Origin of the sequence: Cupriavidus sp. OTU4054, assembly GCF_038440175.1 — a bacterium.
Taxonomy (GTDB): Bacteria; Pseudomonadota; Gammaproteobacteria; order Burkholderiales; family Burkholderiaceae; genus Cupriavidus; species Cupriavidus pauculus_D.
Genome location: NZ_JASATF010000024.1, coordinates 56615 through 112583, shown reverse-complemented (window position 1 = coordinate 112583; position 55969 = coordinate 56615). Strand labels below are relative to the sequence as shown.

At 64.1% G+C, this 55969-nt stretch carries 54 protein-coding genes and 1 pseudogene (2 of these 55 cut by a window edge); 27 read left to right on the top strand and 28 right to left on the bottom strand.

Annotation, left to right across the window (positions count from 1 at the left end):
• The 9 genes from AAHB16_RS24790 to AAHB16_RS24750 all read left to right on the top strand — a co-directional run.
• A protein-coding gene (locus AAHB16_RS24790) for an FAD-binding protein (RefSeq protein WP_342052242.1) crosses the window boundary here: on the top strand, positions 1–767 show its end. The gene continues 895 nt to the left of window position 1, outside the view; 767 of the gene's 1662 nt are visible here — the last part of the coding sequence; its start codon lies beyond the left edge, outside the window; it ends in the stop codon at positions 765–767.
• Between the two features lie 56 nt (positions 768–823).
• Positions 824–1831, top strand: coding sequence for a Bug family tripartite tricarboxylate transporter substrate binding protein (locus AAHB16_RS24785; RefSeq protein ID WP_150375064.1), 1008 nt, complete (start codon positions 824–826; stop codon positions 1829–1831).
• A gap of 31 nt (positions 1832–1862) precedes the next feature.
• Positions 1863–2636, top strand: a complete 774-nt coding sequence (locus AAHB16_RS24780) for an enoyl-CoA hydratase/isomerase family protein (RefSeq protein WP_150375065.1) — start codon at positions 1863–1865, stop codon at positions 2634–2636.
• Positions 2633–3814 (top strand): CaiB/BaiF CoA transferase family protein, encoded by a 1182-nt coding sequence (locus AAHB16_RS24775; RefSeq protein ID WP_342052241.1) that lies wholly within the window; start codon positions 2633–2635, stop codon positions 3812–3814. The genes AAHB16_RS24780 and AAHB16_RS24775 overlap by 4 nt, the downstream gene beginning before the upstream one ends.
• Before the next feature lie 27 nt (positions 3815–3841).
• On the top strand, positions 3842–4279 hold the full coding sequence (locus AAHB16_RS24770) for a MaoC family dehydratase (protein ID WP_150375067.1): 438 nt from the start codon (positions 3842–3844) through the stop codon (positions 4277–4279).
• Between the two features lie 8 nt (positions 4280–4287).
• Positions 4288–5502: a CaiB/BaiF CoA transferase family protein gene (locus AAHB16_RS24765; RefSeq protein WP_342052240.1), complete on the top strand. Its 1215-nt coding sequence runs from the start codon at positions 4288–4290 to the stop codon at positions 5500–5502.
• A gap of 266 nt (positions 5503–5768) precedes the next feature.
• Positions 5769–6683 carry a transcriptional regulator GcvA gene (gene gcvA, locus AAHB16_RS24760; protein WP_150375069.1) on the top strand — a complete coding sequence of 305 codons (915 nt, stop codon included), beginning with the start codon at positions 5769–5771 and terminating at the stop codon, positions 6681–6683.
• Positions 6684–6795: 112 nt separating this feature from the next.
• The gene (locus AAHB16_RS24755) at positions 6796–7770 is read left to right on the top strand and encodes a Bug family tripartite tricarboxylate transporter substrate binding protein (protein ID WP_342052239.1); all 975 of its coding nucleotides are present in this window, start codon (positions 6796–6798) and stop codon (positions 7768–7770) included.
• 28 nt (positions 7771–7798) lie between these two features.
• On the top strand, positions 7799–8956 hold the full coding sequence (locus AAHB16_RS24750) for a CaiB/BaiF CoA transferase family protein (RefSeq protein ID WP_150375071.1): 1158 nt from the start codon (positions 7799–7801) through the stop codon (positions 8954–8956).
• On the opposite strand, the gene AAHB16_RS24745 is transcribed toward AAHB16_RS24750, so the two are convergent.
• On the bottom strand, positions 8934–9857 hold the full coding sequence (locus AAHB16_RS24745; protein WP_342052238.1) for a LysR family transcriptional regulator: 924 nt from the start codon (positions 9855–9857) through the stop codon (positions 8934–8936). The genes AAHB16_RS24750 and AAHB16_RS24745 overlap by 23 nt on opposite strands.
• 115 nt (positions 9858–9972) lie before the next feature.
• Between AAHB16_RS24745 and AAHB16_RS24740 the strand changes: the two genes are divergently transcribed.
• Positions 9973–11496: a M81 family metallopeptidase gene (locus AAHB16_RS24740; protein WP_342052250.1), complete on the top strand. Its 1524-nt coding sequence runs from the start codon at positions 9973–9975 to the stop codon at positions 11494–11496.
• The gene (locus tag AAHB16_RS24735; RefSeq protein WP_342052237.1) at positions 11493–12557 is read left to right on the top strand and encodes a D-cysteine desulfhydrase family protein; all 1065 of its coding nucleotides are present in this window, start codon (positions 11493–11495) and stop codon (positions 12555–12557) included. The genes AAHB16_RS24740 and AAHB16_RS24735 overlap by 4 nt, the downstream gene beginning before the upstream one ends.
• Positions 12558–12578: 21 nt before the next feature.
• Here the strand turns inward: AAHB16_RS24735 and metE are convergent, their stop codons facing one another.
• The 3 genes from metE to pcp all read right to left on the bottom strand — a co-directional run bounded on the left by metE (position 12579) and on the right by pcp (position 16942).
• A complete protein-coding gene (gene metE / locus AAHB16_RS24730; protein ID WP_342052236.1) occupies positions 12579–14870 on the bottom strand; it encodes a 5-methyltetrahydropteroyltriglutamate--homocysteine S-methyltransferase in 2292 nt (763 codons plus the stop codon).
• 189 nt (positions 14871–15059) lie between these two features.
• Positions 15060–16250 carry a YbfB/YjiJ family MFS transporter gene (locus AAHB16_RS24725; protein ID WP_342052235.1) on the bottom strand — a complete coding sequence of 397 codons (1191 nt, stop codon included), beginning with the start codon at positions 16248–16250 and terminating at the stop codon, positions 15060–15062.
• A 44-nt stretch (positions 16251–16294) separates the two neighbouring features.
• Positions 16295–16942, bottom strand: a complete 648-nt coding sequence (gene pcp / locus AAHB16_RS24720; RefSeq protein WP_150375077.1) for a pyroglutamyl-peptidase I — start codon at positions 16940–16942, stop codon at positions 16295–16297.
• A 94-nt stretch (positions 16943–17036) separates the two neighbouring features.
• Between pcp and AAHB16_RS24715 the strand changes: the two genes are divergently transcribed.
• Entirely contained in the window at positions 17037–17969 is a 933-nt protein-coding gene (locus AAHB16_RS24715) for a LysR substrate-binding domain-containing protein (RefSeq protein WP_150375078.1), read from the top strand.
• Between the two features lie 7 nt (positions 17970–17976).
• Here the strand turns inward: AAHB16_RS24715 and AAHB16_RS24710 are convergent, their stop codons facing one another.
• Positions 17977–18603, bottom strand: coding sequence for a cytochrome P460 family protein (locus tag AAHB16_RS24710; protein ID WP_342052234.1), 627 nt, complete (start codon positions 18601–18603; stop codon positions 17977–17979).
• 202 nt (positions 18604–18805) lie between these two features.
• Here AAHB16_RS24710 and AAHB16_RS24705 point away from each other — a divergent pair, with 202 nt between their 5' ends.
• On the top strand, positions 18806–20149 hold the full coding sequence (locus tag AAHB16_RS24705) for a DUF2314 domain-containing protein (protein WP_342052233.1): 1344 nt from the start codon (positions 18806–18808) through the stop codon (positions 20147–20149).
• Between the two features lie 136 nt (positions 20150–20285).
• Positions 20286–22205 (top strand): DUF262 domain-containing protein, encoded by a 1920-nt coding sequence (locus AAHB16_RS24700; RefSeq protein ID WP_342052232.1) that lies wholly within the window; start codon positions 20286–20288, stop codon positions 22203–22205.
• A gap of 61 nt (positions 22206–22266) precedes the next feature.
• Here the strand turns inward: AAHB16_RS24700 and AAHB16_RS24695 are convergent, their stop codons facing one another.
• Both AAHB16_RS24695 and AAHB16_RS24690 read right to left on the bottom strand, forming a co-directional pair.
• Positions 22267–23307 carry an STAS-like domain-containing protein gene (locus AAHB16_RS24695; protein ID WP_342052231.1) on the bottom strand — a complete coding sequence of 347 codons (1041 nt, stop codon included), beginning with the start codon at positions 23305–23307 and terminating at the stop codon, positions 22267–22269.
• A 130-nt stretch (positions 23308–23437) separates the two neighbouring features.
• Positions 23438–24619 (bottom strand): SGNH/GDSL hydrolase family protein, encoded by a 1182-nt coding sequence (locus AAHB16_RS24690; RefSeq protein WP_342052230.1) that lies wholly within the window; start codon positions 24617–24619, stop codon positions 23438–23440.
• A 147-nt stretch (positions 24620–24766) separates the two neighbouring features.
• On the opposite strand from AAHB16_RS24690, the gene AAHB16_RS24685 reads away from it, so the two are divergent.
• From AAHB16_RS24685 to AAHB16_RS24665, 5 genes are all read left to right on the top strand, one after another.
• Complete coding sequence (locus AAHB16_RS24685; RefSeq protein ID WP_150375081.1) at positions 24767–25204, top strand: hypothetical protein; 438 nt, start codon at positions 24767–24769, stop codon at positions 25202–25204.
• Between the two features lie 160 nt (positions 25205–25364).
• Positions 25365–26345: a Bug family tripartite tricarboxylate transporter substrate binding protein gene (locus AAHB16_RS24680; RefSeq protein WP_342052229.1), complete on the top strand. Its 981-nt coding sequence runs from the start codon at positions 25365–25367 to the stop codon at positions 26343–26345.
• Between the two features lie 149 nt (positions 26346–26494).
• Positions 26495–26890, top strand: coding sequence for a tetratricopeptide repeat protein (locus AAHB16_RS24675; RefSeq protein ID WP_342052228.1), 396 nt, complete (start codon positions 26495–26497; stop codon positions 26888–26890).
• Positions 26891–27090: 200 nt separating this feature from the next.
• Positions 27091–27633: a hypothetical protein gene (locus tag AAHB16_RS24670; RefSeq protein WP_342052227.1), complete on the top strand. Its 543-nt coding sequence runs from the start codon at positions 27091–27093 to the stop codon at positions 27631–27633.
• A gap of 434 nt (positions 27634–28067) precedes the next feature.
• Positions 28068–28256 (top strand): hypothetical protein, encoded by a 189-nt coding sequence (locus AAHB16_RS24665; protein ID WP_342052226.1) that lies wholly within the window; start codon positions 28068–28070, stop codon positions 28254–28256.
• A gap of 261 nt (positions 28257–28517) precedes the next feature.
• Here AAHB16_RS24665 and AAHB16_RS24660 read toward each other — a convergent pair whose 3' ends face one another.
• Positions 28518–28754, bottom strand: a complete 237-nt coding sequence (locus AAHB16_RS24660; protein WP_342052225.1) for a hypothetical protein — start codon at positions 28752–28754, stop codon at positions 28518–28520.
• A gap of 534 nt (positions 28755–29288) precedes the next feature.
• Positions 29289–30326 carry an NAD-dependent epimerase/dehydratase family protein gene (locus AAHB16_RS24655; RefSeq protein WP_342052224.1) on the bottom strand — a complete coding sequence of 346 codons (1038 nt, stop codon included), beginning with the start codon at positions 30324–30326 and terminating at the stop codon, positions 29289–29291.
• A gap of 100 nt (positions 30327–30426) precedes the next feature.
• Between AAHB16_RS24655 and AAHB16_RS24650 the strand changes: the two genes are divergently transcribed.
• On the top strand, positions 30427–31311 hold the full coding sequence (locus tag AAHB16_RS24650; RefSeq protein WP_342052223.1) for a LysR family transcriptional regulator: 885 nt from the start codon (positions 30427–30429) through the stop codon (positions 31309–31311).
• A 46-nt stretch (positions 31312–31357) separates the two neighbouring features.
• Here the strand turns inward: AAHB16_RS24650 and AAHB16_RS24645 are convergent, their stop codons facing one another.
• The 9 genes from AAHB16_RS24645 to AAHB16_RS24605 all read right to left on the bottom strand — a co-directional run bounded on the left by AAHB16_RS24645 (position 31358) and on the right by AAHB16_RS24605 (position 39555).
• On the bottom strand, positions 31358–31654 hold the full coding sequence (locus AAHB16_RS24645; RefSeq protein ID WP_150375088.1) for a hypothetical protein: 297 nt from the start codon (positions 31652–31654) through the stop codon (positions 31358–31360).
• A gap of 139 nt (positions 31655–31793) precedes the next feature.
• A complete protein-coding gene (locus tag AAHB16_RS24640) occupies positions 31794–32279 on the bottom strand; it encodes a RidA family protein (protein ID WP_342052222.1) in 486 nt (161 codons plus the stop codon).
• Between the two features lie 87 nt (positions 32280–32366).
• Entirely contained in the window at positions 32367–32828 is a 462-nt protein-coding gene (locus AAHB16_RS24635) for a MarR family winged helix-turn-helix transcriptional regulator (protein WP_342052221.1), read from the bottom strand.
• A 25-nt stretch (positions 32829–32853) separates the two neighbouring features.
• Positions 32854–33567 (bottom strand): SDR family oxidoreductase, encoded by a 714-nt coding sequence (locus AAHB16_RS24630; RefSeq protein WP_342052220.1) that lies wholly within the window; start codon positions 33565–33567, stop codon positions 32854–32856.
• A gap of 189 nt (positions 33568–33756) precedes the next feature.
• Positions 33757–34419, bottom strand: coding sequence for a DUF4397 domain-containing protein (locus AAHB16_RS24625; RefSeq protein WP_150375091.1), 663 nt, complete (start codon positions 34417–34419; stop codon positions 33757–33759).
• A 163-nt stretch (positions 34420–34582) separates the two neighbouring features.
• Positions 34583–36034, bottom strand: a complete 1452-nt coding sequence (locus tag AAHB16_RS24620) for a M20 family metallopeptidase (RefSeq protein WP_342052219.1) — start codon at positions 36032–36034, stop codon at positions 34583–34585.
• A 46-nt stretch (positions 36035–36080) separates the two neighbouring features.
• Positions 36081–37244 (bottom strand): porin, encoded by a 1164-nt coding sequence (locus tag AAHB16_RS24615; protein WP_191002389.1) that lies wholly within the window; start codon positions 37242–37244, stop codon positions 36081–36083.
• Positions 37245–37352: 108 nt separating this feature from the next.
• Positions 37353–38261 (bottom strand): LysR family transcriptional regulator, encoded by a 909-nt coding sequence (locus AAHB16_RS24610; RefSeq protein WP_342052218.1) that lies wholly within the window; start codon positions 38259–38261, stop codon positions 37353–37355.
• A 1-nt stretch (position 38262) separates the two neighbouring features.
• Positions 38263–39555, bottom strand: coding sequence for an MFS transporter (locus tag AAHB16_RS24605; protein ID WP_342052217.1), 1293 nt, complete (start codon positions 39553–39555; stop codon positions 38263–38265).
• Positions 39556–39995: 440 nt separating this feature from the next.
• On the opposite strand from AAHB16_RS24605, the pseudogene AAHB16_RS24600 reads away from it, so the two are divergent.
• Positions 39996–40238: pseudogene (locus AAHB16_RS24600) on the top strand (hypothetical protein); the annotation flags it as partial.
• A gap of 402 nt (positions 40239–40640) precedes the next feature.
• Here AAHB16_RS24600 and AAHB16_RS24595 read toward each other — a convergent pair.
• The 5 genes from AAHB16_RS24595 to AAHB16_RS24575 form a co-directional block, all read right to left on the bottom strand.
• Positions 40641–40979 carry a hypothetical protein gene (locus AAHB16_RS24595; RefSeq protein WP_342052216.1) on the bottom strand — a complete coding sequence of 113 codons (339 nt, stop codon included), beginning with the start codon at positions 40977–40979 and terminating at the stop codon, positions 40641–40643.
• Between the two features lie 35 nt (positions 40980–41014).
• Complete coding sequence (locus AAHB16_RS24590; protein ID WP_150375097.1) at positions 41015–41251, bottom strand: isochorismatase; 237 nt, start codon at positions 41249–41251, stop codon at positions 41015–41017.
• Positions 41252–41535: 284 nt separating this feature from the next.
• Positions 41536–44289 (bottom strand): M16 family metallopeptidase, encoded by a 2754-nt coding sequence (locus AAHB16_RS24585; protein WP_342052215.1) that lies wholly within the window; start codon positions 44287–44289, stop codon positions 41536–41538.
• Between the two features lie 84 nt (positions 44290–44373).
• Positions 44374–45339 (bottom strand): SDR family NAD(P)-dependent oxidoreductase, encoded by a 966-nt coding sequence (locus tag AAHB16_RS24580; protein ID WP_342052214.1) that lies wholly within the window; start codon positions 45337–45339, stop codon positions 44374–44376.
• 30 nt (positions 45340–45369) lie between these two features.
• Positions 45370–46128, bottom strand: coding sequence for an SDR family NAD(P)-dependent oxidoreductase (locus AAHB16_RS24575; protein WP_342052213.1), 759 nt, complete (start codon positions 46126–46128; stop codon positions 45370–45372).
• A 148-nt stretch (positions 46129–46276) separates the two neighbouring features.
• Here AAHB16_RS24575 and AAHB16_RS24570 point away from each other — a divergent pair, with 148 nt between their 5' ends.
• The 4 genes from AAHB16_RS24570 to AAHB16_RS24555 all read left to right on the top strand — a co-directional run bounded on the left by AAHB16_RS24570 (position 46277) and on the right by AAHB16_RS24555 (position 49427).
• Positions 46277–46879, top strand: a complete 603-nt coding sequence (locus tag AAHB16_RS24570; RefSeq protein ID WP_342052212.1) for a TetR/AcrR family transcriptional regulator — start codon at positions 46277–46279, stop codon at positions 46877–46879.
• Between the two features lie 163 nt (positions 46880–47042).
• The gene (locus AAHB16_RS24565) at positions 47043–47942 is read left to right on the top strand and encodes a helix-turn-helix domain-containing protein (protein ID WP_342052211.1); all 900 of its coding nucleotides are present in this window, start codon (positions 47043–47045) and stop codon (positions 47940–47942) included.
• Positions 47943–48099: 157 nt separating this feature from the next.
• A complete protein-coding gene (locus AAHB16_RS24560) occupies positions 48100–49074 on the top strand; it encodes a Bug family tripartite tricarboxylate transporter substrate binding protein (RefSeq protein ID WP_150375102.1) in 975 nt (324 codons plus the stop codon).
• A 35-nt stretch (positions 49075–49109) separates the two neighbouring features.
• Positions 49110–49427, top strand: coding sequence for an NIPSNAP family protein (locus AAHB16_RS24555; protein WP_150375103.1), 318 nt, complete (start codon positions 49110–49112; stop codon positions 49425–49427).
• Between the two features lie 18 nt (positions 49428–49445).
• On the opposite strand, the gene AAHB16_RS24550 is transcribed toward AAHB16_RS24555, so the two are convergent.
• From AAHB16_RS24550 to fumC, 5 genes are all read right to left on the bottom strand, one after another.
• Positions 49446–49898 carry a MarR family winged helix-turn-helix transcriptional regulator gene (locus AAHB16_RS24550; protein WP_342052249.1) on the bottom strand — a complete coding sequence of 151 codons (453 nt, stop codon included), beginning with the start codon at positions 49896–49898 and terminating at the stop codon, positions 49446–49448.
• Positions 49899–49972: 74 nt separating this feature from the next.
• The gene (gene mqo, locus AAHB16_RS24545; protein WP_342052210.1) at positions 49973–51469 is read right to left on the bottom strand and encodes a malate dehydrogenase (quinone); all 1497 of its coding nucleotides are present in this window, start codon (positions 51467–51469) and stop codon (positions 49973–49975) included.
• Entirely contained in the window at positions 51466–51870 is a 405-nt protein-coding gene (locus tag AAHB16_RS24540; RefSeq protein ID WP_150375106.1) for a hypothetical protein, read from the bottom strand. Before AAHB16_RS24540 ends, mqo begins: the two co-directional genes overlap by 4 nt.
• Complete coding sequence (locus tag AAHB16_RS24535) at positions 51867–53198, bottom strand: threonine/serine ThrE exporter family protein (protein WP_342052209.1); 1332 nt, start codon at positions 53196–53198, stop codon at positions 51867–51869. Before AAHB16_RS24535 ends, AAHB16_RS24540 begins: the two co-directional genes overlap by 4 nt.
• On the bottom strand, positions 53179–54573 hold the full coding sequence (gene fumC / locus AAHB16_RS24530; protein WP_223851770.1) for a class II fumarate hydratase: 1395 nt from the start codon (positions 54571–54573) through the stop codon (positions 53179–53181). Before fumC ends, AAHB16_RS24535 begins: the two co-directional genes overlap by 20 nt.
• Before the next feature lie 139 nt (positions 54574–54712).
• Between fumC and AAHB16_RS24525 the strand changes: the two genes are divergently transcribed.
• Complete coding sequence (locus tag AAHB16_RS24525; protein ID WP_342052208.1) at positions 54713–55444, top strand: hypothetical protein; 732 nt, start codon at positions 54713–54715, stop codon at positions 55442–55444.
• Between the two features lie 31 nt (positions 55445–55475).
• Positions 55476–55969, top strand: partial view of a GbsR/MarR family transcriptional regulator gene (locus AAHB16_RS24520; RefSeq protein ID WP_150375110.1) — the 5' portion only. It continues 34 nt past the right edge of the window; 494 of the gene's 528 nt are visible here — the first part of the coding sequence; its start codon is at positions 55476–55478; its stop codon lies off the right edge, out of view.

Genomic DNA, 55969 nt, shown 5'->3' with positions numbered 1-55969 from the left:
ACGAAGGGCGCGGCTTCCCCGAAGGCGGCGTCGCGTTCGATGCCACGGTCCTCACCGACGCGCAGCGCGAAAGCTATGTCTCGCATTGCCGCAGGCTGCGCGCGGCAGGCGTCGAACCGGCGACCACCCCACCCATCGTCGCGCCCGCCGCGCACAGCATGATGGGTGGCGTCGCCGTCGATGGCGATTGCTGGTCCGGTGTGCCGGGCCTCTATGTCGGCGGAGAGGCCGCGGGCGGTGTGCACGGCGCGAGCCGCATCGCCGGCAATGGCTGCAGCGACACGCTCGTCTTCGGCGCCATCGCCGGAGGCGGCGCGGCACGGGGCATGCTGCCCAACCTCGATCGCGACTGGCAAGCCATCGAAGCCGGTGCCATGGCCCGCCTCGCGCATGCGGATGGCGGCGTGCCCGCCGAGGACGTGCAGCACGCCAAGGACGGCATGCGCAAGGTGCTTTCGGCCTCGGCAGGAATCTGGCGCAACGGGCCCGACCTTGCGGCGGGGCTGACCGCCTTCGAAGCGATGCACAAGGAGATCCTGCAGATGCGCGCGGGCAGCCGCGAAGCCGCGGTGGAACTTCGGGAGGCGCGTCGCATGGCGGGCGTCGGCACGGCGGTCCTGCAGGCAGCGCTGGGACGCACAGAAAGCCGCGGCGCGCACCAGCGTACAGACTACCCGGCCATGAACGATGCCCAATGGCTGCATCACATCGCCTTTGCCCGGCGCGGCGATGACGAACTCGTCCAAAGCAAGGAGCCCATCCACTAGACAGCATGGTTTGACCATAAGAGTGCCTACGCACCATCACGACATACGGAGACAACATGCGTTTCAGATCCACACTTTCGCTTCGCGCGCGCGCCTTGCTGATAGGCGCGTTTTCGCTCGCCGCCGCCCTGCCTGGCGCCATGTCGCCCGCCCATGCGGCCGATGCGTTTCCAAGCCGGCCCGTCAAGCTCGTCGTTCCGTATCCGCCCGGTGGCGGCAACGACGTGCTGGCCCGCATCGTCGCGCCGAAGCTGGCGGAGGAACTGAAACAGCAGGTGTATATCGAGAATCGCGGCGGCGCGGGCGGGACCATCGGCACCACCGCCGTGGCGCAGGCCGCCCCGGACGGCTACACGATCCTGATCATCAACACCCTGCCCCACACGTCGGCCGCGGGGCTGTATCCGTCGCTGCCCTACGACCCCATCAAGAGCTTCGCGCCCATCGGCGAGTTCGCCACCGTGTCTTACATGCTCGCGGTGAATCCGAAGCTGCCCGTGCATACGGTCAAGGATTTCGTCGACCTTGCGAACGCAAAGCCCGGCAGCATCAACTACGGGTCCGCCGGCAACGGCAGTGCCACGCACCTTGCCGCCGAACTGTTCAAGTCGGTGACGAAGGCGCAGGTCTCGCATATCCCCTACAAGGGCGGCGGCCAGGCCCTGACCGACCTGATGGCCAATCAGGTGCAGGCGACCTTCGAGAACGTCGCGGCGCTCGTCCCCTACGTCCAGCCCGGCACGCTGCGCGGCATCGCGGTCACGGGTCCCAAGCGCGTGGCCCTGTTTCCATCGCTGCCGACCGTCGCGGAGTCCGGCTATCCGGGATTCGACGTATCGGGCAAGTTCGGGCTGGTCGCGCCCGCGGGCACGCCCGCGGATGTGATCGCCGTATTGAACAAGGCGCTGAACCGCGCGCTCACCGACCCCGACCTCGTCAAGCGGCTGGCCGCGCAGGGCGCGGAAGCGACAACGAGCACACCGGCCGCCTACGACGAACTCATCAGGAAAGAATCGGCCGTGTGGCTCAAGGTCGTGCGGGACACGAACATCAAGAGCGATTGAGCACCGGCGCTTCCACGACAGGAGGAGATGCATGAGCATTCTGATCGAAGCGATGCACGGCGCGTCGCTCGTACTGACGCTGAACCGGCCGGAGGCGCTGAACGCGCTGTCGTTCGAACTGGTGCAGGCGCTACGCGATGCCATCGGCCGCGCGGCCACCCTGCATGAAGCGCGCACCGTGATTCTTGCGGGCGGCCCGCGCGCGTTCTCGGCGGGCACCGACCTCAAGCAGCGCCGGACGCTGTCTCGCGAACAGAAGGCGGAGCAGAGCCAGCTACTGCTGACGTTGAGCGAGGAGATCTGGACGTTGCCCAAGCCCGTGATCGCGGCCGTCGGCGGATGGTGCCTCGGCGGCGGCGCCGAACTGGCGCTGGCCTGCGATCTGCGCATGGCGGCGGACGACGTGACGTTCGGCTTTCCCGAGATGACGTTGGGCGCGTATCCCGGCAGCGGCGGTCCCGTGACGCTCAGCCGCATCGTCGGGGTGTCCCGCGCGAAGGACATTCTTTTCACGGCCCGCCGGCTCGGTGCCGCCGATGCGCTGCGGCTGGGGATGGTCGATCGCGTCGTGCCCGCCGACCGGTTGCTCGAGGAAGCGCTGAACTGGGCGAAAGAGATGGAAGCCACGGCGCCGCTGGCGCTCGCGGCACTCAAGCGTTCCCTGAATGAGGGCGCGAATCTGTCCCTGCGCGACGCGGCCATACTGGACCAGCAGTTGCGCCGCCCCCTCGACACCACCGAAGACAACGAAGAAGGCATGCGCGCCCACTTCGAGAAGCGGCGTCCCGTGTTTCGAGGCCGATGATGGACATGCCCGGCAAGGCGCTGCGCGGTCTGCGTGTGCTCGAATTCTCGGCGGGTTCGCGCGCTGGCCAGTATTGCGGACAATGCCTCGGCGATCTGGGCGCGGATGTCGTGCGCGTCGATGGCGCATGGCCCCCGGACATGACATTCTGCGCGGCATCCCATACGACATATCACGCCGCATTCAACCGCAACAAGCGCGCGCTGGACGTGGACCCCGCTAGCGGCCGCGCGTTGTTGCGGCAGCTCTGCGGCCGCGCCGACGTCCTGCTCGACGCGCTGCCCGCGGGCAGGCTCGACGCGCTGGGCATCGGCTGGTCCGATCTGTCGCGCATCGCGCCCAAGCTCGTCTACGCGCGCGTGACGCCGGCCTCGGTGCCCGGTGGCGCTTGCGCGCCGGATGCCGCCGATCTCATGATGGAGGCCGCCGGTGGCTACATGGGCATCACGGGCGGGCGCGACGGTGCGCCGAGCCGCCTCGGCACCTCGGCACTCGAGGTCATGACGGGCGTCAACTGCCAGTCGGCCATCCTCGCCGCGCTCTTCCAGCGCGCCGCGACTGGGCAGGGACAGTACCTCTCGACGAGTGTGCTGGAATCGGAAATCGCGTTCCTGGCCAATGCCGCCGTCGAACATCTGCTCGGGGGTCCGCAGCCGAAGCGATGGGGATCCGAGCATGCGCAGCAGGTTCCCTACAAGGCGTTCCGGACGGTCGATGGATGGATCGTCGTCGCGGCGGGATTCCAGAACCTGTATGAAGCCTTTGCGCGGGTGCTCGGCCGTCCGGACCTCGCGCGCGATGCGCGTTTCGCCAGCATGGCGGGCCGCGTCGAACATCGCGATGCGCTGTATGCCGAGCTCGACGCCGAAACGGCCCGCTATCCGGCCGCCGATCTGTTGCGCCAGCTGGAGAACGCGGGCGTCCCCTGCGCGCCGGTCAACGATCTGGCGCAGGTGTTCGCGCACAGGCAGGTTCTTCACCACGGCCTGCGCGTCGACCTGGCGGACGCTCCCCCGGACGCCCCACATCCGCACGCCGTGCTCGGTCCCGCCGCCCGGTACTCGGCGTTTCCCGTGACCGATGGCTGGACATTTCCGCCCGGCCCCGGCCAGCACACCGAACACGTGCTGCGGGACTGGCTCGCGCCCTCGAGTCTCTCCGAATCTTCCACCCCCTGACCGTCCCCACTCTGGAGCACTTCTTTCATGGACCTCGAATACTTTCAATCGGCATCCGGCAAGATCGAAGACGTCGTCATCGGCACGACGATCGTCTTCACCAAGACCGTGTCGGAGTCCGATGTCTATCTCTACGCCGGCATTACCGGCGACTTCTCTCCGAACCACGTGGACGAGGAATACATGCGCCAGGGTTCGTATGGCACGCGCATCGCGCATGGCACGCTGCTGATGGGCTTCATGTCGACGGCATCGGCCCGGCTGCGGATCGGCCGCACCGTGTCGCTGGGCTACGACAAGGTGCGCTTTCTGGACGGCGTGAAGTTCGGCGATACCGTCACCACCCGCTACACCGTGGACAGCGTGGACCTGTCCACGCGCCGGATGACCGCAAGGGTGGAATGTCTGAACCAGCACAAGAAGGTCGTCGCCGTGGCCACCCATATCAAGGCGTTCGTCGATTGAACGGTCTCATGCCCGCCAAACCCTATGCAGGGCTGAAGGTCCTCGATTTCACGCGGGTACTTGCCGGCCCCTATTGCACGATGCTGCTGGGCGATCTCGGTGCCGACGTGGTGAAGGTCGAACTGCCGGGCACCGGCGATCCGTTGCGCCTGCAGGGTCCGCCGTTCCATGCCGGCGATGGGCTGACGTTCCTCGCATGCAACCGCAACAAACGCTCGCTCGCGCTGGATCTGAAATCGGCCGAGGGCATCGCGCTGGCGCGTCGCCTCGCGCGCGAGGCCGACGTACTCGTCGAGAACTTCCGTCCCGGCGTCATGGCGCGCCTCGGACTCGATTACGCAAGTCTCGCGGCCGATGCGCCGCGGCTCGTCTACGCCTCCATTTCCGGATACGGATCCGAAGGCCCCGACAGCCGCAGCGGCGCCTTCGACCTGACCATTCAGGCGATGGGCGGCTATATGAGCCTGACCGGTGACGAGGCAGGCGGCCCCATCAAGCTCGGCACGTCGGCCATCGATCTTGCGGCGGGCATGCATTGCCAGGTCGCCATTGCGGCGGCATTGTTGCAGCGGCTTCAGACCGGCACGGGGCAGCACGTGGAAACGAGCCTGCTGGAAAGCCAGGTAGCGCTGCTCGTCGACACGGCCGTCGATTACTTCCGCACTGGCAAGGTACCCGGGCGCAGAGGTGCCGCGAGTACGCATGCCGCCCCTTGCAAGGCGTTTCGCACACGCGACGGCGCATGGCTGGTCATCGATGCCGCACAGGACGACCACTTCATGGCGTTGCTGGCCATCGTCGGCCGCACGAGCATGCAGCGCGACCCAAGGTTTTCCTCGGGCACCGCGCGCTTCGGGCATCAGGCAGAACTCTATGCCCTGCTCGAGCCGCGCATCGCGGCGTTCGACCTCGCGGCGCTGGCCTTCGCCTTGCGCGAGGCCGGCGTTCCGCATGCTCCCGTGCACGACATCGGGCAGGCGCTCGAGCATTGCCGCGCGACCCATCGGGACATGGTGACCTCGTCGGCGGGCGTCGGGGATACCGCGTTGCCGCAAGTGGCATCGGCCGTGAGCTATTCGGCGTTCGATATCGGTAGCGGCTGGACCGCCCCGCCGTCCGTCGGCCAGCACAGCGCCGAGGTGCTGGCCGAATGGCTGGGCATGTCGGCTGCGGACATCGGCGACCTCACTTCCATCGCATTCAACGGTAACTCACGAACATGACGACTCCCCTTCGTGCCGCGCTCGACGGCATCTCCGGCATCCTGTCCCCCCCTTCGACGCCCATGACCAGATCGGCGCCCGCACGTCGCGCCGCGCGGCGTGATCGACTATGTGCGGCGCATCGCTGACGCCGGAGACGGCTTGCCCGTAATGTTATATTTGCGCAACGAAACGATCGGGCTCGAAGCGATTGGCCTGTCGCGCCAGACGACATGGAGGAACTAAGGGCCTTGCTGGAAGCCTGGTGAGGACCCGATGGTCGAACGATGAGTTGGCAACTACCTTCACTGACCGCACTACGCACTTTCGAGGCCGCCGCGCGCCACCTGAGTTTCACGCGCGCCGCGCAGGAGCTGAACCTGACGCAGAGCGCCGTCAGCCGTCAGATCCGCCAGACCGAGGAATACCTGGGCCTGATGCTGTTCCAGCGCGTGAAGAAGCGCCTTGTCCTCACCGAAGCGGGACGCAGCTATGTGGAAGATATCCGCGCGTCGCTCGAACAGATGCAGACGGCCACGGTGAACCTGCTCGCGCACAAGGGCAAGGGCGGCATCATCCGGCTGGCCACGCCGCCCGCGTTCTGCGCGCGCTGGCTCATTCCGCGGCTGGCGGATTTCTCCACGCGCTTTCCCAATATCTTCGTCAATCTCTCCACGCGCGCGCATCCGTTCGACTTCCAGTCGGAGCCGCTCGACGCGGCCATCTATTACGGTGCGAACGACTGGCCCGGCACGGTCGTTACCGAACCGCTCGTGGGCGAGGAGTTACTCGTGGTGTGTTCGCAGGGTTACTACCACGCACATCGCGAGCATCTGCAATCCCTCACGCAGTTCGGACATCATGTGCTCCTGCAGCAGACGAGCCGCCAGACCTGCTGGCCGCAATGGATGCAGAGCCACGGCGTATCCGGCGTCAACGGCATTGCGGGGCCGCGTTTCGAGCATCTCTATATGGTGCTGCAGGCGGCCGTGGCCGGGCTGGGCCTGGGATTGCTGCCGCGTATCCTGATCGAGGACGAAGTGGCCACCGGGCGCCTCGTGGTGCCGTTTCCGGGAACCTTCGTCAGTGACGACGCCTACTGCCTCGTCTTTCCGGAGGCCAAGCGGAACGAGTCGCGGCTCGAGCTGTTCCGCGCATGGATCCACGAAGAAGCCCGCAAGCCGACCGCGCCATCGCCGTAGGCACGCCCCTTCCGCGCGCATGACGTGACAACTTTTTATCGCTTTCTACCCGCGTACCCCTGACACACAATGGGATCGCCACGACGATGGAAACGATAAAGAGGAGACACCCATGCTGCAGAAGTTCACCGTCTTGATGGTCATGCTCGGCGCGGCAATCGGCGTCACGCCCGCGGCGGCCGAGCCCACCTATCCCGACAAGCCCATCCGCCTCATCGTCCCGCAACCGCCCGGAGGGGCCAACGACAACCTCGCGCGCATCGTGAGCGACCGGCTCTCGCCGCGCATCAGGCAGGCCGTGGTCGTCGATAACCGCCCCGGCGCGGGCATCACGGTCGGGACTTCCATCGCCGCAAAATCGCCAGCCGACGGGTACACGATGCTGATGGTCAATTCCATCATGTTCTCGGCGAGCCCGAGCCTGTACAAGAATATTCCGTACGATCCGGTCGGCGACTTCCTGCCCGTCGCGAGCCTCGGCGTCGGCGCCTACGCGCTGGTGGTCGCCGAAAGTTTTCCGGCGCAGAACTTCGCCGACTTCGTAAAGCTGATGAAGGCCAATCCGGGCAAGTACAACTACTCGTCCTCGGGTATCGGCAGCACGCCGCATCTGATCACGGAGATGCTCAAGCGCGCGGCCGGATTCGAGGCCACGCACGTGCCCTACAAGGGCGGCGGTCCCTCCATCGTCGCGTTGATGGGTGGCGAGATCTCGTTCACCGTCGAAAGCACATCGACGATCGAGCCGCACGTCCGGGCCGGCAAGCTGCGCGTACTGGCCGTGACGAGCAACCAGCGGCTCGCGACGTATCCCGACGTGCCGACCGTCGCGGAGAGCGGCATTCCCGGATTCGAAGTGACCGCGCTTTATAGCCTTGCCGTACCCAAGGGCACGCCCCAGGCCGCCGTCGACAAGCTCGGCAAGGAGGTGGCGCTCGTGGTCTCGTCGCCGGAGGTCGGCAAGGCCTTCGACAAGCAGGGCGTCCAGGCGGTGAGCCTGCCCGCCGACCAGGTGCAGGCGCGCACGCGCTCCGAAGTCGCCAACTGGTCCCGGATCGTCAGGGAAGCGAACATCAAGGCCGAATGACCCTCACCCATCCCAAGGAGACAGAACGATGCAGAAGACAGACAAGCCGCTGAGTGGTGTACGGGTTCTCGATTTCACGCGATTCTTTGCGGGGCCCTACTGCGCCCAGCTGCTTGGCGACCTCGGGGCGGATGTGGTCAAGGTCGAATCGCCGGATGGCGGCGATCCGCTGCGCGAACAGGGGCCGCCCTATTTCAAGGACAACGGCATCACGTGGTACGCGACCAACCGCAACAAGCGGTCCATCGCGCTGGACCTTCGCAGCGACGAAGGCAAGCAGACCGCGCGCGCGCTCTGCCTCAAGGCCGACGTGGTGCTGGAAAACTTTCGTCCCGACATCATGGGCCGCATGGGCCTGGACTACGAGGCGCTGGCGGCGGACGCGCCACGACTGATCTATGCGTCGATATCGGGATTCGGTCCCGATGGTCCGGACGCTGGGCTCGGCGCGTTCGATCTCACGATCCAGGGTGTCGGCGGGTATATGAGCATCACGGGCTCCCGCGAAGGCGCGCCGGTCAAGCTCGGCACCTCCGCGTTCGATATGCTTGCAGGGATGAATTGTCAGACCGCGATCATCGCCGCGCTGCTACAGCGGGAGCGAACGGGCCGGGGTCAGCGCGTCATGACCAGCCTGCTGGAGAGCGAGATCGCCTTTCTCGCCAACGCCGCGCTCGAGTATCTGATGACCGGACAGGAGCCCCAGAAATGGGGATCCGAACATGCGCAGCAGGTTCCCTACAAGGCCTTTCAGACCGCAGACGGCTGGGCCGTCATCGGCGCGGGCTTCCAGGGGTTCTTCGAATCGTTCATGAAGATACTGGGTCTTTCGGAACTCGTTCAGGACGAACGCTTCGCCACGATGTCGGGACGCGTGGTGCACCGCGGCGAGCTCTATGCCATGCTCGACGCCGAGGTGCGCAAATGGCCGACCGCGGACATCATCGCGCGGCTCGAGGAAGCGGGCGTGCCCTGCGCGCCCGTCAACAATATGAGCCAGGTCTTCGCGAACCAGCAGGTCCGGCATCGCGGCATGCAACTGACGCTGAATCATCCGCGGTATGGCGAGGTGCCGACGCTCGGCCCCGCGATGCGCTACAGCGGCTTCGATATCACCGATGGCTGGACCGCGCCGCCCGAAGTCGGCGAGCACAGCGAAGCCGTCATGCGGGAATGGCTCGGCTGAACGCCGTCATCCGCGACAGCATCCACTTCCGCAAGGCATCGGCGGCCGGCGACAGTGGCCGCCCCGCCCGCACCAGCAGCTTGGCCTGTGCCGCCTGGAACATCGGATGATGGATCGGCCGCGCGACCAGCTCGCCTGACGCGAGCTCCCGGACGGCGGCGAACTCCGGGGCGAAGGTCACGCCCTTGCCCGCGCGCAGAAAACGCTTGAGGACCACGAGCGAGTTGGCGGTCAGCGCCGGCGCGATGCGCAGTTTTTCGGCATAGGCCACGGCCTGGATCAGTTGCCCCAGGCCGTAGTCCTTGCTCATCAGCGCCAGCGGATGCGCCAGTATCTGGTCCAGCGACACCGGGCCCTTGCGCCGGGCGAGCGGGTGGGATGCGCCGACCAGCAGCTTCACCGGGTGCGATGCGCTGACGCGGCAGTGCGCATCCGCCGCGACGGGCGGGTTGTAGGCCAGGCCCACGTGCGCGATGTCGTCGATCACCTCCGCCACGACATCGCTGACCGACACCACGCTGACCACGACCTCGATTTTCGGATAGCGGTCGGAGAACGCGCCGAGCACATCGTCCATCAGGCTATCGACGAAGCCCTCGCCGATCGCCACGCGCACATGACCGCGTTCGAGCCCGCGCATCTGGTTGAGCTGGTCGTCCAGATGCTGCTTCTGCGTCTGGCACCCACGCCAGTATTCGAGCAGATGATGCGCTGCCTCCGTCGGCAGCATGCCATGCGGCGCGCGTTCGAACAGCACGCTGCCCACCTCTTCCTCCAGCAGCCGGATCTGCCGCGTGATGACCGACGGCGCCGTATTGATGCGGTCGGCCGCGGCGCGGATAGAGCCCAGCGTCAGCACTTCATGAAAGTAACGCAGCCGCCGCTGGTTCACGTCGTTCATTGCGCACCCCGTTTCAGGCGTTGCCAAAATGGCAACTCTATTCGACTTAAGTTGCTATTTCAATCACCCCCTCCCGCCCCTACCATCCGGAATCGTTGTGAGTTCCCTGACTATCATGCGGATTCTGATCGCTGGCTTCCAGCACGAGACCAACACCTTCGCGCCGAGCCGCGCCGACTACGACAACTTCGTGCGCGGCGAAGGCTTTCCCGCCATGTCGCGCGGCGACGCCATGCTCGCGCTGCGGGACGTGAACATCCCCGCGGGCGGCTTTATCGCGGAGGCGCAGGCACAGGGGCATGCGCTGCTGCCCGTCGTCTGGGCCGCCGCCAGCCCCTCCGCGCACGTCACGCGCGCGGCCTACGAGCGCATTGCGGGCGAGATCACCAATGCCGCCGCGCGCCTCGCGCCCGATGCGATCTACCTCGACCTCCATGGCGCGATGGTCGCCGAGCATATCGACGACGGCGAAGGCGAGTTGCTGTCGCGACTGCGCGAGATCGTGGGCCCGCGAGTCCCGATCGTCGCCTCGCTGGACCTCCATGCCAATGTCACCGAGCGCATGCTGGCGATGGCGGACGCGCTCGTCGCGTATCGCACGTATCCGCACGTCGATATGGCCGATACGGGGCGTGCCTGCGCACGGCTGCTATCGCGAATCGCCGGTGGCCAGCGGCTGGCCCGCATCTCGCGGCGCCTGCCGTTCCTGATTCCCGTCAACGCGATGTGCACGCTGATGGCGCCGGCGAAGCAGATCTACGAACGTATCGCCGACCTCGAAGCCACCACCCCGGTCGCCTCGATGTCTTTCACGCCGGGGTTTCCCGCGGCCGACTTTCCCGGCTGCGGCCCCGTGGTGTGGGGCTATGCCGAGGACGCGAACGTGGCCCGCGTTACCGTCGACGCGCTCTACGCAGCCGTCGCGGATGACGAAGGGGCATGGGCCATCGACCTCCTGTCGCCCGACGCCGCCGTGCGCGAGGCCATGCGGATTGCCGCGAACGCCGCGCGTCCGGTCGTGATCGCCGACACGCAGGACAACCCGTTTGGCGGCGCGGACGCGAACACCACGGGCATGCTGCGCGCGCTGATCGACAACGGCGCCACCGACGCCGCGCTCGGCCTGCTCTACGACCCGGCCGTGGCGGCGCTCGCGCACGAGGCCGGCGTCGGTGCCACCATTACCTGCGCGCTCGGCGGCCACTCTGGCGTGGCCGGCGATGCGCCGCTCGAAGCGTCCTTCGAGGTCGCCTATCTGTCCGATGGCCGCTGTGTGTTCGAAGGCCCGATGATGACCGGTTCCAGGGTCGATGTCGGTCCCACCGCGTGTTTGCGCATCGGTGGCGCCGGCGGCATCAGCGTGGTGGTCTCCAGCGCCAAGACCTCGATGAACGATCGCAACCTGTTCCGCATGGCAGGCATCGAGCCGGAGCGCATGAAGATCCTCGTCAACAAGAGCTCGGTGCACTTCCGCGCCGACTTTGGTCCGATCGCGGAAGCGATCCTCGTGGCCAAGGCCCCGGGACCGATGGCCGCCGACCCGGCCGACCTCCCCTGGACATCGCTTGCCTGCGGCATGCGGCTCAAGCCGAATGGCGCCGCCTTCCGCGCAGCCCAATCTTCGCAAGGACCGCAATGAACTCTCCGTTCGATTCCCTCGACCGTATCGCCCGCGCACGCCTCCTCGACGGTCCCACGCCCATCCAGCGGCTGAACCGGCTGGAATCCGTACTTGGCAAGGACGTGGCCATCCACGTCAAGCGCGACGACCTGATGAGCCTCGGCGCTGGCGGCAGCAAGCTCCGCAAGCTCGAGTTCCTGATGGGTGACGCCCTCGCGCAGGGGTGCGATGCGTTCGTGACCACCGGCGGCCTGCAGTCGAATCATGCACGCCTCAGCGCGGCCGCGTGCGCGCGGCTCGGCCTCAAGTGCGAAGTGGTACTCGCCCCGATGGTGCGCTACGACGGCGACGGGTATCGCGACAATGGCAACGTATTGCTGGACAAGCTGCTGGGCGCGACCGTCCACGAGGTGCCCGAAGGTACCGATGCGCTGGCGTTCGCGCACGAGCGCGCGGCCGTGCTGCGTTCGCTCGGCTTCAAACCCTATGTGGCGGGGCTCGGCGGCTCGACGCCCGTCGGCGCGCTCGGCTATGTGTCCGGCGCGCGGGAATTGCTGGCACAGGAAGCGGAGCGCGGCGAGGCGTTCTCTCACATCGTGCTCCCGACCGGCAGTTGCGGGACGCACGCGGGCCTCTCCGTCGGGCTGGCGATGGCCAGCGCGCGGCCCCAACGGCTGCAGGCGTTCACGGTACTGAGCCCTCGCGACGTGGCGATGACGAAGACGCGCGAGTTAATCGGGCACCTGCAGGCACAGCTCGAGTTCGCATCGTCCGAGGCTGCCGACGCGGTACGCATCGACGAAGGCCAGCTCGGCGACGACTACGGCATACCGACCGATGCCATGCGCGAGGCCGTGCGGCTGATGGCGCAGACAGAAGGACTGCTGCTGGACCCCGTCTACAGCGGCAAGGCCTTCGCCGGACTGCTGCACGACATCCGGCACGGCGCCATTCCGCCAGGCAGTAGCGTGCTGTTCATCATGACCGGCGGCATGCCGGGCCTGTTCGCCTACCGGGAGGTGTTCGACGCCGATCAGGTGCGCCGCACGTCGTCGTCGATGTTGTATCCCGATCGCTGACGCGCGGCATCCCTGGGCCGGTCAGCCCCCGGCCCGGAGCGTCCGGGCCGCCGCCACCATGTTGGTCAGCGCCGGCAGTACCTCCGCCCACTGCCGCGTCTTGAGGCCGCAGTCCGGATTTACCCAGAGCCGCTCGCCGGGCACGCGCTCGGCCGCCTTGCGCATCAGTTGCACGATGTGTTCCTGCGACGGGATGTTCGGCGAATGGATGTCGTACACGCCCGGCCCGATCTCGTTCGGATACTTGAAGTCGTCGAACGCGTCGAGCAGCTCCATATCCGAGCGTGACGTCTCGATGGTGATCACGTCGGCGTCCATCTCGGCGATCGACGCGATGATGTCGTTGAACTCCGAGTAGCACATATGCGTGTGGATCTGCGTTTCGTCGCGCACGCCATTGGCCGTGATGCGGAACGATTCCACCGCCCAGTCCAGGTACGCCTTCCACTGCGCGCGGCGCAGCGGCAGGCCTTCGCGCAGCGCGGCCTCGTCGATCTGGATCACGTTGATGCCCGCGCGCTCGAGGTCGAGCACTTCCTCGCGGATGGCCAGCGCAAGCTGGTAGCACGATACCGACCGCGGCTGGTCGTCGCGCACGAACGACCAGTTCAGGATCGTCACCGGGCCGGTGAGCATGCCCTTCATCGGCTTGCTCGTCAGCGACTGCGCATACTGGATCCATCCCACGGTCATCGCCTTCGGACGGCTGATATCGCCGAACAGGATCGGTGGCTTGACGCAGCGCGAGCCATAGGACTGCACCCAGCCGAACTGGCTGAACGCGTAGCCTTCGAGCTGCTCCCCGAAGTACTCGACCATGTCGTTGCGTTCCGCTTCACCGTGCACCAGCACGTCGAGGCCCAGCGCTTCCTGCTCGCGCACGCTGCGGGCAATCTCCGCTTCCATTGCCGCCCGATAGCGCGCATCGTCGAGCGCGCCGGCCTTGTACTGGCTGCGCGCATGGCGAATGGCCGCCGTCTGCGGGAACGAGCCGATGGTCGTGGTCGGGAACAGCGGTAGCTTCAGATGCGCGGCCTGCTTCGGTGCGCGGTCCGCATACGGGCGCTGGCGTTTGCCGAGCGCGGCGTCGATGGCGGCCACGGCGGCCTTGACCGCGGGATTGTTCACACGCGGCGACTGGCGACGCGCGTCGATCGCGGCGCGGTTGGCCGACAGCGCGTCGGCCACGCTGTGCCGACCATGGCGCAGCGCGCCGGCCAGCACCCGCAGTTCGTCGAGCTTCTGCAGCGCGAACGCCAGCCACGATTTCACGTCGGCATCGAGCTTCTGCTCGCTGGCCAGATCCACCGGCACGTGCAGCAGCGAGCAGGACGGCGCGATCCACAGCCGGTCGCCGAGTTGCCGCGCCACGGGCTCGAGCCAGTCCAGTACGGCGTTCAGGTCCGTCCTCCAGATATTGCGGCCGTTGATCACGCCGAGCGAGATCACGCAATCGGCCGGCAGGCCCGCGATCAGCGCGTCCACTTCGCCGCGCGCGTTGATGGCATCGAGGTGCACGCCCTGCACTGGCAGTTCGCACACCAGCGGCAGATTGTCGAGCAACTGGCCGAAGTAGGTTGCCAGCAGCAGCTTGACGCCAGCACCGTTCAGCGTGGCATAGGCCGTGCGGAACGCCGCGCGCCATGCGTCGTCGAGTTCCGTGACGAGGATGGGCTCGTCGATCTGCACCCATTCGACGCCCTGCGCGGCGAGCGTCGCCAGCAGTTCCACATAGGCGGGCAGCAGACGCGCCAGCAGCGCGAGCTTGTCCGAGTCATCCTTGGCCTTGCCCAGCGCCAGATAGGTCAACGGGCCCACGATCACGGGCTTGGCCTGCACACCGGCCGCGCGCGCTTCGGCCAGATGCTCGAGCAGGCGCGACACATCGAGGCTGAACGTCGTGGCGGACGAAAACTCGGGCACGATGTAGTGATAGTTCGTGTCGAACCACTTGGTCATCTCGCCGGCGGCCACGCCACCGCAGCATGCGGCATGCTCTTCCGCGGATTGCGCCGAGCGACCGCGCGCCACGCGGAAGTAGTTGTCGAGCGCATCGCCATGAAAACCCTGCACGCGCTCCGGCAGGTTGCCGAGCGTGAAGCTCATATCGAGCATCTGGTCGTAGAACGCGAAATCGCCAACAGGTACGAGGTCCAGCCCCTTCTGGTCGTTCCAGTGCCGCCATCGCAGCGCGGCACCGACGCGCGTCAGTTCCTCGCGCGAGGATTCGCCCTTCCAGTAGGACTCGAGGGCAAACTTGAGCTCGCGCTTTGCGCCGATGCGCGGGAAGCCGAGGTTATGGGTCTTGGTCATCGCAGGTCATTCCGTATTCAGGTCGATGCCCGATTCTAGAAATCACCGGCCATGAAGTAAAATGGTCATTTTTCAGAAACGTATGAATCCTGTTCATACGCAACATCCGCACGCTATGCATCAGCACCGCCGCCGGGCACCTTGTACGGGAGTAAGCAACACCGTCTTGTCCTTAAGCAAATCCAGTCATCAGCAGCGCGGTCCTCTCGCTCGCATCGCGAAGCAGATCATGGCCCCCACCGTCAGTGCCCCCGCGGCAATCGACAGTGACACACCGAAGCTGCCCCTGCGCGCCACCGTCGTTGCCGCCAGTGGCGGTCCGGCGATCTGGCCCACGGCGTAGATCGCCGTCATCAGGCTGATCAGCGTCGGGGAGCGCGGGCCCGCCAGGCGGTGGGCTTCGCGCATCGAGACGGCGATCAATGCGGTGAAAGGCAGGCCTACCAGCACGCTGCTGAGCGCGAGGCCGTTCGTCGATTGCCATGCGGCCGCGAGCGCGACGCCGACCGCCTGTGTGAGGTACAGCCCCGACAGCATGCGCCAGTTGTCCCGATGGCTGCCGACACGCGTGACGAGCGCCGCGCCGATGGTCACGCCCACGCCGAACAGTGGCCAGAACAGATCCACCCAGATGCTGCCCGGCATCGCCTGCCGCGCGATGACGGGCAGGAACGTCGCGGTGATGATGTAGCCGAAGCCGGCCAGCCCGTAAGCCGCGGTTAGCGCGAGCGCGCGCGGGGCGAGCCACGGCGCCGAACCCCCATCACCGGCCCCATCACCGGCCCCATCGCCGGGCCCATCGCCGGGCCGCGTTACCGCGCCGGTGGGCCATGGCGTGAGCACGCGCCAGATCGCCGCGACGAGTACCACGCCCACGCCGGCAAAGCACGCCCACCCCTGCCGCGCGCTCCAGTGCATCGCCGCCATCGCGAATGCGGGCATCCCGGTAAGGACGATGCCGACGCCCGTGCCGCAGAACATCAGCCCGATCCACGTGGGACGGCCAAGCACAGTCAGCCCCTGCATGCACCATGCCGTCGCGTGAATCATGACGAGCGCGCTCGCCATGCCGGCCAGCGCGCGCCAGAGCATCCATAGCGCCAGACTGCCGGGCAACGCCATGGCACAGGTGAGCAGCACCGTGAGCACCAATGCGTATCGCGCCGTACGCGCGGACTCCGTACGCCAGACCAGACCGAGCAGCGATCCCGCGAGATAGCCCGCGTAGTTCGCAGTGGCCAGCGCCCCACCCTGCGAGAGCGTGACGGTGCCGTCGTGCAGCATCATCGGCAGCAGTGGCGTGAATGCAAACCGGCCGATGCCGAGCGACACCGCAAGGCAGACGAGTCCTGCAACGGCCACGGTCCATGGGCCGGTCACCGGCCTCGCGCCGTCAGCGCCCTCGACAGCCCTCGCGATGGCCATCAGTGCGTGGCCCCCGCCGACTCCCTGACGTCCTGCACCGTCGCCAGCGATGTCGCGACCATGACCTCGATGGCCGCAATCAGCGTCCGCACATCGAGGCTCGGTGCCCCGGGATGATGGGCGGCCATCTCCGGCAGATACGGCACGTGCACGAACCCGCCGCGCAATGCCGGCCGCTCCGTCGCGATGTAATGCGCGAGCGAATAGAAGATGGTGTTGCAGTTATAAGTGCCCGCCGTCTGCGACACCGACGCTGGAATGCCCGCCTCGCGCAATGCGCGCACCAATGCCTTGATCGGCAGCGTCGAGAAATAACCGACCGGACCGCCCCCGACCACCGGCACATCGACGGGCTGCCGCCCGGCATTGTCCGGAATGCGCGCATCGACGATATTGATCGCCACGCGTTCGATCGACACATCGGGACGGCCGCCTGCCTGTCCGAGGCACAGCACGAGCACGGGATCGACCGTCTCGATATGGCCGATCAGCGCCTGCCGCACCTCGCCAATCACGCAAGGCAACTGGCGCGCCACGATGCGCGCCTCACCGACGACGCGCCCGTCCACCGCACGCACCGCCTCCCATGAAGGGTTCAGCGTCTCGCCATCGAATGGCTCTATGCCCGTTACCAGTACTGTGTCCATGGAATCCCCCGTGCACGAAATCATCGAAACAGATATCGTAAGCATCTGATCCGCATTCCTGAAATGGATATTCGATATCCATGACATTCACAGCATGAATCTATCCCGCGTCGATCTGAATTTGCTCGTTACGTTCGAAGCGCTCTACCAAACCCGCAATGTCACGCTCGCGGGCCAGCGCCTGAACCGCGCGCAACCGTCGGTCAGCAACGCGCTCACGCGCCTGCGCGCGCTGTTCGGCGACGATCTGTTCGTGCGGGGTACCGCCGGCATGCAGCCGACCGAATTGGCGCACGCGCTGATGCCCGGGATATCGCTCGCGCTCGATCATGTCCGTCAGACCATGGGTCAGACCGTGGCCTTCGACCCCGCAGTGCCGGCGGGCCGCCGCTTCACCATCGCCGCCAGCGACTACGCAGACGTCGTGCTGCTGCCGCATGTGATCGGCCGCCTTCGGCGATCGGCACCCGATATCGACCTGCGCGTCATGGCGCTGGACCGCGCCACCATCCACGATCAGCTCGATCACGGCGTGGCGGATGTCGCCATCAGCGGCCACCTGTCCACGCCAAAGCGCATGGTCCGGACGACGCTGTATCGGGAAGATTTCGTCTGCATCGCACATCGCGAGCATCCACTGCTGCGCGGAACCCGCCAGCGCCGCACGATCGATCTCGCGACTTATCTGAAGCTGCCGCATGCGCTGTTCGTCCCCAGCGACGACGGCTCGCGGCGCGGCGTCATCGACGGCAGGCTGGAGCAATTGGGCGAGCATCGCCGCGTGGCCGCGACGTTCTCGCATATCGTCGCCCTGCCGCTCGCCGTCGCCAGCAGCGATCTCGTGGCGACCATGGCCAGACGCGCGGCACAACAACTCGCCACGCCTGATGTCAGGATCTACGAACTGCCGAAGGCACTGACCGAGACCGCGTTCGATATCGATCTGATCCACACGCGGCGGGCGCGCGTGGATGCGGGCGTGACGTGGCTGCGGGAAGAGATCGCCGCAGCCGTGCAGGCGCTTTAGAGGCCGGTCATTTCTTGAGCGGCGGATAGCCCTGCGTGAAAATCCACTCGGTCGCCTTGGCCGGCGTATGGCAGGCCAGGCAGTTCTGCTTGTAGTTGAAGGTGGGCATCGGCACACCGCTTTTCATCGGCAGATTGCGGGAGGCCACGGTCGGCTTGCCATCGTCGAACCACGCCCATCCCCAGCCATCGCCCCACGTGTCACCCTGCGGATAACGCCCCTTGGCATCGCGCACCATCACGAACCATCCGCGAAGTTTCTCCGAATGGCTGACGGTGCCCGTGGTCATCGGCTCGGTTGCCGCGACGTACACTTCCTTCACGAGCACGGTGCCGTCGGGAAAGCTCCCGTTCTTGCGATAGGCATCGATGGTGCCGGGCGAGGCATAGACGACGTGGAGTTCTTCCGAGCCCGCCCCCTGATCCTTGGCGACGGCCCACGTGCCAAGAAAATTGTATGTGGTGCGATAGCCATCGGGCACACGCAGCTTGCCCGAAGCATCGACCGCCGCACCGGACTTGTCGGCCGCCGACGCGTGCGGCGCATGGATGGCAACGCCGATCGACATGGTGGCCACGGCGGCCACTAACGCACCGCGCCACCCGCGACGCACCGATCCTCGATATGCACTCATTTGCCGTTCCCCTGCTTGTGGTGTCAACAAGCATGGTTCAGCACAATGGGCTCCGCAATACTGCCTTGGTAGAACGAGATATGGCCGAGGGCGTGGTGGGAAACATGCTGTCGTCATGTGACAACACCCCCCTTCAAGGGGCAGCGTAGGAAGTGGGTCGTTTGCTAATCTCGGCGCCTTCCAGTGCTGACCGTTCAAACGCATGCGTTTCGCTCGTAAGGTTCTTCTGCTGATCGCAGTCTTTCTCGCTGGTCCCGCATTTGCGGCGCCCGGCCAGCCTCTCCCCATGCAGGCCTGGCACCGCAAAGCGATCGGCTTCAGCATCGCGGTCTATTACCTCTCGCCGCCGGCGTCGGACCCACAGAAGGCCGCGCGGACCCTGGCAGCCGATCCACGGTACCGGTTGAAGGTCGCAGGTAAACTCGACAAGACCGCCTTCGATACCGCACTGCTGAAGATCGACCATAGCGCCAACGCGGCCCACGACTACGCGCCGCCGTCGCTCGAGTCTTTGCGCTATTTCGGACGCGGCCTGACACTGGACCAGGCGCAACGGCTGCAGAAGGCAGCGCAGGTCATCGTGTTGACATTCGCGCATCCGGGCCATCAGCCATCCAATGCCCTTTATCGCGCGGAATTGTTCGTGGCGGAGCTCGCCCGGCAAGGTCAGGCCATCATTTGGGACGTGGAAACGCGCGAGGCATTCACCCCTGAGTCGTGGGATACAGATCGCCTGCAAACCTGGGAGAACGGGATTCCAGACGTATCGAAGCAGATCGTCATTCATGCGTACAACAACGACGGGCGCACCCGCGCCATTACACTCGGCATGGCGCGCTTCGGCGCACCGGACCTCGCCATCAACGACACCGTCTGGTCGTTGAATACGCCGCTAGGCAATGCCCTCAATGCCGCGGCACAACAACTGACGGAACAAGGACCGCCGGACGAAAAAGGCCTACTGCAGCTGAATATAGCGACGATACGCCATACCGCAGTGCGCAAGCGTTTGAGTTCTGGCGTCGTCGCGGGAGGTAGCGGACAGGGGCGCCTGCGTCTCGTCGAAGCTTCCGCGGAAGCAGGAGACCCCGATAACCTCATCGCCGCGTTGACGTTCGATACCTATCCAGGCAGTAGCGCTACCGAACGTCAGATTGGCTTCATCAAGTCCGTATTTGGGTCACAATCCGACGAGGTTGTCGCGGTACGCCAACGCGCCGCCTTGCGCGAAGCCAGTGAGCGAGCCCGGCGGCAACTGCCAGCGCTTCAGAAGGCGTTTGTGCGAGGACTCGCACCTGGCGAACGACTTGAGTTCAAGGTTCCGTTCACCATGACAAACGGTGGAGGACGCGAGTACATGTGGGTCGAGGTCCTCGAGTGGAAAGGCGAGCAGATCAAGGGGATGCTTCTGAGCGATCCACGATATGTCGCTGGCCTGAAGGCCGGGCAAATCGTGGAAACGCGTCAGTCAGATGTGTTCGACTACATTCGCCGCTCGCCGGACGGGAGGACTGAGGGCAATGAAACCTCAAAACTCTTGAAATAGTGCCCGTCAACTGGCTCTTAAGACCCGGATTCTGCCGCCGTTAGACGTTCTAATGGATATGCGTGGAACAAGTAAACCGCCATCCGAGGTTCAAGCGCCGAGCCCAAGGCTCGCCCCAATCGAGACATCATAAAGCATGCAAGCTCCCACATTTGAGCCAGGACAATCGCGACTCGTCACGGTCCGGGAACTTCTAGAGTTCAAGTTTCACATACCTCCGTTCCAACGCCCCTATGACTGGGGCACCGAGCAAGTTGAAGACTTCATTCAAGATCTGCGCGAAACATCCAGCAGGAATATACCGCTATTTCTGGGCCTCGTTGTCGTATGCCCCGGCGAATACGGATTGGACATCGTGGACGGACAACAGCGGCTGACTACGTTGATGCTGGCAGTCGCCGCGCGCGGCTTCCGAGAAAGGGTTCTACGCACAAGTTCTGCCGGCCTGATTGACCTTTGGGTATCGCCTCGGGAAGCCGACCGGGACTTCACACTAGCCTTGCTGACAGACCGACGTGAAGCTCAAAAGACGCTATCTCAGCGACTTATGTCCGAAGCTCACGAAATGTTGGCGATGGCGCGAGACGCGTTCACGGACGAAGCCCTACTTGAGTCGCAGATCATTCTGTATGCTGCACCCTCGCTCGCTGGCGCGACGAGCCTGTTCGAGCGCATCAACTTGCGGGGTAAGGAGGTTTGTCAGTTCGACTTAGTGAAAAATAAGCTAATCGAGTGGGCGGCCGCAGTCAGTGACCGCAACGCCAAAGCAGAGCTCGAGAGATTGATTACCCGACGTTACGACGAGCTGTATCGGAAGCTCGATGTTGCCGACCGCGCGGAACCTCTCGACTCAGACAAACTGCTGAAGGTGCATTGGATTCTGATATCCGAACGGCAATTCAAGAGTTCGGACAAGGTGCTCGAACAGTTCGATGCAACCTTGAAATCTGTCAAGGCGACCGGCGGCAATATTGCCGGCTGGATCGAGCGATATCTCAACACGCTCGTAGAAGTCGCGGAAGCATGGGTGGCCGTCGAGCGCCCATACGAGAAGATGCCCGATCGCTATAGCAAGAAGCTGCGAGACGCCCTCCTCGATTTCGCTCGACTCGGACGTGACGGCGAGTTGCAGCCCTTGATCGTTGCCGCGATTCTTCGCTGGGATCAGGATGCGGAACGCCTTATCAGGTTCTGCGAAATCACATCGTTCAGATGTGCTCTGGCCCAGAAGAACAGCAATTACGGGCGTTCCTTCAAGTGGCGTGCAGGGCGTCAACTGTATCAACGATCGTGGAAGAATGCGCGCGGTGTTGCCGTGACTTCTGCTGCCGAAGCTGTGCATCAGCTCTATTGGAATGCGACGCCATACTGGAGTTCGCTGGAAGCGGCCAAACTCGGCGAAGAGTTAAATGAGGAATCCATTGCCGCTGAAATCTTCCCCGATGACGCATTGGACAGCCCCCATTTCTACCGTCAATACAGGCATGTCATCCACTATCTTTTCTGGAAGTACGGCAAGTATCTTCCGGAATCGGAGGAGTGGGCCACCGACACACGCGAGGACATTTCACCATTTCAAGACAGCGTCTGGTTCGAGGACCTTGGTTTCACAACATGGGATATCGAACACATTTATCCGCAGACGCCGGATGACCACGAATCAAAAGCAGGGCGCGTCCACATGAAGAACATGGCGCCCTGGCTGCATCACCTCGGGAATCTGACAGTCTTGCCTATTCGCGATAACCGAGGCATGAAGAACGCACCTTTTATTGGCGATCGGAGCAAACTTGGGTGGCTTCGCGATCAACGCAAAGTATCTTTCAACGAGCTTCTTGCAAATGCATCCTATCGCGGGAACCTTATGGACCGTCCACACTGGGGGGTCAATAACTGCAAGAAGCGTGTGGCTCAGTTGCAAGAAGCAGCTCGGACGCTTTGGGGCGATCTCGCCGCCATCGCCCTAGGGGTTGGTCCATTCGACGCGCGCGTGAACGAGCACGCGATCGATGTAGACGAGGACGATGACGCCGAATTGGCGGACGTCGATCGCTAGGGGAAGGCGCGACCAAGAACCGTCGCGCTCGCACACCATCACCCCATCAACGCCGCCAGCATCAGCGTTCGGTGCTCTGCGCGCGCGAGATCATGCGTTGCACTTCCGCCGAGGCGTTGATGGCAACAAGACTGATCTCCGGATGATCAGTAGTGAAGACCCGGAACACCTGATCTGCGAAAGCCTGGCCAATCGTCTCGACACCTGCGAAATCCAGCACGACGTACTTGAACAGTTCAACGCGCGCCAGGAGTCGTTTCGCTTGCGAGCGAGAGATCAGTTCATCGGCACCGTACTTTGCGAGTTGCACCGGCACCACGGTCTTGTTGAAGGTTGTGTCGCCATCGCCTTCCGTGAACTCGTCGAAGACTTTTCGCGTGGTTCTCGCGGTGTGGTTATGTAGCTCCATGAAGACGGCGGTTCCGCTCGCCGCCTTGGAACGCTCGATCAGCCAGTCCTCCGGCTTCCCTCGTTCATGCGAGAAGTGGAGACCACCGGAGAGGACGTCGAAATGATCGAACATTCTTGACGTGAAAAAAATCCCTTCACCCGAGTGATTGCGCGGGTCTGTGGTGAGCTTTCCCTTCGCTAGCTCAAAGATGGCTTGCCGTTCGTCCAGCAGATCGAACTCCTGCTGGATCTTCTTGAAGATGCCGACGCCATCGTCGGATATCACAATTTCCGTCGAAATCGCAGTTTTGGACACCTGTACTGCAATCGATGTGCCCTTAGAATGGTCGATAGCGTTATTGAACATCTCAGTAAAACCGTGGTGCCAAATATTGAGGACGTTGTCGGGCAACGGCTCGATGCACGGCTTTATGTCCCGTCGCCAGACGAGATCTTCGTCAAGATTGACGCCAAGATCGTAAAAAAACTGCTTCTTCTCCAGAGGGGCGAGCTTGTACCTAGGCGCACGGGAGGAGCCCTCCATCGTAATCGCGCCTTGCTCTCGGAGTCTTGTCAGATGCTTATTCACTGCCTGACGCGAGATCGAGAATTTCTCCGCCGCCAGATTCGCGATATCGCCGCTGTGTGCCTCGATATTCTCGAGAATAAAGCAGCGTACTTGCTCGCCCTTCTCGCGCACCTTGCTGATCATGTTGCACCTGGAGTTTGCTGGGGTATGCGTAGCGAGTGTCAACCAGATCCGCAACCTTTGTCAACCTTAACTCACTCGAATGGCAACATTTCACCCAAATCGCCGGCAGAATAGGATGTGGCGCCGCGGATCAACCCGCGATGGCGAACGGGCCGCCCCGCCCAAACACGGCCTCCGCAAAGCGCTCGCCCATCCGCAGGTGCGCGGCCCCGTCGGGGTGGAGTTCGTCCGGCAGCGGCAACTCGCTGGCGTCCTGCTCGCCGTATAGTGCGAGCCCGTCCAGGTAATACAGGTTCGGATCGGTCGCCGCGCGCTGCCGCACGATGTCGCGCAACGTATCGCGGATGACAGCGAGCGTCAGCTTTCCATTCGCGACGTCTGCCGCGTCGCCGCCCGCCAGAAAGGACAGCCGGCCGGCCGCCAGTGCCGTCATATCGAACACGGTGGGGCCGGGCGCGTGCTCATGGATCGGGCAATAGATCGGCGAGACGATCAGCAGCGGCGTCGTCGGATGCCCCTCGCGAATCGTGTCGAGGAAACCGTGCACCGCGGGCGTGAAGGCCCGCAGCCGCATGAGATCGTAGTTGACGAGGTTGATGCCGAGCTTCAGGCTGATAAGGTCGGCGCGCGTATCGCGCATCGTGCGCGCCGCGAACGGGTCGAGCAGTGCGCTGCCGCCGAGTCCGAAGTTGATCAGCTCCACCTCGCTTTTCAATGCCGCGACCGCGGGCCAGGTCGTTGTGGCACTGTCGCCATTCGATCCATGGCTGATAGAACTGCCATGATGGAGCCAGACGCGCCGGCCATCGTCGCCGACGGGTTCGACCGGTGCGGAGGCACGCAGCGCGACGAGCTCCGTGATCTCGCTGTACGGCAGCCAGATCTCGACGCGCTTGTCGTGCGCGGGCAGTCCGCCGAATACGAGCCTGGCAATCTCGCCCGGTTGCGTGGTGGACGTCCCGGCCTTCATATCGAGGATCACGGTATCGCCGCCGTCCGCACTGCATTGCCGCACAAGCCGCCCATCGACCAGCAGGTCATATACGCCGACAGGGCGCGGCGGCATACCGGCATACGAGCGCCGTATGGGAAACACATCGAGCGCGATATCGGTGGCGGCAGTCCGAAAAACGAGCCGGACACCGGAAGGCTGCGCCTCGGCCATCCCAAGCTGCGGATCGGCACACTGCGCACGCGCCCACGCGGGCAACCGGTGCGGCATCAGCCCCCGCGCCGTCGCCTCGAGCTCGCAGGCCCCTCGAAGGATCGATGCGGTGATGGGTACCGTGACCCAGGTGAATTGATCGTTCATGGTGATCGGGAGCAGCGCGGCAAGAAAAGAAACCGCCATGATAATCCCGCGGGAATGCTGTCGCCGTGTGACAACACCCCACTTCGAGGGGCGGCCGGGGCCGAGGCCGGTTTGCTAATCTCGGCGCCTTGCCCGGTTAGTCTTCTCATGAAAAAGCTCCTTCTGCTCGCCCCCGTCCTGCTCCTGGCCGCATGCGCGACTCGCGTCGACTACCAGGCGTCTACCGTCAGCAATCCGCAGGCGGTCGTCCAGCGCATCCTGTATGAGCAGCCCGGCAAGCGTCGCCCCGAACTGGTTCAGGTCACCGACCGCTATATGGAATACGGCCGTGGCGTGAAGACGGTGCCCACGCCGGGCACGAGCACGGAGGCCGACACGACAACGACGATTCGGAAAGGCACCCGTATCTACTACCGGTCCATTGCCGAAACGCGCATCTATCAGAAGAGCAGCCTGTTTGTCGTCGAACCGCGGACGTCGGCAAACCGGCCATTGGCGCAAATCCTCGTCGTCGACGAGGAATCCGCCAAGCGGATGGCCGATGCGCTGGCGACATTGAAGTCGCAGGCGCCCGAGGGAGATTGAGCGCATCGCGAGCGGCAGTTCCCGACCATCAAGGAAACCGCCAATATGGCAGCATGACATTTCCCCGTACGCTGTTTGCCGCAGAGATTCGCGTTCAAGCCAAGTCACGCGATTTCACGTTAACCCGAGCAAACAATCAAAACAACGGAGGAGACCCGTCATGCCGTATCGCCACCCCATTCTTGCAGGCGCCCTCGGTGCCTGTCTCGCATTCAGCGCAACGATTGCGGGCGCGCAGCCGACTGCCTTCCCCACCAAGCCCATTTCGATCGTCGTCCCCAATCCGCCGGGCGGCGTCGTGGATACCTCGGCGCGGCTGATTGCCGATTCGCTGGCCAAGGAGATCGGGCAGGCCGTCGTCATCGACAACCGCGCGGGCGGCAGCGGCAATATCGCGTATCAGCTCGTCGCGCGCGCGCCGAAGGACGGCTATACGCTGCTGGCCTCCTACTCGGCCTATCACGTCGGCAATCCGTCGATGTTCTCGAAGCTGCCGTGGAGTCAGAAGGATCTGATTCCCGTCGCGCTGATCTCCGTGGCGACCAACGTCATTACGGTCAATCCGTCGCTGCCAGCGAACAACCTGAAGGAATTCATCGCGTATCTGAAGCAGAACCCCGGCAAGGTCAATTACGCGTCGCAGGGCAACGGTTCGCTCTCCCATGTCGGCACGGAACTGTTCGATCAGGTCACCGATACCAGAATGGTGCACGTTCCCTACAAGGGTTCGGGTCCCGCCATTCAGGATGTACTGGCCGGCCAGGTGCAGGTGTTCATCACGACGCCGCCGTCGGTGATCGGGCATATCCAGACCGGCAAGCTCCGGGCACTGGCCGTGACCAGCAAGACGCGGCATCCGATGCTGCCCAACGTTCCGACCACCGCCGAGGCCGGGCTGCCCGGCTTCGAACTGGAAGCCTGGGTGGCCCTGTTCGCACCGGCCGGCACGCCGCCGGAAGTCGTGACGAAGCTCTCCACGAACGTGAAGCAGGTACTCGAGCAATCGGAAACGAAGAAGCGCGCAGAAGGCGTCGGCATCGAAGCGCGCTATCTGGACCCGGCTGGCCTGTCCGCGCTGGTGGCGAAGGATACCGAGTACTGGGGCAAGATCATCAAGGCCAAGAACATCACGGCCGATTGATCGTCGTGGCAACCGCCGACGCCCGCACGGGCGTCGCGGTCAAGGGCCGCTACCGGCTGTGGATTCAACCGGTCGATGCAACACACTAGACGCTGCATGAGCAGTGGAGGTGTTGCAAATCAAACAGAGACGGCGAATCTATTCACCGATTGATCAAGACGCATTGCTCCAAGGGTGATGCGTTGGCGGACAGTGCTCAATATGAAGCTGCGGTTGCAGCCTACAACCAGGCGTGGGACTTGGTTCCAGAGCCGAAGACCATTTGGAACGCGTCCACCTGGATTCTTGCCGCCATCGGCGATGCTTGCTTCTTGGGAGGCTATGCAACCTCCAGTAAGGGGGCGCTGTCCCCTGCGCTTACCTGTCCAGGTGGATTAGGCAATCCGTTCATTCACATGCGGCTCGGGCAACTGGCCTACGACGCTGGCGATCTTGACGCGGCAGCCGACGAACTCATGCACGCGTATATGGGCGCTGGCGACGGGATCTTCGACAACGAGGACAGAAAGTACCTTACATTCTTAGGCACACGGGCGAAGCTGTAAGAGTTATTCGGCAACCGGCTGTTCTGCGCACGCGCGTAGAAAGATCGCGAAGGTTCGGCTTTCCTCAACCACCAGTCTCCCAGCCATGAAGAATTCACTGGCAGATATATCAACACACGCCCTCGCGCTGGCAGGCTATCCCCCTCTTCTCAAGCATATCCTAGATGGCAGGGAATACGGACCTCTCCTGAAGAGCTCAAATGTCGACAAGCATAGGCTGGATTGAAATATATGAGGAAAAGATGATAAATCTTATTTTGATGAGTAGATGCATTTTGTATTTCGGAATAGCTTTGATTTTTTATATTAATGATGCGAATGCGCTAGAGAATTCTGTAATTGGGGGAACGAGTCTGATAGAAAGTCGCGCCCAAAAGGGAGTTTGCGATGACGTGGCACGTCTCCTGAAACCTGTACCAGGCGCCCGAAAACTGCCTCTTGATGTGCTTTCGGAGGATCTTGGTGGCAGGCGATGGCGATACAAAGGCGTCGACATCGACAAAGATGGGAAAGAAGACGATGTGATTGAAAGTTGCGGCAGTCCATCGGATGGAACGTGCGTATTAGATGTCCGCACAAGTAGTGGGTCAGAATATAGTTTCGATGATAGCTATTTTTTTCTAATTAAATATAAAAAATACTTTTATGTTGTAATCGGATATCACGGGGAAAACCTAGTTGATCGTAGGTCATTGAAAAAATTGGGAGTATTTGGTGTTTTGAATGTGTGCAATAGGTTATAGATGCAATCTATGGAGAAATAGTGAGGATTAAAATATAAAATATTTCCGTTGATGCATATATCAATCATTTGGTTAACGCCATTTCGCCACTCGAAGGATTCGATGCACATGTCAAATTAAGATCGGACCGAGGTGCGACTATTGGTTATGGGTATACGTTTAATAGAAACAACAATGTGGATTTGTGGAGGCGTGTGGTAGCCTGCCATTCCCTTGTTTAGGCCGACATCCACGTCAAGCATGTTTTTCATCGCAAGAAAGCCAACACTGCGTCTCTGTTGAGGCTCTTCAGAATCACCTGCCACGTCGGCCCAAACGAGTATTCCCCTGTATGGCCGTTTGATAGCCCGCCCAACGTGGCTTGCTTAACAGTTCGCTCCGTCGCGGATGGTACCGAACCCATCCTTCTGGTGACACGAGACGCGGACGACGGGATGTGGCAATTCCTTTCCGGCGATGTTGTGATTGCAGAAAATGCAGTGGTCGTTTCGCTTGAAGAGATGGTTCTGCAGGACGCGACCGTACTGCATCTCGCCGATGTTGGACCTGGATGGATGGCATGGCGAGAGGACCGCGACGCCCCCTGGCAGCGCCGGGCCATAGAGAATCGAATCAACGAATGAGATCGCTAGCCGCACACGGCCAGACTCGGACACTACCCTTTGGCCAGCGAGTGTCCGCTGCGCAGGCTTGAACTGACGCTGACGCGGCCCACTTCACTGACACAGAAGGCCCTGCTCTCGAGCAAGTTGCAGCTCGAGATGAGCCGCTTAAGTCAGACGTCGGCGACTAGTCACCTGCCAATCTGGTGGGATACTTCGCGAACCTGTCATTAGATTGGCCTTGAGGGCCAACTATGCAGCGCGAATTTAAGGGGCATCATCTCAATCCTGTTTCCGGGCAATCAAAAAGACATCCTCCTCCATCTCGCTTTCGTAATACATGTGCCCATATGAGGGAAATACCACCATAACGCCCTTCTTTAAATATCCCCAAGCGGACTCAGCGTCGTTTGGCGTGTAGTCGCCAGCATCGATATCGCATACGACAACCCCTCCACGATCCTCACCAAGTCCAACCATATCGCCAACCTTCACATCTTGACCATCTGCATATTTCATATCGCACCTAAGAAGCTAGTTTGCAAAATGCTCGATTGGTATCGCGCTCGCTGGTAGGTCTTGGGGGCGTACCGCGCCAACCGGCTGCCAAAAGCACCAGCACGGCTTTGAACTACTCCGCGGGGCTTGGTTTGCCTTAGCAATGTTGTAGTGCGGTCCCTCAATCCCATGCTGAACCTTGCCTGGAGGAGGCGTATCCAGCGGCCGATATGCAATCGTACCTAAAGCAACAATTCGTCCTGTCACAGTCTTGCAAGGCGGACAAGGTTCGTTGCTGCCGCATATCGCATCCTTTGCTGCCTGAATTCCTTTCTCGATGGTCTGCGTTGTCCACGTTGCCAGGATGGTAACGGGATCGGGCCACTGCCGCGAGCCAGGCTGTGCGCGAGCACGCCCTCCAACCTGCCGAGGGTGCTGGGAATCTTCGTCGGTGTCGTCACTGCGATCTACCTCGCCGCCGCGGCGATCGTGCCGGAGACCATCGGGCGCCTTGGAGAAAAGTGAGGCGACTGCGCAGGCCGATCCGCGCCAGCCTCAGAACGTCCGCTTCCCTAACCTGCTCGGGTAGCGCCTGCTTTCGTCCTCCGTCGGTGGCATCTCGCTCGCTGCGTGGATGCACCCGATGCCGCGCAGCGTCGCTTCAACGGCCTCATCCAGCGGCGTGTGCGGTTCATCGCCGAGGACGGATTTCAGCTTGTCATTCCTGAGGCGAACCGGCATTTGCCACAGATAGCGCATCTCGCGCATCTCGCGGAGTGTGGCGACGAAGGGCGAGGCCAGCATGAGCCATCGCCATGGGAAGGCCCGCAGTTTGGGCGCACGGCCGCCGCGACGCACCACGACGCGGCGGATGGCTTCGGCCATCTGCCCGCCATCTGCGTCCCAATGGCCTGCCATGTGGAACACCGCAAACGGCGCCAGTGTTTCTCGCCGCGCGAGCAATGCCACCATCGTGCGGGCGACGTCCGGCAGATAGGCCCACTGATGTCCGATGCCCATACGCCCCGGAAGATTGACGACGTCGACAGGACGGCCGGGCTTGACCAGCCCTTGCGAGAACCAGTTATTGCCGGCCTTCGGGCCAAAGAAGTCCCCCGCGCGGACTACGATCGCGCGTGCGCCGCTGGCCGTGGCGGATCGCAGACGCCTTTCCAGCTCGACCCGGATGCCTCCCTTGCGTGTTCGCGGATGCTCGGGCGAGTCTTCCCGCAGTTCCGGGAAGGCGTCCGGTCCGAAGTTATACACGGTGCCCGGCAGCACGATGGTGGCGCGTTGCGCTGTCGCCGCGGCGATCGTGTTATCGAGCATGGGCAGCACCAGTTCGTCCCAGCGGCGATAGCCGGGTGGATTCACCGCATGCACGATGACCGAGCACCCCTCAGCGGCCGCCATGACATCGTTCCGGCGCATGGCATCCCCAGAGATCCACGTGATGCCATCCTCAACCGGCGTGGGACGCGGGCCGCGAGTCAGCGCGCGCACGTTCCATCCCGCGTCCCGAAGCTGTCGAGCGACTTCGCCGCCGATCCCGCCTGTCGCGCCAAGAACCAAGGCTGTCTTGCTGGTCTGCATGTCGAATCTCCCCTGAACTCCCATGAACATGCGAGCATTTTCAATGCACCGGCGTTCGAATAAAATTGGCTAATCTCGTATATCCGTTATAGATTTTTGTATGGCTACCGAACCTAGCTGGGAACTCTATCGCTCATACCTGAGCGTGCTGCAGGAGGGTTCGCTATCGGGTGCCGCGCGCGCTCTGGGGCTCGCCCAACCCACGGTGGGCCGCCATGTGGAAGCACTGGAAACGTCCCTCGGGCTCAATCTTTTCACGCGCTCGCAAACGGGATTGCTGCCCACGCCGGCCGCTCTGGAACTCAAGCCCTACGCCGAGGCCATGCACAGTGCCGCCGCCGCACTGATGCGCGCCGCCGAAAGTCAGGGGGACGTCAAGGGGACCGTGCGCATCAGCGCGAGCGAGATGATCGGCGCGGAGGTGCTGCCGCCCATCGTGGCGGAACTCCAGGCCGCACACCCGGGCCTCAAGGTCGAACTTGCGTTGACGAACCGCGTCGAGGATCTGCTGCTGCGCGAAGCCGACATTGCCGTTCGCATGGTGCGACCGAATCAGGACGCCTTGCTGGCCCGGCGCATTGGCGTCGTCGAACTGGGCCTGTATGCTCACCGAGCGTACTTGCGCAAACGCGGAACACCGGAAAAAACCGCCGACCTGGCGAAGCACGCGTTGATCGGCTTCGACGAGGAGACGCCGTTCCTGCGAGCCGGGAGCAGGTCGCTGCCCGGCTGGCGTCGCGATGCCTTTGCGATGCGCACGGACAGCGACCTTGCACAATTCGCGCTGATCCGCGCGGGAGCGGGCATCGGCGTCTGCCAGGTGGCACTGGCCCGGCGCTATCCAGACCTCGTGCGGGTCATGGGCGACGATTTCACGTTTCCACTCGAGATGTGGGTCGCGATGCATGAAGACCTGCGCCACAGCGCGCGCTGCAAGGTTCCATTCGACGCCCTGTGCGTGGGCCTGGAGCACCACGTGGCATGAGCTGCGAGATCATGATGAACCAGCGCGCGTGCCCGGGGGCGGCTCGCTACTGCACATGCAGGATCACAATGCCTTCCGAGATGGTAGGCGCGCTCGCGCCCAGGCCTGCGGCGTTCTGGCCGATCCAGTCCCGGGCGCGTCGGCTGCTTTCATCGACGCCCGATTTGTCTTCGCAGACGGTGACCGAGAAGCCGAATTCGCCGTCTTCGCTTCGCGCTAGCGTGTAGCTGACGAAGCCATTCACCTCGCGCATCAGCGATCCGATCTCGCCAGTGCGTCGTTCCAGGACGTCGAAGAGTTCCTTGGCGCCTGCCCCTGAATATGCGCGTATGACTGTGTGCATGATGGTCACCCAAACGTGATCGCTCGAGTTGGCGCGGGGGCGCCAGACGATCGGTTCTCACAGGCACAGTTGTAGCGCGTTATCCGGGAAATACCAGTTGCCTGACGCTCGACGTCGCCGGGCGACCGGTGCAAGTCACCTACGACGCCACCTTGAAGATAAAGTCCACCTCTACCGAAGCGCCCTTCGGCAACTGCAGGACGCCGATGGACGAACGCGTGTGGATGCCGACGTCGCCGAGCACCGAATACAAGACGTCGGATGCCCCGTCCGCGACTTCGCTTTGCATCGTGAAGTCTGGCGCGCTACGAATGAACACGTTGATGCGCGGCACGGCCTGAATCGCATCTAGCGTGCCGCAGGCTTTTTTGATGAGCGCAAGCGCCCGGAGCGTCGAGATGCCTGCCGCGCGCCGCGCCTCTTCGAGCGAGATGGATTCGCCCACGACACCGATGAAACGTACTACATCTCCGACGCGCGGGATCTGCCCGGCGATATAGGCGAGGTTCCCATCGACCAGGACCGGGGTGTACTTTCCACCGATCTTGATCTGCTCATTCGGATCGAACCCAAACTCCGCCGCGATATGTTGCAGCTTCTGGTCTCTTGTTTGGCCGCTTGTCATGGGCACCTGTACGGACGCTGTCGGAAAAACATAGAGCGTAATCCATTGCTCCGGGTTTGTCCGACATGAAGGCGAACGCGCGACGGATCAGTCCCCCGCCCCCTGTTCCCCGACATTGCCTACGACCACCGCCTTCAGCCCGTCACGGAATGCCGTCGCCTGGGCCGCGCCGTTCAATTGCTCGAACTCCCGTTGCGCGCTCCGCCAGAGCGGGGCGGCCTTGTCATGCAGCCGCTGCCCTTCCTTCGTGAGCGCGATCAGCCGGCTTCGGCCGTCCGTTGGCGACGGAGTGATCGTCACGTAGCCATCGCGTTCGAGGAAGCCGACCATCTTTCCCATCGCCGTGCGTTCGATGTCGAGCCGCTCGGCGAGCGCGTTGATCGGCGCACTGCCTACCTCGTTCAGTACCGCGAGCGTCATGAATTGGGTAATGCGCAATCCCGCCGGTTCGAGGTGGCTGTCGTAGAGGCGCGAGATCTGCCGGCTAGCCTTCCTCGCAGCAAAGCAATTGCACGCGTCGATGCCAAGCGGCTCGTTCAACGGCGACATCTCGATTTCACTCCTCGTTCGGTTGCTACACGCCCTCTGGCGGCTCGATATAGCCCGGCACTTCGGCCGCGAGGGTGCTCTTCAGCACGGCCGTTCCCTTGTCGGCCATGACTTCGTTCTTGCCAGCGGCGAGCGCGTCATAGGTCTGCCGTACGACATCGTCCGGACTGGATTTCGGTACATCGATGCCCTTCGTCAAGTCGGTGTCAACGAAGCCGACGTGCAGGCCGAGGACGTGGATGTTACGCCCTTTCAGATGGAAGCGAAGCTGATTCGTGAAGCTCCACGCCGCAGCCTTCGAGGCGGCATAGGGCGTCAGAATGGGGCGCGGCAGCCAGACGATGTCGGAAAGAACGTTGATGATCGCCGCCTGCGGCTTGTCTGTCAGTACCGCTTCAAAGGCCTGCGAGACACGCACCACGCCATAGTAGTTGGTCTCGAACATCTGTTTTGACTGGTCTTCGGCATCGCCCGCGAGCGGCCCTTCGATCAGGGCGGCGATACCGGCGTTGTTGATCAGCAGCGTCGTATCGGCAGCGATCTTCGCGGCAGCCGCGATCGAGGCTTTGTCGGTGACGTCGATCTTCACGGGCACGACGCCCGGTTCCTTGAATCCGTCGATATTGCGCATGCCCGCGTACACCTTCGCCGCACCCCGACGAACGGCCTCGCGTGCAAACGCCAGGCCGAGGCCGAGGCTGGCGCCGGTGATGAAGACAGTTGCGTTTTTCACGTTCATGACACCCTCCTGGGTTTCGTATAAAAGCATATGCTCTCTTTCGACGCAGAATAGGAGCATATGCACGCAGTGTCAAGAAGGAAGCAGTGGCAACAAGGAGGATGTAGAGATCTCTACACCGTTGAAGAAGCCTATGCCCAGCGGCATGTACGTAGTGCGGTCCTTTCGACCACTCAAGTGAGCGTGCCTTCAGCCGTCCGAGAGCACCTTCAACGCAAGAGGATTCGTGGCGGCCGTCTTCACCGAACCGATGGCGACGACGCTGTAATTGGTGCCCGCATTGACCGTCAGATTGGCTTGAATCGCGGTGGCGGACGTGCCAGCCAGATTCACTTGAACGAGATAGCTCCCCGCGCTCAGATTCAGGTAGTCACTGATGGCGGCGAACGGTACGTTCGCGAGCACCTTCTGACCGTTGACGAGAACATCCACGGCGCCGGCGTCGGGCGCGGCATGCACGACCCGCACACTCGCCTGACCCGCCGGTGGCGGGGTCGTCCGGTCCGTCGCCAGCAGCAGTTGAATGCTGGCCACGAAGTTGGCCGCAATCGCCGTGTAGGTTGCACCGCCATTCAACGTCGGCGATACATCGATGACCGTCTTGCTCGTGCCGGCCGCATTCACCGTGATGCGGTGAGACCCGGCCGGGACATTCAGGTAATTGGAAACGGCCGGATATGGCACATCGCCGAGCACTTTGCTGCCATCGACAAAGACATCGACATTCGGCGCATCGGGGGATGCATGAAGGACCCGCAGCCGCCCGTTCGACGGGCCGTCGTCGTCACCGCCGCACGCGCTCAGCACCACCGCGGAAACCATCGCCAGGACAAGACTCAACAAGATTCGCATAGTCACCTCCGTATCCGTATCGGCATTACCGGTCACTCACCAGCGAAGCCAGCCCGCCTCGAGGGCGCCTCGCTACTGATTGGTAGCAATTTATACGATGGAGTAGCGACGGGCAAGGAATCCGCCGAGTCAGTCCAGCGCGCGGAGTCAGTCCAGCGTGATCTCAGGCCACGGCCTGCCCCAATGGCGGCATGACGTCTGCCGGGATGGGACACACGTAAGGCTGGCCGCCCAGGCGCTGTTCCAGCTCCTGTCGTGCGGCGGCCAGCAAGGCGGGGTTCTGGAAGAGTTCCATGGCCGTACCCGCCATCGTCTTGGCCGCGAGCAGCATGCCCTTGTGCGCGATGGAGCTTTTGCCCTGTGCAACCCACTGCCACGAGTGTGGCGACGTGCCAAACGCGAAACACGCGGTCATGCACTGGGCGGTCGGTGTCACCCAGCTGACGTCGCCGACGTCCGTGGAAGCATGCATGCGCATCGGCCGCGCGCTGTCCAGCGCTTCCACGCCGTCGTACAATGGCTTCGGGTCCTTCCAGGCGTTCTGCAGCATGCGGCCGGCCATCTCGATTTCTTCGGGACGCGTGGTGGCGTGCATCGATGCAGCGAAGCCGAGCTCGGCCTGCTCATAGGACGGCGCCCCGAAATGCGAGAGTTGTCCGTGCATGGCGCGGTTGAGCACATCGTTCAACATGATGTTGGAGCACGCGGAATGCATCTGGATCTGCAACTCGCAGCCCGTCATCAGCGCGGCGCCGCGCGCGATGTCGCACACGCGGGCGTAGACCTCCGAGGCATCGGCGTTGCGCGGCGCGCGGATCATGTAGAGCGCTTCCGCCCGGGGTTGCACGACATTGGGCGCCACGCCACCAGCGTCCGTGATCGCGTAATGGACGCGCGCGTCCGGAATCATGTGTTCACGCAGGAAATTCGTCCCGACGTTCATCAGCTCCAGCGCATCCAGCGCGCTCCGCCCGAGGTGCGGTGAGGCCCCGGCATGCGCCGATATACCCGTGAACCGGAAGTACGCCTGCACGACGGCGAGCGATTCGAGGTTCATGATGCCGTTGAACACGCCGGGGTGCCACGTCAGCGCGGCGCCCAGATCGTCGAACAGGCCTGCCCGCGCCATATACGTCTTGCCCCAGCCGCCTTCCTCGGCCGGGCACCCATAGAATCGCACCCGCCCCTGCAGCCCGGCATCGTCCAGCATCTGCTTGACGGCGACGGCCGCGAGGTGTGCGCTCGTGCCCAGCAGATGGTGGCCACAGCCATGTCCATTGCCATTGGCGATTTCCGACGACGGCTGGCAGCGCAGGGCCAGGCTTTCCTGACTCAGGCCCGACAGCGCGTCGAACTCGCCGAGAATGCCGATCACGGGACCGCCCTCGCCCGCTTCCGCGACAAACGCTGTGGGGATGCCGGCCACGCCCTCGCGCACGGCGAAGCCTGCCTCTTTCAGATAATCGATATGCAGGCGCGCCGAATCGCGCTCCTGATAGCCGAGTTCCGCATACCGCCAGATTTCGTCGGACAGTGTCGCGTAACGCTGTCCGTGTTCGTCGACGAAGCGGCTTATGTTTGGGCCGATTTTTGCGCCGATGTTTGCTGCGTGCATTGGGTGGAGTCCTCGTGTTGTTGCAGGGGAAAAGGCGGGAATGCTTTCAGAAGTGGTGGGTGATGCCGACCGTCACGCTGGTCACCGTGCGGCCCGGCGCGCCGATGAACGCGCCGCTGTCGTAGTTGTAGGTCAGGCTCGCCTCGGGCCCATTGCGCATCAGGCCGGCTCGACCGTAAAAGGCGGTCCGCTTCGACAGGAAATGGTCGATGCCCACCGTGCTGCCGTAGCTGTAGTTGCCGTCACGCGACGTGCGCCGATAGCCGAGCGACATGCGAAGCAGGTTGTTGCGCCAGATCTTTTGCAGTCCCAGCAGATAGAGGTTCGAGATATCGCTGCCGTCGTGCTTCGGGACAATGCGGATGTAGGCCGCCTGGCCGATCAGCGGGCCGAAGTCATACATCGCGCTGGCCAGATAGGTATCGGTACGCTGGGACGCCGCTTCGGTGGCGTTACCGTTGCAGCTTCCCTTGACACTTGGGTCGCACCAGCTCTGGCCGAATGCCATCGTTGCCGCAAAGCGGTCGCCGTAGTAGGACCCCATCGCGGTCCGCGCCAACACCGCGGGTCCGACGGTTTGATCCGACTTGAACGAGTAACTGACGTCGCCTGCAAACGGACCGAACCGCGGTGACGCGTAGCGGATGGTCTTGTTCAACCGTGCGAGGGCATCGCCGCTTGCACCCATGCCGAGGTCGGCGACGCCGCCGAGGTATGAGTAGACCGATTCGTGCGCGGTCGCGAGGAACGGATCGGCATAGAGCGCCGCCGCGCCCAGTGACGTGTACTGGCGGCCCAGCATCAACTGCCCGAATTGCCGGTGATGCAGGCCGATGTACGAGGCACGGTTGAACAGCGTGCTGCTGTCCTGCATCGAACCGGAGTCCGACAGGAAGCCGTTCTCGATGCGAAAGAACGCCGTCCACCCCGCGCCAAGCGCCTCTTGTCCGTAGATGCCGAACTTGGACGTGTAGGACCCTCCGCTCTCTACCCGGGCCACGCCATTGCTGCCGGAGCGCGTGTAGTTGAAGCCGATATCCAGTGTGCCGTACAGGGAGAGCAGCGATTGCTGCGGCGCCACGCCGATGGATCGTGGGCCCAGGCCCACGGCCAGATAGGACACCAGCTGTTCGTACTGGGTCGGCGCCGCGTTGGCCGCCCCCATTGCGCTGAAAAGTACCGCGACACCTGCAAGAGATTTCCTGAACATTGATGCGCTCTGAAGAATGCGTAATGCGTGAATGGGCATGTCGAAAGGCAAAGCGGGTCCCCGGCACGCCGGTGGCGTGCCTGATGCGAACATCGGGGGAAAGACGCGTCAGGCGGCGCGGCGCGACTGTGCGGCGAAGCCCTGGAGCAAGGCGTTGTGCAGCCGTTCCGCGGGACCCGTCAGAACATGGTGGTTGTGCCGCAGCAGGCAGATCGGCTGGGCGGGCAGAGGCTCGGCGATGTCGAGGTACGCCACCCGCTGGCTCAGGAATTCACTGCGCATCGACTCGCTCGACAGGACCAGCAGCAGATCGGCGCGCCAGCAGAGCTCCATGGCGAGGTGGATCGACGCGCATTCCGTCACGCGCAGCGGCGGCTCCAGACCGTTCTCGGAGAACAACCGGCTGAAGGACGACTGCCGGTCGGGCAGCGGATCGAGCGATATCCAGTCGGCCTGCCGCAGTACACGCAAGGAGCGGGCGTTGCGCAGCGGGTGCTCCGGACGGGCGACGATGACGCTCGACAGCCGGCTGACCTCGATCGACTGGAAGAACCGATCCGGCGATTGCAGGTGCGACGAGACGGCCATGTCGATAGCGCCCTGACGCAACTGCTCCACCAGCTGGTTGGGGCGCATTTCCAGGACGCGCAGACGAACGTCCGGATAGGCCGTGCGAAATCCATCCAGCGTGTCGATCATCGGCTGCAGCATGGCGGTCAGCGGTGTGGTGCCAAGCGTGACCGTGCCACCCACGCCGTCCTGCATGTCGTCGAGGTCGGTCTTCGCGTGCTGCACGCTTTCCATGATCAGTCGTGCGTGCGCGAGTAGCCGGTGCCCCGCCGGCGTAAGCCGCGTTCCGGTGCTCGACCGTTCCAGCAGCGTGGTGCCGACGCTCGACTCCAGTTCCTGCACGGTCTTGCTCAGGGCGGGCTGCGTCACGTGGAGCTGACGGGCCGCTTCGTGGATACTCTGGCATTCGGCGATGGTGATCAACGCACGCAACTGGTTCAGTTTCATCTCAGCGCCCCGTTTCGCGGATGCTCGACAGCGCGGACAAGGTCACCACGCCGCACGCCATCATGTAAAGCGCAGGGGCCATCGGGTTGCCTGTCACGCCGATCAGCCAGGTCACCACGGCCTGCGACGAGCCGCCAAAGATCGTGACGCCGATGCTGTAGATCACGGACAGACCGCTGGCACGGACCCCGGCGGGCAGCATTTCCATGATCAGCAGCAGCATGGGCGCCGAAGCGATATTGCCGAGCGCGGTCAAGGTGGCCGTCACCGCAAGCACCAGCGGTACGCTCGGATAGGTATTGATCAGCCAGAATGCCGGATAGATCAGCGTCGTCGTGGCGAGCAGCGCCGCCAGCGCGATGGGCTTGCGGCGCACCAGACGGTCGGCGATGCGCCCGGCCAGCAGCGAGGACACGATCATCGTCGCGCCGGCCACGCAACCGGACAGCAGCGACAGCGACGACGGCATGCCGAGCACGCGGATCATGTACGTCGGCATGTAGAACACCACCAGGTACATGGCGACGGTACCCGCCGTGATGGAAAGCACCCCCTTGAGCACGCTGAGGCCGTGCTCGCGAAACAGCGTCCGCAGCGGGCTGGCCTCATGGGCGTGCTCGGGCAGCGTTTCATCGAGGTTGGCCCGGATGTACAGCCCCACGGGCGCGATCAGCAGGCCGAGCAGGAACGGCAGGCGCCAGCCCCACGCCTCCAGCGATTCGGCGGGCATCAGCGCATAGAGCGCCGTGCCGGTGGCGGCCCCTAGCAGCGCCGCTGCGCCTTGGCTCGCTGCCTGCCAACTGATGCGGTAGCCGCGACGCTGCACGCCGCCTGCTTCCATCAGCATCGACGTGGACGCGCCGATTTCGCCGCCCAGCGAGAAGCCCTGCAGCAGCCGCCCCGCCACGATGATGGCGGGCCCCCAGGCGCCCGCCATGGCATAGGTCGGCGCACAGGCGATGCACAGCGTTCCCACGACCATCAGGCCGATGGTCAGGGTCATGGCGGCCTTGCGGCCGCTGCGGTCGGCATAGCTACCGATGACGAAACCTCCGAGCGGGCGCATCACGAACCCGATGCCGAAAGTCGCGACGGCCAGCAGCAGCGACGCATAGGGGCTGGTGGCGGGAAAGAACAACTTGCCGATCATGACCGCGAAGAAGCTGTAGACGGTGAAGTCGTACATTTCCAGCGCATTGCCGACCGAACACGCGGCGATCACGCGGGACTGGTTGGACGTGAGGGACGGTGCGCGTGCAAGGGTAGCCGGGGCGCCAAGGGTTGCGTCATTCATGAGAATTGTCGAGAGCAGGTAAATGAACCACTGATACGATCCACCGATACGAACCACTGAAACGCATCGCGCGTCCAGCGGACGGCCACTTCATCTAGCAAGGCGCGTACCGCTGCGTCCTTGGTCACAGTATTCGTGGATTCCACACCCGTGCAAAATCGATAATTGTCATCGCGAAAACCTTTGGTTATCGCGAGCCCGCTGCGGGCAAATCAACCTGTCGCACGCACCATCGTCGTGCCCGGGTCACCAATGGCAGGCAACAAATCCGGGCCATTCCCACGGACGGGGCATCACAACCGTTCCACACATTCACGAACGCGAGACACTCCGTCGCTACATTCGTCCCTTTTTCCATACGCGGATCCTTGTGCCGCGTTCTTGTGAGACTGGGGACGGATATGTCTTTCCAAAGACGCGCCATCGCGGGCGCTTGCGCGATGTTTCTGGTGAGCGCCTGCGGTGGCGGTGATGACAGGGACACGGCCGCAACCAACCAGCGTGGCGATGCGCGTTATGTGACCGTGGATACCAACGTGGGTGTGCGAGTCGTGCGGGGCTTCCTCGATGTCTGGGAGCCGCTGACGCGTTTGGTCGATGCCGGCGCGGCCGCGCAGGCGAACGGCTCGCTCCCTGCCGTCGTGGCATCCACGTGGACCGGCCTGCCGAATGACCGCACCAGCGTGGTCCTCGCGCCGACCCTCATGCCCGCCATCAGCCCGGATCCGACGACCCTCGTGCCCGAGCGGGATTCGACGCATTCCAACATCCAATGCATCGCAAGGCGGGAAGAACCGGGCTATGAGCCAGCATCAGATGGGGTTTCGATCGACCTTGTTTGACGCCGAAGCTGGCGGGCCGAATTACGCGAAAGCCCCGGCGGGGCGACAGTTGGCCGAATGGTTACGCGACCGCCTTGAGAGTGAGGGGCAAGCCGTCGACTCTGTTATCCCCGAAGACTGGGGGTGGTGCATCGTCGTGCAGCGAAAACCCTCTCGACTATGGATTGGCTGTGGTCGCGTCGAGGAGGACCCGGCCGACGCCGAGAGATCGACTGGGCCTCTCCCGCAACGCAGGTCATCTGGTCATGCTTTGTGGCCGCTGAACGGCCCACTCTCGCTGGCGGCCCCTTCCTGCAGCAGCGCCCAGCCCTGATCGTCACCGCCCTTTGCCTCGCGATACCGCCAGACGGCACCGCATTGGGCGCAGTGAAACATGCTGACCGTCTCGGAAAACGATCCGGGAAGCTTGCGGCGCTGCGTATCGGTGATACGCAATGCCGGATGCCCGGGCGCGCCGAGCGTGTCACGCTGAATCGAGAGGCAGTTATCGCAAAGGGGCATACCGGTCTCGATGTCGGGGGAGCAGCCACTGTAGCATCCTTCACGCGATGCGGCGGAATCTTTGCCCTGCGGTGCGTCCATTGCGCCGTCCATTGCGCCGTCCACTGCGCGGTCCATTACGCGCGTCCCAGCTTCCGGATCTCCGCGGCGCCGGCCGTCATGCCCGCGCGAATGGCCTCGCACTTCGTTCGATGCGTGGAGCCACGCATGGTCACGTTGGCCACCACGCGCTCGATCCCCGCGGCATAACGCCGGATGAGGTACGTCGGAAACCATACGCCCGGCTCCTGCTGGATGGGGTACACGGCAACCGTATAGGGTGAAGCGGGCAACGTCGGGAAAAATGTCGTCATAGTGTTGTCTCGAGATGTGCGCGCGCATCGCCATGACACATGGCGATAAAGCAAAGCGAGAGCGCTTGCAATGCGGGGCGATGTTGGGAGAGACCTGCCGCACACGGACAAAACACGCGGATAGGCAGGAAAACTTCGGCCAGATTGGCCGCCGGCAAGGTGGTAGCCGGCTCGATGGCGGGCGAACGTCGTTAATAGTACGTCGTTAGTAATATGTCGCCAGACCATCATTCCTGAAAAACAGGAATAACCCGCACTGTAACACATCGCATCGTCTATTGCGCCTATTGCCTTGCCGGCGCCTCGAGCGACCCGGCGAAGACGATGGTCACGCGCTTCGGATCGATGTACCTGCGAATGGCCGCGTTGACCGACTGAACCGTGGCGTTGCGCACACGCTGCACCTGCGTCTCGGCGAATGCCATCGTGTGGCCGGCATAGAGTTGATCGGCCATGGTCTGCGCGAGCAGGCTGTCGCGCGTAAGGCCGACCATGGCCTGCTCGAGCAGGCCACGCTTGGCATCGGCGAGTTCCTGCTCCGTAATGCCGTCGCGCGCGAACCGCGCGAGTTCCTCCGCGGCGGCGCGCCTCACGCGCTCAAGATTGCGCGGCGCGAAGGAGGCCCGTACCGTGAAGCTGCCCGCGGTATCGATCGCGCCGACCTGCAACCTGCTGCCCGCCGAGTAGCTGATGCCCTCACGCTGCCGAATGCGCTCGGACAACCTGCCGCGCAGCGGATTGCCGCCATAGATCCGATTGGCGATGGCCAGATCGGCATAGTCCGGTGAGGACGTGGTCATCGCCATCGCGATGCGCGCGAGGTAGATCGCGCTGGCGTTCTCGGCCGTCTGCACGGTCAGCGTGGCGGGCGCGATGCCACGGTACGGGCGATCGACGCGTGCATAAGCCTCTGGCGCATTCCAGTCGCCGAACAGCGCCTGCAGCTGCTGCCGGGCCGCGTCGATCTCGACGTCGCCCACCAGCGCCACCTGCGCGTGGCTGGTCCCATAGAAACGCTGATGGAATGCGCGGACGTCGTCCATCGTCACGGCGTTGATGTCCGCGATGCGTTCCTGCTGGTTCGGCGCGCGACGCGGATCTCCGGGCGGATACGGGTTTCCATGCTGATCCATGGCACTGGCCGCGACCGCGTCCGGGGCATTGCCCACACGCTCGAGTTCGGCCACGCTTGCGCGCCGCACATCGTCGAGCTCGGTGGCATCGAGGGCCGGCGCGCGCAGGATGTCGCGCAGCACGGGCAAAAACGCCGCAAGATGTTCGCGCTGCGTTTCGAACTGCACCGTTGCGCGATCGGCCTGCGCGGTAATCCGCACGGTGGCGCCGAGTTCGGCCAGCGCATCCGCGAGCTGCTGGCGATCGCGACCGCCAGCCCCGCGCATCAGTGTCGCCGCCGTGAGCGTGGCCGCATAGGTCTTGCCCGTCAGGCTGCCGGCCGTTCCCATGTTCAGCATCATCACACCGGTGACCGTGTTGCCGCGCGTCGGACGGCTCAGCACCGCGAGCTTCATGCCGTTGGGAAAATCAAAACGCTGGGTATGCGCCTCGATGTTCGCCGGCGACGAATCGAACGGCGGCGGTGGCGGAGGCAATGGCCGGCCGTGGTAGCCCGCGAGGACGCGCGGCAGATCCACGGGCGCGGGCATCGCCACGCGCTGGGTCTGCGCCACGGGATACAGCCGGCCCTCCGTGCGATTGGCGGCGCGCAGGTACTGGGCGGCCACGCGCTGCAGATCCTCCACGCGCACACTGTCCACGCGATCGCGCAACAGGAACAGCAATCGCCAGTCGCCCCATGCCACCGACTCGGACAGCTGCATGGTCAGCGTGTCGGAGTTCTTGAACATCGTCGCGATGGCGTTGTGTATCTCCACCCGCACGCGTTCGAGTTCGGTCGCGGTGACCGGATGCGATGCGAGCCCTTCCACCTGCGCGAGCAGCCTGTCGCGCGCGGGCTCCATCGACTGCCCCTTGGGCACCTCGGCGAGAAACAGCACGGTGCCCGGATCGCGCATGGCATCGATCGATGCCGACGCGCTGGTGGCCAGCTTCGCCTCGACCAGGCTTCTGTACAGGCGCCCGCCCGAGGCTCCGGCCATCACTTGCAGCAGCATCCACATCGGCACCGCATCGGGGTGGGCCGCCTGCGGCACGTGGTACATCTCGCCGAGCAGCTGGGTATCGCCAGCGCGGCGCAGCGTCACGGAGCGCTCGCCTTCCTGCGCGGGTTCGGCCGTGACCGCGGTCATCAGCGTGCGATCGGGACGCGGAATAGCGCCGAAATAGGTGGAGACGGTGTCGAGCACCCAGTCCGGATCAAACTTGCCGCCGATCAGCAGCACGGCATTGTCGGGCTGGTAATAGCGCCGATAGAACGCGCGCAGCATCGGAATCGACACGTTCTCCACGTCCTCGCGCGTGCCGATATTGGCCTTGCCGTACGGATGCCACGCGTAGGCGGTGGCATTCAACGCCTGAAGCAGCACCCGGTCCGATCGCGTCTGCCCGATTTCCATCTCGTTGAGCACCACGGGCATCTCGCTGCGCAGGTCGTCCGCCTCGATCCGGCTGTTCACCATCCGGTCCGCTTCCATGCGCAGCAGCCATTCGAGGTTATCCTCGCTCGACGGAAACGTCGCGAAGTAGTTGGTGCGATCGGGCGAGGTGGTGCCATTGGCCATCATGCCGCGACGCGCGAACTCCTCGCGCAGCGCGGTGGCCGTCAGCGTGGCGGTGCCCTTGAACTGCATATGCTCGAGCAGGTGGGCCATGCCGGCTTCCCCACGCCCTTCGTCGCGGCTGCCGACCAGATACGTGATGTTGACGGTCGCGCGCGGCACCGCATCGTCCGGCGCAAGCAGCACGCGCAGGCCGTTGGGAAAACGGTATTCGGTGACGCCCTCGACAGCGGTGACGCGCGTGTAGGCGTCCGTATTGCCTCCGCCGGGCGCGGCGCGCACGGTAGCGCCCCCGCCCAGCGCGAGCACGCATGCAAGCAGCAGGCGAATCGTTCGGCACACGATGGCGGGCACTCCACGAGATCTGGCTCCGTAAAGTTTGCAACCGCGCCCCGGCAAAGTGAATTCAGTTTTTTCGGCGGCGTGTTAACTGGATTTCAACCACGCTTCGCTCAACGCCCACAGCCGCGCCGCCTTGTCCGCATCCCCAAGATACGCGCGCGCCCCGTCCGCAAACGGGTTGTCCGTATCGTTGATCGTCGCGACCGCGCAGTCTTCGAGATAGCGGCCGCCGATCTCGGCGCCCTCGGCCACCACCGCGGCCCACACGGTGGTCGCCGCGGCCTGTGCGACGGACTTCAGGACCGGTGGTGGCAGGCCCGCTTCGGCGCGTGCCTTGCCGACGGTGTCGAACAGCCCCTGCAGCGCTTCCTGCGAGAAATGACGCGGCAGATCGGTGAGGCTGTTTCCCGGCATGACCGACGCCGCCCGCACGCCGCGCTCGCGATGACGCAGGTCGAATTCGAGCGCGAATAGCGCGTTGGCCGTCTTCGACCGGCCGTAGCCGACGAACGGCTCGTACGGCTGCCGATCGAAGTTGGGATCGTCGAGGTCCACATCGGCGACGCGATGCGCCTGCGACGACAGCACGACCAGGCGCCCGTTGTCCGCAAGCAACCGCGCGATGCGCGTGATCAGCGCGAAGTGCCCGAGATGATTGACCCCGAACTGAAGCTCGACGCCATCGGCAGTCTTGCCGAACGGCGGTGCCATGATGCCGGCGTTGGCAATCACGGCATGGAACGGCTGCCCATCGGCGAGCAGGCGATCCGCAGCGGCCCGCACGCTCCGCAGCGAGGCCAGATCGAGGTCGATCAATGCCAGCTGGCCACCGCCGCGCGATGCGGCGTCACGGACCGGCGCCACGACCGGTTCGGCTTTGGCGACATGCCTGACGGTGCCCACCACGCTGGCCCCCCGCGCGGCGAGCGCGCGCGCGGTTTCGAGGCCGATGCCCGACGACACCCCTGTGACAAGAAACCGCTTGCCGGAGAGATCGATGCCCGCGAGGACGTCGTCCGCTGTCGAGGTTGCACCGAAATGCTTGCTCATGATGTTCCTTTGTGATGGTTTGCCGTGTGGTCAGATGCCAAGTCCGCCAGCCACGCTGATGACTTCGCCAGTGATATAGCCCGCGCCCGGCCCCGCCAGGAAGCACGCAAGCGCCGATACTTCCTCGAGCGTCGCGATGCGGCGAACAGGATGCAGGTTCAACAGCGCCTCGGGCACACCATCGCCGAGCACTTCGGCCGCCATATCGGTCGGCATGACGCCTGGCTGAATGACATTGGCGGTGATGTTGCGGCCGCCGAGGTCGCGCGCGACGCCTTTCGCGTAGCCGATCAACGCCGACTTGCTGCCCGCATAATCGGCGGCACCGGCGAACGGAACCCGCGTTCCCAGCAGCGAACCGATAAAGATGATTCGCCCGCCATCGGACAACACCGGCGCGGCCGCGCGCGTCATCGCCACGGTGCCCAGGACGTTGATCTGCCACTGCCGGTCGAGGTTGACGGTATCGAGATCGCGGTCGTCGACCGTCTTGCCCTGCACGGCGATGGCCGCGTTGTTGACGAGCACGTCGAGCCTGCCGAAATGCGCGAGCACCTTGTCCACGAGCGGCCTTGCCGCCGCCGTATCGGCCTGGTCGCTCCGGATGGCCAGTGCCCGCACGCCCTTCGCGCGCAATGTCTGCGCGACGCCTTCGGCCTTGTCGGCCGACGTCACGTAGGTGATGGCCACATCGGCGCCCAGTTCCGCGAACGCCGCCGCGGTCGCCGCGCCAAGTCCGCGCGAGCCACCGGTCACGAGCGCGACCTTCCCTTTCAATGCTCCCTGCATGTACGGCCTCCCTTTCCTTTTATCGTAACGATCATTACGATAACGAACGTTACGTTATGGAAACACGGCGTGTCAAGGCGGCAAGGCCAAAAAAACATAACGGGTGTTACGATACCGGCCGGTACAGGAAGATCGAGGCAACTGGGGTATGGGACGTCACCGCGAATTCGATGTGGAACAGGCGCTGGACGCGGCGCTTCGCGTGTTCTGGCAGAAGGGATATGAAGGGGCGTCCTACGCGGACCTGACGCAGGCAACGGGCGTGGAGCGCCCCGCGCTCTACGCCGCGTTCGGCAACAAGGAGACCTTGTTCCGCCGCGCGCTCGAACGCTACTACGCGCACTATCTCGATTTCTTCGCGGCCGCGCTCGATCTGCCGACCTCGCGCGAAGTGGCCACGGCGATTCTGCGGGGCACGGCCGAGCTCAATACGCGTTACCCCGATCGCACCGGATGCCTCGGTGTCCACGGTGCGCTGGCGGTGTCCGATGACGCGGAGTCGGTCCGCTGCGCCGTGACGGACGCGCGTGCCAGCGGGCAGGCCCTGCTGCAGGCGCGCCTCGAACGCGCGCGCGCGCAAGGAGACTTGCCCGCGTCCGCCAACCCCGCCGCGCTGGCCGCCTACGTTTGTGCCGTGGCCCACGGCATGGCCGTTCAGGCCAAGGCCGGGTTCAGCCGAGAGACGCTGGAAGCCGTCGCCGAACAGGCGCTTGCCACCTGGCCCGCCAGCGCACGAAAGCGCAAATCATGACCGCCGCCTGCTGGCTGCTCTGTCTCCGCTACACGCGGTAATACGCGAGCTCGCCGCCCTGTACCGCATCGAGAGGGCCGCGAAGCCGGAGTTTCACGATTGCACGGAAGTTTTGCGCTACGATGGCGCTTTCGTCCAAGGACACTCCGAAGGATTTCCGCACTTGCCCGACGCCCTGCCCGTCTCCGCTGCCGGTGAATTTCCCACCTTCGAGACATCGGATTTCGCGGGCGAAGGGTCGTTCTACTTCGACCTCGTGCGGCTGGAAGACCGGGACGATATCCCGCGCGGATTCCTGCATCGGCACAACTACTACCATCTGCTCTGGATGACCCGCGCGAGCGGCACGCATATGCTCGACTTCGCGCATTTCGACGTGCGCGACCACGCGGTGTTCTTTCTCTCGCCGGGGCAGGTCCATGCATGGACGTCTTCGGTCAAGCCCTACGGTTACGTGCTGAACTTCAGCACCGACTTCTTCGCGCGGATGTTCCCGCGTGCCGACGATGTCGCGAAGTTCCCGTTCTTCCATCCCACGCGCGGCAACAGCGCGCTCTATCTCTCGCGCGACCAGCATGACGGCATGCTGCCGCTGCTCGACGAGATGGACCGCGAAGCGCGAGATCGCCAGCCCGGTTCCACGGACGTCGTGCAGGCCTGCCTGCTGATCCTGCTCACGCGCCTGCGCCGGCTATGCCCCGACAACGAGCCCGCCGGTGGCGTCGGTCCGCATCAGGCGCTCACGCGGCGGTTCACGATGCTCGTGGATACGCATTACCTGACCTTCGGCACGATTGGCCAGTATGCGGAAGCCCTTTGCGTGAGCGAGCGGCAGCTCAACGACGCCGTCAAGCGGACGCTGGCCCGTACCGCGAGCCAGGTGGTACAAGAGCGCGTGGTGCTGGAAGCGAAGCGCTGGCTCAGCAATACGGAGACGGGCATCGCGGAGATCGCGTTCCGCCTCAACATCGAGGACCCCGCCTACTTCGCGCGGTTCTTCAAGAAGCAGACGGGCCTGACCCCGGGCGATTTCCGCAAGAAGCACTGCCGCCCGCTCTCCTGACCCTCGCCTGACGCCGGCAAACGCCGCGCAAAAAAGTCCAATACATCGTCTGATCCGTCCTAACGCTGCCGTGCGCTGGCTGCGTAAAGTGCCGGGCATGGGGCAAGCGGGACCCGCGTCCGGCCTGCCATAAGAACCAGAAGCACAGGAGACAGACATGTTCAGCGCCATCGCTCCCTTGCGGAGCTTTGCCGTGGCCGCAGCATTGGCCATCACCACGTTCAACGCCATGGCGGACTATCCCGACAAGCCCTTGCGCGTCATCGTACCGTTCGCTGCCGGCGGCGCCACCGACGTCATCGCGCGCACCGTCGCCCAATCGATGTCCACGCGTCTCGGCCAGTCGATCGTCGTGGAAAACAAGGCAGGCGCCAACGGCAATATCGGTGCGGTGTCGGCTGCGCGCGCGGCGCCGGATGGCTACACGCTGCTCATGGCCACGTCGAGCCATGCGATCAACGCCTCGCTCTACCAGAAGCTCGACTACAGCCTGACGAAAGACTTCGTGGGCCTGTCGAATCTCGCCTCCGTACCGCTGCTGCTGGTGGTGAATCCGTCGGTACCGGCCAAGTCCGCGAGCGAACTCGCCGCCTATGCGAAAGCCAATGCCGGCCGCGTCAACTATGCGTCGGGCGGCACCGGCACGGCATCGCATCTGGCCGGCGAGCAATTCGCCACGCTGACGGGGGCGAGGATGACCCACGTCGCCTACAAGGGCGGCTCGCAGGCGCTCAATGACGTCATGGGCGGCCAGGTGCAGGTCATGTTCGCCAACCTGCCCGAGGTCCTGTCGCAGGTCCAGGGCGGCAAGCTGCGCGCGCTCGCCGTCACCGGCAACAAGCGCCACGCCGCACTGCCCGACGTGCCCGCGTTCTCGGAGACACCGTACGCCGGCATGACCGCGCGCTCGTGGTTCGGCCTGTTCGTGCCGGCCGGCACGCCGCCCGCCGTCGTCGAGAAACTCTCGCAGGCGATCGTCCAGAGCGTGGCCGACCCCGCCGTGAAGGAACGCCTGAAAGGCCTTGGTGCCGACCCGGTCGGCGACGACCAGCCCTCGTTCCAGAAATACGTGAATCAGGAAGTGTCGCGCTGGGCCGTGCTCGTCAAGCAGTCCGGCGCCACCGTCGATTGATTTCACCCCCCATTCGCCATCCTTCGAGGAATCCCATGCTGTACGACGTACGCACCTATACCTGCCGCCCCGGCACGATCAAGAAACACCTGGCGCTGTACGCCGAGCACGGCTACGCGATCCAGAGCCGCCATCTGGGCAAACCGCTGGCCTACATGCAGACGGACGCCGGTAACGTCAACAGCTACACGCATATCTGGGTGTACGACAGCGCAGCCGACCGCGAAGCCAAGCGCCAGTCGCTGCAGAAGGATCCGGCCTGGGTCGAATACCTGAAGCTGAGCGCGGAAGCCGCATATCTCGTCAGCCAGGAAAACAAGCTGATGACGCCGGTATCGTTCTTCCAGCCGTGAGTCCCAACCTGTGACCTCTTAACCGGCGACATCCTCGTCGCCGGAGAACTTTCGCAGCAGCCGCAGGAACTCGTTGAACTCCTCGGTCGTGAAGTCCTGCAACCGGTGATTGAGCACGTCGGGCGTGACATCGGGAATGCGCTTCGCGACCTCGGTGCCCTTGCGTGTGAGCAGCACATGCACGACGCGCCGGTCCTCCTCGCTACGCTGGCGCCGCACCATCTCCTTGCTCTCGAGCTTGTCGAGCATGCGCGTGGTGAGGCCCGTGTCGATGCCAAGCGCCTTGCTGATCTCCAGCGGCGTCGTCACCTCGCCGCGCGCCAGCGCCAGCAGGATGCCCATCTGCTGGCCCGTTATCTCGAGCGGGCGCAGCGCCGCATCGACCTCCATCAGCAGGCCATTGCGGGCCTTGTTCAAAAGAAAGCCGATGCTTTCCGTCAGCTCGTAGTTCTTGCGGGTGTAGTGCTTCACGGCGGCTTGAACGGTCTCGGACGACATGGAGCCCCCAATATATCTGATCTGTCAATCAATGGACCGGGGAAGGCTCACGCGACCTCCAGCCCCAGCACCTTTGCCGTCGACGCCCGAATCGCCATGCACGCATTGGCATCGGTTTTCAGATCGATCCCGTAGGTCGGAATGATGTTGCGCAGCTTGTCCGTCCACCCGCCGCTCTTCAGTTGCCGATCGAAGCATGCCTCCAGCACCTTCACCGCGATGGCTGCCGCGGTCGAGGCACCCGGGGATGCCCCGAGCAGCGCGACGATGGACTTGTCTGCGCTCGCGACCAGTTCGGTACCGAACTCCAGCGCGCCCGAGTGGTTCGGCTCCGGCTTGATGATCTGCACCCGCTGGCCCGCCACCGCTTCGACCCACTGTTCGCGCCGCGCGCCCGGATAGAAATCCCTGAGCGTGGCGAACTGATGCGCGCCCGTTTGCAGGACCTGTCCGATCAGGTATTCGGCCAGCTGCAGGTTGTCGCGCGCCACCGCCAGCATCGGCAGCACATTGCCAGGTTCGATCGAACGGAACAGGTCGAAGTACGACCCGTGCTTGAGGAACTTGCTCGAGAAACCGGCATAGGGGCCGAACAGCAGCGACCGCTTGCCCTGCACGATGCGCGTGTCGAGATGCGGCACCGACATCGGCGGCGAGCCGTGCGCGGCCTTGCCGTAGACCTTGGCATGATGACGCGCGGCGATATCGTCCGCGTCGCAACGCAGCCAGATCCCGCTGACCGGGAAGCCGCCGTATCCGTGTCCCTCGGGAATATTCGCGCGCTGGAGCAGATCGAGCGCGCCCCCGCCCGCACCGATGAATACGAAGCGCGCGGTCACCGTACGCTGCGCGCCGCTGGCTTCGTCCACGGCCGTCACACGCCATCGTTGTCCGTCCGCACGGGCAAGCGCCGTCACACGATGGCGGTAATGGACGGCAAAGCCGCCACTCGCCTGCAGATGCGCCACCAGCAGATGGGTCAGCGTGCCGTAGTCCACGTCCGCGCCCGAGTTGATGCGCGTGGCCGCGACGGGCTGCTTCCCGTCCCGGCCCTCCATGATCAGCGGCGCCCATTCGCCGATCTGCCCATGGTTCTCGCTATAGGCCATGCCGTGATAGCAGTGGTGCGCCGACATCGCCTTGAACCGCGCGCGCAGAAAGTCCACGTTCTCCTCGCCCCATACGAAACTCATATGCGGGCAGGCGTGCAGAAAGGCTTGCGGATCCGCGATCGCGCCGCTGGACACGAGATACGCCCACAACTGCCGCGAGAGGTCGAACTCGGTGTTGACCTCCAGCGCCTCGTGGATATCGATGCTGCCATCCGCGCGCTGCGGGGTGTAGTTGAGCTCGCAGTTGGCGGCATGCCCGGTACCCGCGTTGTTCCAGGCCTGCGAACTCTCCTGCCCGCAATCGCCAAGCGTCTCCAGCATGACCAGTTGCAGCGACGGCTCGAGGTTCTTCAGCAGCGTGCCGAACGTCGCGCTCATGATGCCCGCGCCAATCAGCACGACGTCCGTGCTTTCGGTATCGCTTCCGCTCATGATGGTGCCCCCTTCCCTTCGCCGGCCACGAACCGAAGCGGCGTGCCTTCCTGATACACCACGTAGGCGCGGCGCCACGGCTGATCGTCCAGCAGCCGCCACGTATGGCCGGATCCACTGTTGTCCTGGGCAAGCAGGACATCGCCGGGACGGATCACGAACGTCGCGCCGGATTTCGTCTCGAACTCGAGCGTGCCCGACAGCGTGATCACATAACGCGGCACGGGATCCTGATGCCACGCGTAAGAGCCGCCCGAGCGCGTTTCCTGGAACGACAGCGCCGTCACGGCGACCGGCTGGCCCACCGCATCGCCACGAGCGCCCTCCACGAGTTCGAGGTGACCTTCCTCGAATAGCGAGTTGCCGTCCTCGCCGGTCCACATACGCACACATCGGATCATCGCGATACTCCTTTCGATTCGAAGAGACGGTGAGGCGAACTGGGGAAGGACGCCAGCGCGAGGCAAAGACCGGCCGCAATCGCGGTGGTGACGACCATGGCGGTCACCGCCAGCCCGAGCGTGCCGGCGACCACCGCCAGCGGCGCGTGTTCGCCAGCGTTCATCAGCTGCAGCCCCCCGATGGCCGCGCGAAACGCGTAGGCTCCCGGGATCATCGCCACGACACCCGGAAACGCGAACGTCACCGCGGGCACGCCGATGCGATGGGCGAGCGCCCGCGCCAGCAACGTGGCGATAAACGCCGCGGCCAGCGATGCCGCCGCGAGCCCGACCCCGAGCGTCTCCAGTTCCGTGCGCAGGCCATGCCCGACCATCGCGCAGACGATGCACGCCCATGCCATGCGCGGCGGTACGTTGAAGAGCAACGCATAGCCTGCGCCGGCCAGCGCGGAAAACAGAAAGTCCTCGCCCACGGTCAGCATGACCGACGGCGCATTCAGCGGCAGGTCGTCGTTGAACAGGCCCGCGGCGAGCAGCAGGCCCAGCGCGATCGCGAGCACGATCGCGGTCCCGGTCAGCAATCGCGCGATGCCCACGCCGGCATGCCCCGACAGCGTGTCCCGAATGCCGTTGAGCAGCGGCACGCCGGGCACGAGAATCATCCCGGCGGCCACGAGGCAAAGCGTCGGCGACGTGCCCGGAAACAGCCGCATGCCGACGGCGCCGACGGCACCGCCCACGAACGCGCAGATCGCCGCGCCCGCCACGGCGTTCATCTGTAGGCGTCCGAGCGCCATGCGCAATGCCTGCGTCGCCATGCCGACGACGAGCGAGACCGCGACCACCTCCCATGCGCCGCCGAACAGCCGCGCGAGCGATGCCGCGGCAACGCCCACCCCCACGATGACGATCCAGTGCGGATAGCCCGGGCGCTCCCATGGCAGGCGATCGAAGACCGCGGTATCCAATGCCGCCGGGTCCTGGCTATCGGCAGGCCCGCGGCGCAGCATGTCCGCGAGCACGGCGAGCGTGCCGACGTTGACGGCGGCGCCCGTGAACGTGGCGCCCACCTTCGTGCGGAATCCGGCTTCGTTTTCGAGCGTGAGCACGAGCCCGTCCACACAGACGAGCACATGCGCACGGTAGCCCATGCGCGTGGCCAGCGCCGCCATCGCGGCGCTCGTATGCGCGGCATCGGCACCGTTCGCCATCATCGAACGGCCAAGCCGCAGCGCGACATGTGCCACCTGTGCAACGTGTTCTACAGGTGCGGATCGGTCCGTCGCGGCCAGTGCGTGCGTATCGAGATCAAGCCCCGGCGAGTCCATGGCCGACCATGTCGAGCGGCTTGATCGTGCGATCGAACAGGGCCTCGTCCACTTTGCCCGAGGCAAGCGCGGCCTGCCTGAGCGTCAGGCCCTCGGCAATGGCCGTCTCCGCGATATGCGCGGCGTTCTGGTAGCCGATGACGGGCGACAGCGCCGTCACCAGCATGACGCTGCCTTCCACGTACTGCTGGATCTTCTCGCGGTTGATGTCGGTGCCTTCCACCGAATACTTGCGGAACTTGTCGCAACCGTCGGCAAGGATGCGCGCGGAGTGCAGAAAGTTGTTGATGATCACGGGCCGCATCGCATTGAGCTCGAAGTTGCCCTGGCTACCGGCGAAAGCCACCGCCGAGTCGTTGCCCATCACCTGCAGGCAGATCATGACCATCGCCTCGCACTGCGTGGGATTCACCTTGCCAGGCATGATCGACGACCCCGGCTCGTTGTCGGGCAGCTTGAGCTCGCCGAGCCCGCAACGCGGCCCCGACGCCAGCCAGCGCATATCGTTGGCGATCTTCATCAGCACGACGGCCAGGTTCCGCAGCGTACCGTGCGCGCGGACCATCGCGTCGAGCGAGCCCTGTGCGGCGAACTTGTTCGGCGCGGTGATGAACGGCTTGCCGGTCAGTTGCGCGATCTGGGCGGCAACGGCCTCGGAAAAGCCCTTCGGCGCATTGAGCCCCGTGCCCACCGCCGTGCCCCCTACCGCGAGCTGATAGAGCCCGCCACGGCAGCCCTCGATATCGGCAATCGCATCGCGGATCTGCGCGGCCCAGCCATGCCATTCCTGCCCGACCGTCAGCGGTACCGCGTCCTCCAGATGCGTGCGGCCGATCTTGACGACGTCCTTCCACCCTTCGGCCTTGCGCTCGATCAGGTCCGCCAGCTCGCTGACCCGCGGCAACAGCACGGCGTCGATCATCTCGACAGATGCGATATGCATGGCGGTGGGAAACGTATCGTTCGACGATTGCCCCATGTTCACGTCGTCGTTGGGGCCAACGGGTTCCTGCGTGCCGAGCGTTCCGCCGAGCAGCTGGATGGCCCGGTTGGAGAGCACCTCGTTGACGTTCATGTTGCTCTGCGTGCCGGAGCCCGTCTGCCAGACGTACAGCGGATAGTGATCGTCGAGCTTGCCGGCGATGGTCTCGTCCGCGGCGCGCACGATCGCCGCCTTCTTCCACTCTGGCAGGCGTCCCGCGGCATGGTTGACCAGCGCGCACGCCTTCTTGACGTAGCCGTACGCGTGATAGACGGCTTTCGGCATGCGGTCGTCGCCGATCGCGAAGTGCTGCAACGAGCGTTGTGTCTGCGCGCCCCAGTATCGGTCCGCCGGCACCTCGACCTCGCCCATGCTGTCGAACTCCCTTCGCATGCCTGTTGCGGTGAGCCCGATTGGGACGTCGCGGAGGACAGGTGTCGAAGGACTGGAGTTCATGATGGGGCTCCCAAGGTCGGACGATGTTTGAGTCTAGTACAGATGCGGACATCACAAACCCTATTACACTCCCCCGATGCGCGATCATCCGCTCGAAATCCCCGCCGACGCTCTTGTCTGCCACTACTGGCAGGGCGAGCGGTTACGCAGCCGCTCAGTGAGTCACCTCGTGCTCTCGGGCGTCGTCGATATTCCCGAGGCACCCGCCCGTCTGCGCGCCGACTGGGAACGCGAGATCTCGCAGCATATGACGCTCGACCCCGGCGACGTCGACCAGCTGCCGCTGGCAAGGGCCCGCACGCGCTGGCCCGATTTCGCGCAATGCGTGCGCGCGGCATCCGGCTGGACCGCCGGGCTCGGCCTGGATGGCCTGCTCGCCGAAAGCGATATCGCGCTCATGGTCTGCCGCGGGGCGCGGTATCACCACGATGGCGACTACGGCGGCATGGCGTTCTGCAATCTGTTTGTCGGCGAGGACAAGGGGCAGGACGTGCATTTCCCCTGGCTAGGCCTGCGCATACCGCTGCAGCGCGGCACGATGCTCGTCTTCGATACCTGCCAGCCGCATGCGGTCATCGCGCGCGGCGGCGAGGGATTCAACCCGGCCGATTTCCCGCCGGACCGCGACGACACGCAGCCGTTTCTCACTTGGGAGTTGCCGATCGAGGATCCGCGCGTCGCGCGGGCGCTGCGGATCGACTTCGATATCGACGCGGCCACATCGGCCACGCTGGCGGAAGGACAGTTGCGGCGGGGGGACCAGCGCGTGGCCGTACGTCCCGACTCGGGGGAGTTATTTCTCTCTTGACAGAAATAACCGAAAGCCTAGAATACGTCGCATGGAACTGAAACCGATCGCCGAACGTTTCGTGCTGCACTGGGGAGAGATGGGCTCGCGCTGGGGCGTGAACCGCACCGTCGCCCAGGTCCACGCGCTGCTCTACCTTGCGGGCCGTCCGATGGACGCGGAAGAGATCACGGTGACGCTCGGCGTGGCGCGATCCAACGTCAGCAACAGCCTCAAGGAACTCCAGTCGTGGCACCTCGTGCGCGTGGTGCACCTCAAGGGCGAACGGCGCGATTTCTTCGAGACGTCCACCGATGTCTGGGAACTGTTCAAGCTGATCGTGGCGGGACGCCGGCAGCGCGAGATCGATCCGACGGCGGTGGCATTGCAGGAATGCCTCGACAATCCGGAAATCGACAAGGAAGACGAAGGCACGCGGCAGCGCATCGAGGAGACGCTGAAGTTCATCGAGACGATGAGCACGCTTTCCGACGAGATGCTGCGGCTGAAGCCGGAAACACTGATGAAGACGCTCGGCGTCACGGC

Excerpts from the sequence above, each read along its gene's own strand:
- AAHB16_RS24575 (WP_342052213.1), bottom strand. The coding sequence starts at position 46,128 with ATGCAGGGAGCATTGAAAGGGAAGGTCGCGCTCGTGACCGGTGGCTCG.
- AAHB16_RS24645 (WP_150375088.1), bottom strand. The coding sequence starts at position 31,654 with ATGCACACAGTCATACGCGCATATTCAGGGGCAGGCGCCAAGGAACTC.
- AAHB16_RS24685 (WP_150375081.1), top strand. The coding sequence starts at position 24,767 with ATGAAAAAGCTCCTTCTGCTCGCCCCCGTCCTGCTCCTGGCCGCATGC.
- AAHB16_RS24665 (WP_342052226.1), top strand. The coding sequence starts at position 28,068 with ATGTGGCAATTCCTTTCCGGCGATGTTGTGATTGCAGAAAATGCAGTG.
- AAHB16_RS24660 (WP_342052225.1), bottom strand. The coding sequence starts at position 28,754 with ATGAAATATGCAGATGGTCAAGATGTGAAGGTTGGCGATATGGTTGGA.
- AAHB16_RS24590 (WP_150375097.1), bottom strand. The coding sequence starts at position 41,251 with ATGACGACATTTTTCCCGACGTTGCCCGCTTCACCCTATACGGTTGCC.
- AAHB16_RS24595 (WP_342052216.1), bottom strand. The coding sequence starts at position 40,979 with ATGGACGCACCGCAGGGCAAAGATTCCGCCGCATCGCGTGAAGGATGC.
- AAHB16_RS24775 (WP_342052241.1), top strand. The coding sequence starts at position 2,633 with ATGATGGACATGCCCGGCAAGGCGCTGCGCGGTCTGCGTGTGCTCGAA.
- AAHB16_RS24770 (WP_150375067.1), top strand. The coding sequence starts at position 3,842 with ATGGACCTCGAATACTTTCAATCGGCATCCGGCAAGATCGAAGACGTC.
- AAHB16_RS24535 (WP_342052209.1), bottom strand. The coding sequence starts at position 53,198 with ATGGACTCGCCGGGGCTTGATCTCGATACGCACGCACTGGCCGCGACG.
- mqo (WP_342052210.1), bottom strand. The coding sequence starts at position 51,469 with ATGAGCGGAAGCGATACCGAAAGCACGGACGTCGTGCTGATTGGCGCG.
- AAHB16_RS24655 (WP_342052224.1), bottom strand. The coding sequence starts at position 30,326 with ATGCAGACCAGCAAGACAGCCTTGGTTCTTGGCGCGACAGGCGGGATC.
- AAHB16_RS24570 (WP_342052212.1), top strand. The coding sequence starts at position 46,277 with ATGGGACGTCACCGCGAATTCGATGTGGAACAGGCGCTGGACGCGGCG.
- AAHB16_RS24580 (WP_342052214.1), bottom strand. The coding sequence starts at position 45,339 with ATGAGCAAGCATTTCGGTGCAACCTCGACAGCGGACGACGTCCTCGCG.
- AAHB16_RS24525 (WP_342052208.1), top strand. The coding sequence starts at position 54,713 with ATGCGCGATCATCCGCTCGAAATCCCCGCCGACGCTCTTGTCTGCCAC.
- metE (WP_342052236.1), bottom strand. The coding sequence starts at position 14,870 with ATGACCAAGACCCATAACCTCGGCTTCCCGCGCATCGGCGCAAAGCGC.
- AAHB16_RS24555 (WP_150375103.1), top strand. The coding sequence starts at position 49,110 with ATGCTGTACGACGTACGCACCTATACCTGCCGCCCCGGCACGATCAAG.
- AAHB16_RS24780 (WP_150375065.1), top strand. The coding sequence starts at position 1,863 with ATGAGCATTCTGATCGAAGCGATGCACGGCGCGTCGCTCGTACTGACG.
- AAHB16_RS24750 (WP_150375071.1), top strand. The coding sequence starts at position 7,799 with ATGCAGAAGACAGACAAGCCGCTGAGTGGTGTACGGGTTCTCGATTTC.
- pcp (WP_150375077.1), bottom strand. The coding sequence starts at position 16,942 with ATGGACACAGTACTGGTAACGGGCATAGAGCCATTCGATGGCGAGACG.
- AAHB16_RS24540 (WP_150375106.1), bottom strand. The coding sequence starts at position 51,870 with ATGATCCGATGTGTGCGTATGTGGACCGGCGAGGACGGCAACTCGCTA.
- AAHB16_RS24765 (WP_342052240.1), top strand. The coding sequence starts at position 4,288 with ATGCCCGCCAAACCCTATGCAGGGCTGAAGGTCCTCGATTTCACGCGG.
- AAHB16_RS24785 (WP_150375064.1), top strand. The coding sequence starts at position 824 with ATGCGTTTCAGATCCACACTTTCGCTTCGCGCGCGCGCCTTGCTGATA.
- AAHB16_RS24630 (WP_342052220.1), bottom strand. The coding sequence starts at position 33,567 with ATGAACGTGAAAAACGCAACTGTCTTCATCACCGGCGCCAGCCTCGGC.
- AAHB16_RS24640 (WP_342052222.1), bottom strand. The coding sequence starts at position 32,279 with ATGACAAGCGGCCAAACAAGAGACCAGAAGCTGCAACATATCGCGGCG.
- AAHB16_RS24625 (WP_150375091.1), bottom strand. The coding sequence starts at position 34,419 with ATGCGAATCTTGTTGAGTCTTGTCCTGGCGATGGTTTCCGCGGTGGTG.
- AAHB16_RS24615 (WP_191002389.1), bottom strand. The coding sequence starts at position 37,244 with ATGTTCAGGAAATCTCTTGCAGGTGTCGCGGTACTTTTCAGCGCAATG.
- AAHB16_RS24695 (WP_342052231.1), bottom strand. The coding sequence starts at position 23,307 with ATGATCAGCAAGGTGCGCGAGAAGGGCGAGCAAGTACGCTGCTTTATT.
- AAHB16_RS24705 (WP_342052233.1), top strand. The coding sequence starts at position 18,806 with ATGCGTTTCGCTCGTAAGGTTCTTCTGCTGATCGCAGTCTTTCTCGCT.
- AAHB16_RS24670 (WP_342052227.1), top strand. The coding sequence starts at position 27,091 with ATGTCGACAAGCATAGGCTGGATTGAAATATATGAGGAAAAGATGATA.
- AAHB16_RS24690 (WP_342052230.1), bottom strand. The coding sequence starts at position 24,619 with ATGAACGATCAATTCACCTGGGTCACGGTACCCATCACCGCATCGATC.
- AAHB16_RS24735 (WP_342052237.1), top strand. The coding sequence starts at position 11,493 with ATGAACTCTCCGTTCGATTCCCTCGACCGTATCGCCCGCGCACGCCTC.
- AAHB16_RS24620 (WP_342052219.1), bottom strand. The coding sequence starts at position 36,034 with ATGCACGCAGCAAACATCGGCGCAAAAATCGGCCCAAACATAAGCCGC.
- AAHB16_RS24635 (WP_342052221.1), bottom strand. The coding sequence starts at position 32,828 with ATGTCGCCGTTGAACGAGCCGCTTGGCATCGACGCGTGCAATTGCTTT.
- AAHB16_RS24700 (WP_342052232.1), top strand. The coding sequence starts at position 20,286 with ATGCAAGCTCCCACATTTGAGCCAGGACAATCGCGACTCGTCACGGTC.
- AAHB16_RS24680 (WP_342052229.1), top strand. The coding sequence starts at position 25,365 with ATGCCGTATCGCCACCCCATTCTTGCAGGCGCCCTCGGTGCCTGTCTC.
- AAHB16_RS24560 (WP_150375102.1), top strand. The coding sequence starts at position 48,100 with ATGTTCAGCGCCATCGCTCCCTTGCGGAGCTTTGCCGTGGCCGCAGCA.
- gcvA (WP_150375069.1), top strand. The coding sequence starts at position 5,769 with ATGAGTTGGCAACTACCTTCACTGACCGCACTACGCACTTTCGAGGCC.
- AAHB16_RS24755 (WP_342052239.1), top strand. The coding sequence starts at position 6,796 with ATGCTGCAGAAGTTCACCGTCTTGATGGTCATGCTCGGCGCGGCAATC.
- AAHB16_RS24650 (WP_342052223.1), top strand. The coding sequence starts at position 30,427 with ATGGCTACCGAACCTAGCTGGGAACTCTATCGCTCATACCTGAGCGTG.
- AAHB16_RS24710 (WP_342052234.1), bottom strand. The coding sequence starts at position 18,603 with ATGAGTGCATATCGAGGATCGGTGCGTCGCGGGTGGCGCGGTGCGTTA.
- AAHB16_RS24715 (WP_150375078.1), top strand. The coding sequence starts at position 17,037 with ATGAATCTATCCCGCGTCGATCTGAATTTGCTCGTTACGTTCGAAGCG.
- AAHB16_RS24740 (WP_342052250.1), top strand. The coding sequence starts at position 9,973 with ATGCGGATTCTGATCGCTGGCTTCCAGCACGAGACCAACACCTTCGCG.
- AAHB16_RS24605 (WP_342052217.1), bottom strand. The coding sequence starts at position 39,555 with ATGAATGACGCAACCCTTGGCGCCCCGGCTACCCTTGCACGCGCACCG.
- fumC (WP_223851770.1), bottom strand. The coding sequence starts at position 54,573 with ATGCGAAGGGAGTTCGACAGCATGGGCGAGGTCGAGGTGCCGGCGGAC.
- AAHB16_RS24610 (WP_342052218.1), bottom strand. The coding sequence starts at position 38,261 with ATGAAACTGAACCAGTTGCGTGCGTTGATCACCATCGCCGAATGCCAG.
- AAHB16_RS24745 (WP_342052238.1), bottom strand. The coding sequence starts at position 9,857 with ATGAACGACGTGAACCAGCGGCGGCTGCGTTACTTTCATGAAGTGCTG.